This is a genomic window from Algoriphagus pacificus, assembly GCF_017254845.1.
GTDB lineage: Bacteria > Bacteroidota > Bacteroidia > Cytophagales > Cyclobacteriaceae > Algoriphagus > Algoriphagus pacificus.
On record NZ_JAFKCU010000003.1, the window covers coordinates 575,879 to 624,175 of the forward strand.

Below are 48,297 nucleotides of genomic sequence, written 5' to 3' on the forward strand. Positions count from 1 at the left end.
ATCTGCAATATACCCTGGGATATAATTATATCCTTCAAAAGCACCAATCACTCCAATTGGAAGAGGTACTGCGGAAACTTTAAAAAGCCCCAAATCAGAACAAATTACATTTGCCCAAGTTGAAGCAGCTCTGTCGATTGCTGCCTCTTTTGTAGCTAAATCTAGGTCTAACCCAGGATAGATTTGATCAACATAATAAGAAATATCTGTGCTTCCATCTAAGGCAAGCTTTGCAACAGGTGAAAAATCTGTACTAAGCTTTTTAGAGCCTCTATCTGAAAAAATAATTGTCTGACCTACTTGGTCACTGCCTTTTTGTGTGATGTATTCCACACTATAAAGCTCAATCTCATAAGGAGAATCTTGCGTTTTGGCATTAGGAGAATACGTCTTCAAATTTAGCGGCTCATACTTTTTTCCTTTAAAAACAATTTCTTCACTTTCTAAAGAACCAAGATTTTCATCTACAACATTTTCAGTCTCTTGACAAGAAAAGACTAATCCACTTAAACAGATCATTGAAATAATTCTGAAAATTTTCATAAAAATAATTTTAGTAAAACATATTAGTAAAATACCAATATAAATTAGCATAAAAAAATTACAAGAACGATTAAAGTAAACTATTTTCAGATCATTTTAAGTCATTTATATTAAAGCTTACTTCTTTCAATTTTGTTGACTCCTTCTGATTTTGAGGCTGTTCTAAATCCACTTCAAAAAGTCGATTGAGATTATTTCCAGCCAAATCTTCTAGCCGGCTCTCAATTTGAATCGAATAATTTCCAGTTTTCCAATTATCATTTGGACTAAAAGTAATAGCCTTTTCTTCAGATCCGAGTTCCCAAATTCCAGAAATTTCCTGTCCATCTTCACTCTGCAAAGTGAATACTTCTTGAAGCAAACTGTAATCTAAAGCCTCCAAAAAATCAACTTTCAATTTATCTCTTGAATTTGCCTTGGGTATTGTGATATGCCATTGATCAGGATTTGGAGAAATGCTATCCCTCTGAGTCACAATAAAGCTTTTTGAAAACCCAGTACCCAATTCTAAACCATTCTGGGCTTTCCAACCTTCAGAAACCATCAATTCATACCCTTGATTATTCTCCAAAGGAGCTCCCATTTCCAAGTTTGGAATTAAATCTCTCTTGATTCGGCCTGGATCAAGCCAAACAGTAAGTTGGGTTCTTGATTCATTCCAAAGCTCTGGCTGTAGATCCAAAAATACACCGGGAACAGTATCTCGATAAGAATTTAGTAGGGTCAAATAATTCAATGCAACCCCTTCTTTCATAGGTTGACTGAAAGTCAGATAAATCTTCAATAGGTTTTCAGGAACTGTGTCTTGAGTGGGATAGACTGCTTGTAGTTCGGGAGTAGCATCTTCCATATTAGGAAATGGAATAAGGATTTGTCCCAATTGCTTATCCCCTGAAACAAGCTCATAACTCAAACCTCTGGTAAATGGAATAAGCGGCTTAAAAAGCATCCCATTGTCAGTCTCCTCAAAACTTCCAAGCATAGGAGTTCGATCTCCTTCTTGAAGCAGTCTTACTTCCAGATTTTCCATTGAAATATGCTTTGGAATCTCAAGACCAATTGCCTTGTCATTCTCCCAAACAATAATCAATTGATCCTCCTGGTTTTGACTGCAGGAATTTAAAAAGACTAAAACAAAAAAAATCAGGCTATGGAATGAGCATAACCTGATTTTATGAGAAAAACATTTCATTATCTAAGCAAATAATCAGCTTTATCTGTGGACCAAAGATCTAATGAACCGTTTGATTTTCTCTGAAGGATGATCATTGTTCCCTCATCGATTTTATCCAATTGCTGCACATTTGTCAGAGGCATAGAAACAAAATCAATTCCTTCTGTGGCGAAATTGTCTTTCACAGGTTCTGTTAAGGAACCCTCGAAATTTTCTATATCTGAGAAATTTACTCTGAAAACGGGTCTGTTTGAATTTGCCATTACTAAGTATGACTTTCCATCCTTCTTTACATTCAAAATATCCAACGGTTGATTTCCGCTCCCCATTTCTGCTATAGTTCTACCTTTGATGTGCTTTCCTGACTTTAACTCTTCCATTGGGAATAGCACCAAAGGAGTGCAAGTATAACTTGCTACCAAGTATGATTTGCCATTGATTTCGGCAGTAGTAAAAGTCTTGATTGGGGAAGTTGTCTCATAGCGGCCGTGAGCTGCATGGAAGATCTCCAAAGAAGCATGGTCCTGATCATCTGTAAAAGGGAAGGGGATACTTCTAAAGGTGGAGCTAAACTCCTGATTAGATAATCCACTTACCAACAATTTCCCATCTGAATATCCCAAATCAGAAATAGATGAAATTCTTAGAGAACGACCTCTATTATCTTTTGCATCCTCTGCAGGAGAATTATTCAACTCTACAGATGCATACTCTACATTCTCCAAGGAAACTGGAGCAAAAGAATCACCTTCAAGTTTCATTAAAAGTGGCGTTCCATCAGCAGATTGAACTGCCATATAAACCTTTTTGGAATTTGGGTTTACGGCAATATCCAAAATTGAGACGTTGTCTACAGTGGTACCAAGCATAGCTGCAAGCTTGGTATCAATTCCTTCAATGGATACTGAAGGAGCAGCTGTAACCAATTCGGTATCTTTTGTATTTAAAGCATATACCGAGGCTCCTTTTGAATCTCCTATAAACAACACGCCCTCTGGCCCAAAGGCCAAAGAAGTCATCGATTTAATCTCGGGAGTTCCTTTTGTCATGCCAAAAGGCAACTCTTCAGAACGAAAAGTAAATGCCATCACTGATGCTATCAGCAGACAGGCACTTGCAAGTAAAATTTTATTTTTCATAACCTCTTGATTTAAATATCTGAATAATATCAAGTTAAGTATTTTAACTTAGATCTGCATACCACCTGTAAAAAACTGAAACAGCTGAATTTGTTTAAAAGAATCTCAAATATTACACAAGAGAGAAATCTGAGCTATAATCGATGATAAATGGATTTAAGTTTTTAGACACATCTCACTCTCTCCACCAATACGAATTGGCAAAATTCTGATCCAAACTGACCAATTCACCTAGTTTGGGAACTATGTAGGAAATGGATTCTTTTTCAGCAGCAGAAACAATTTTCTCTACTGGCTCTGTCCAATGATGCTGAGCCAAGGCAAATCCACCCCAATGAAAAGGCATGATTTGCTTTGCCTTTCCATCGATGCCTGCTTGTACACTTTCCTCGGGAAACATGTGAATCAGTTTCCAATTTTCATTGTATTGACCACACTCCATCCATGCAAAGTCAAAGGGCCCCAACTTTTCACCAATCTCTTTAAAATGCTTTCCATAGCCTCCATCTCCACTAAACCATAGGTTTTCATCCGGACTTTTGATTACCCAGCCACCCCAAAGAGATTTTGCCCGGTCTGAAATCCCTCTTCCTGAAAAATGGCGAGTAGGTGTATAGGTAATTTTCAAATCCTGAAAATCCTCACTTTCCCACCATGAAAACTCTTTGATCAGGTTTTCATCGTATCCCCATTTCTTGAGATGCCTGCCAACTCCCATCCCTACAAAAAGTTGCTTTACTTTAGGTTTGAGCAGCATCATGCTTTTCAAGTCTAAATGATCGTAATGATCATGCGTCATGAGCAACAAATCAATTTCAGGAAACTGATCAATGAGATCCAATGTGCCATCACTAAATCTCTTTGTAGAAAATGGTGCAATAGGAGAGGCATCAGGTCCTAGCATCGGGTCAATCAAAATGGTCTTTCCATTGATTCTAATTAATAATGCTGCATGTCCATACCAGATAAATTTAGCTTTTGGACTAGGCTCTAAAAATTTTGCAAGGTCAAAAGGAAGAACTGGGATTTTGGCATCAGGCTCTCGACCTTCCTTCTCACAAAATTGCTTGTACAAAAATTTAGGAAGGGCTTGGAAGCTAAAATCCATGCTTGTGGGTTCTAGATTTTGAAATTTCTCTCCATCCCAATTGCTGATTTTCTGAAATTTCTCTTCTTCTTTCTTGGTGATTTTACCTCCAAATTGCTTTCTCATATTGAATGCTTCTACTTAAAAATAATAGTAGTTCAACTCCAACATATTCGCTTTAGTTCTATTTAAATAGAATTTAAAAGCCTTTATTTTTTTGTTAACTCTTGAAAAGCACCAGCACGTAATTCATAATCAAAGGAATTGATAAAGGGGTCTATTTTTCCAAAATGGAATTCTATCTCATATACTCTTTTGTCTAAACTGCGGTAATAATCCAGCCAAAAAACATCAAAATCGTCTAGACCATAAAAATTTGACCAAGCAAGGAAATCCGTTTCATCCTTATAATCTTCCAGTGACTTTAAGACCAAATAAAGACACAAGATTTGATTTGATTCATCGTAATCTTCTCCTTCGTCTTGAATGTAGAGCTCACATGATCCTTTATTGGATTCAAAGTTCACTAAAAGCAACTCATCTCTTTCACCCAACAATTGAATCTTAATATCATGGGCTTTTTGAAAAGCCTTCAATTTTTCCAGTTCAGGGTATTCTCGCATTCTTTAACTTAAAAAAAGAGGCTGTCTCATAATTATTTTTTGCCACATTGAGCGAAGTCGAAATGTAGCTAATTCGCTTTATTTAGCCTTCGACTCCGCTCAGGCTGACAATAATATAGACTTTTGAGACAGCCTCTTATCTAGATTTATTTCTTCTTATCCAAGGTAATTTTCTTGGGTAAGATTTCATTCAGGTTTTTCAAATCAGTTTCCAGTATTTGATCCAACTTCGCCAAGTGACCTTCCAATTCGGCTGATAGCTCTTCAAAAACTACATAAGCTGCATCGGTTGGCTTAGCCTGACCTGATTCCACACTTCGCTGCAAGGAAGCCAATCTATTATTCAGTTTGATCGGGAAATTCAATGGATCCTGCCCAGATTGATTTTGAACCTGGTACAAGTCTTCTTCCACCACTTTCATTTTCTCTAAAATGGCATCGATTTGGGCCTTCGCTTTATTATTGGCTTTTACCCCTTTTGCTTGCTCACGGATATTTCTGATCAAAATAACAGCTTCATTCGCTTCTGAAACTTTATCCCTGATTTGAAGAGCCAAATCAAATTGTTCTTGCAAATCCCCAGCCGTCACGCCTTCCAGATTAGGATCCATTTCCAACTCGAAAGAGGTATTTTTTACAACTTCGCCTGTTTTTAAAGTTACCTGATATTCACCAATAGGTGCCATCGGACCTCTTTGCGGTCTAGCTGACCAAATGATCATCCCATCAAAGACAGTTGCTCCTGGATAGCGCATATCCCAAGTAAACGTGTTTAAACCTTTCTGAAGATCCGGAGCATTTCTGGCTTTCTTATCTTTTGTTCCTGTGTAGGTATTGATCAGATTACCAGCTGCATCTTTGATTTCAATGGTCACAGATTCTGCTTCTTCTGGCAAATAGTATTGGATTGCAGCATTGTAAACTCCTCTGATAGGATTTGCTGGCTTAAATAAAGTCACTTCATCTTTTTCAGTAACCTCCACAGCTTCACGCAAAGGTCTGATATCATCTAAAATCCAGAACCCTCTACCATGTGAACCCAAAACCACATCATCGTTTTTAAGCACTAAATCACGAATAGGAGTATCCGGCAAATTCAACTGTAAGGATTGCCATTCAGCACCATCGTTGAATGAAACATATACCCCATGCTCAGTTGCCAAATACAATAGTCCTGGCTTCTCAAGATCCTCTCGGATAGCTCTCGCAAAATGACCGTCTTCAATTCCATCAATGATCTTTGTCCAGGTTTTTCCAAAGTCTTTGGTTTTGAAAACATAAGGTTGTCTGTCATCAACCTGGTAGCGGTTTGCTGCTAAATACAAAGTTCCCGGAGCAAATTTACCCTCATCTATAATGCTGATTCTGGAGAACTTAGGAAGCTCTGCAGGAGTGATGTCCACCCAGTTTTTCCCTCCATCTTGTGTAATATGTACTTTTCCATCATCTGATCCAGCCCAGATAGTGTTCACATCATGAACAGAAGGTGCCAAAGCAAATACAGTAGCATAGATTTCAGGACCATTCATATCCATGGTAATCACACCGCCGGTTTTGCCCAAAGTTTTAGGATCAGCATAGGTAAGATCTGGACTTATTTTCTCCCAGGTTTGTCCGTCATTAGTTGTTTTCCAGACATGCTGTGAAGTGGTGTACATGATGGAAGGATCCAATGGAGAGAACATGATCGGGAATGTCCATTGCCAACGCTCTGGTAGGGCAGAGGCCGGTTCTCCAGAAAAGAACCTTGGATAAACTTGAATATCTCTGTACTGTCCTGTTTTACGGTTGTAGCGGGTTAATAATGCTCCTTGTGAACCAGCATAAAACACATCTGGATCTGTTGGGCTTTGAGTAATCCATCCGCTTTCTCCACCGCCCACAGCATAGTGATAGCCATGACCTGGACCGCTACCCAACATATGTCTCCATCCTTCAGAAGGCATCGCTAAAGTACTGTTATCCTGCTGAGCACCTGCTACATGATAAGGAACATCTGAAGTAGTCATTACATGGTAAAATTGGGAAGTAGGATAATCTTCCTCTGTCCAAGTTTTTCCTCCATTGATACTTACTACTCCTCCGCCATCATTGGAAGATATCATACGCATAGGATCATTTGGATCAATCCACAAATCATGGTTATCCCCGTGAGGAACTGAAATTTCCACATCAAAAGTCTCACCTCCATCAGTGGATTTCCAAAAATCAACATTCAAACCGTAAACCGTATTCTTATCGATTGGGTCGGCATAAATTCTTGAATAATAGAAAGCCCTTTGTCTGAGTTTTCTTTCATCATTTACTTTCTTCCAAGTCATTCCGGCATCATCAGACCTGAAAACTCCACCTTCATTTGCTTCTACAATTGCCCAAACCCGGTTTGGATCAGCAGGAGAAACCGTTACACCGATTTTACCGATTGGTCCTTCTGGCATACCTGGGTTTGAAGTCAAATCAGTCCAAGTATCCCCACCGTCAGTTGATTTCCAAAGTTTGGAATCTGGACCGCCTCCCCACATTTTCCAAGCTTTTCTATACACCTGCCAGGTAGAAGCATAAAGCACTTTTGGGTTTGTTCGGTCAATGATTAGATCAGCTGCTCCAGCCTTATCACTCACATACAATACTTTCTCCCAGTTATTCCCTCCATCAGTTGATCGGAAAACACCTCTTTCTTCATTTTCTCCATAGGGATGACCTAAAGCCGCTACATAAACAATATCCGGATTGGTTGGATGAACTCTGATTCTGGAAATAGCCTGAGTTTCCTTTAGCCCAATATGTCTCCAAGTTTCTCCTCCATCAGTGGTTTTGTAAACTCCGTCTCCTTGAGTTATGGAGCCTCTCAACTGAGTTTCTCCTCCTCCAATGTAAACCACATCAGGATTGGTTTCTGCAACTGCCACAGCTCCGATACTGGAAGAAGTGATTTTTCCATCGGTTACAGGAAACCATTCATTTCCTCCATCTATGGTTTTCCAAAGCCCTCCACCAGTTGCTCCGAAATAATATTCGTTTTTCCTGCCAGGACTTCCTGAGGCACCTAGAGACCGGCCGCCTCGATCAGGACCGATATTTCTCCATGAATAACTGCTGTAAAAAGAAGGATCAACAGGTTTGGTTTGCCCATGAGCCATTTCTTGACTTGTAAAAGCTAATCCCAGGCAAAGAATTACTGCCCGGATTGGTAGGTAATGTTTTTTCATTTGGTTGATGGTGTGGTAAAAATTTAAATTACAAAAAGAATAGCAGAGCTGAATAAACTCTTTTTCCAAAGGTTCTAATTATTCCATGAAGTCAAATTTGAAATCGATTTGATGTGTACATGAGGTTTGAATAAGCTTTTTATAAATGGAAAAAGAGTAATCCTGATTTTCATTTAACTTGCTAAAAAACCACTTATCCATGCGAAAACTTGTATATGCTTCTTTCTTCCTGCTTTTGGCCTGTGGCCCGGAAGATCAAGAAAACAAAACAGAAACTCATTTCATCAAAGTAGATGAAATCAATCCTTCCATCAGACCGGGCGATAATTTCTTCATGCATGTCAATGGCACCTGGTATGATACTGCCAAAATCGCGGATGACCAGGTAGGAGTAGGCTCGTATTCTTTCCTGAATACTCCTCAAAAACAGCTGTTGGAAAATATCCTGACTGAAGCTTCTCAAGAAACTCATCCAACTGGTTCGATTGAACAGAAAGTAGGCGATTTTTACGCCTCCGGGATGGATACAAGTGCTATCAATGCGAGAGGCTATGAACCTTTAATTCCTATTTTGGATCAAATTGAAGGGATTCAAGATCAGAAGGAAATGATGCAGTTCATCGCAACTGAACTGAAGTCAAATAATCAGACCTTGATAGGTTTGAGGATTTCTCCTGATGATGAAAACAGTAGCATCAACATCGTCCATTTGAGCCAAACAGGCATTGGTCTACCAGATAGAGATTACTATTTCAAAACGGATTCCTCCACTTTGGCTATTCAAAATGCCTATCAAACCTACATTTCTCAATTATTTGAATTAACTGGAAGTAGTGTACAAGAGGCCGAGAATGCAGCAACTGTGGTTTATGGCATTGAAAAAGCTTTGGCAGAATCCCATAAGACGAGGGTAGAACGACGCCAGGTCAAAGAAAACTACCACAAACTAGCAGTTTCAGACATTGAAAAGAAAGATCCAAATTTAAGACTTGCTTCTATTCTAGAGGAATTAGGCTTGGATGCAGATTCAGTGGACGTTCGCCAGCCTGCCTATTACGATAAGTTAAACAGCCTTTTGCAATCAGTTCCCCTTAGCGATTGGAAAACTTATTTAAAGGCACACACCCTTTCTACTTACGCAAGTTTCTTAAGTACTCCATTTGAAAATGCCTCTTTTGAATATAATAAGGTAGTTTCTGGTCAATCGAAGCAATTGACTAGAGCTCAACAAATGGTTCAGCAAGTGGATAGACAGCTTGGCTTTGACTTGGGACAACTTTACGTAAAGCGGTATTTCAATGAAGATGCGAAAAAGCGGGTTTTAGATTTGGTAAATAACCTTCAGAAGGCATTTGAAAATCGAATCAACAAGCTGGACTGGATGAGCGACAGCACTAAAGCGCAGGCAAAAGAAAAGCTGTACGCGATCACCAAGAAAATCGGATATCCAGACGAATGGAGAGAATATCCTGTGAGCATTTCTCGTAACAAATATTTCGAAAATGTTCTTGCCTTGAGAAAAGATGCAAGCCGCTACGAATTGGAAAAGTTTGGAAAGGAACCTAATCGGGAAGAATGGGGAACTACTCCAAGCACCGTAACCGCCTATTACAATCCTTCCCTAAATGAAATCGTATTCCCTGCTGGAATTTTGCAATATCCATATTTCGACCTGTATGCAGATGATGCCGTGAATTACGGTGGAATAGGAATGGTAATCGGCCATGAGCTAACCCATGCTTTTGATGATCAGGGTGCCCAGTTCGATAAGGAAGGAAACGTGAAAAATTGGTGGACTGAGGAAGATTACTCTAAATTTAAAGCAAAGACTCAGCAGATGATCGAGCGCTATGATACTTTCACTGTTTTGGACTCGGTTCACGTCAAAGGAGCCATGACCATTGGAGAAAATACGGCTGACAATGGAGGAATTTATATCGCTTATGATGCCTTCAAAATGACTGAACAAGGTCAAGACACCACTAAAATCGACGGTTACACTCCAGATCAGCGATTCTGTTTGTCAATTGCAAATATCTGGAGAGTGAAGACTCGAGATGAGTATATGAGAACTTATGTCAATACAAATTCACATTCCCCTGCAATCTGGCGTGTCAATGGTCCTTTGATGAATTTCGAGCCGTTTTACCAAGCATTCGACATTCAACCAACAGACAAAAACTACAAGGCTGAAAATGAAAGAATCAAAATCTGGTAATTCAAGCTTCTTAGGCAGTTTTAGAAATTATCATTAAACAGAAAGCGGATTCAATTTAAGATTGAGTCCGCTTTTTTGTTAGATCAAGAATCTAGGGAAAAGAACTGACTAACTTTTCTAAAAATTTTCATTTGAAATGAATACATGTTCTACTTTCTTTTGGAAATGTTTTTTCATGGCTTTCTTTGTTAAAACTCATCTTTCTCAAAATGAAAATAACCTTCCTTAAACTTTCACTCACTTTCTTCACCTTTTTCTTTTTAATCGGCAGCAAAAGCTTTTCCCAAAGCGATTGGTTGATTGATAATTCCAGCTTTAAAGCAAAGGTAATTGAGACAGGGGACCGAATCGAAATAAGCAATGGTTTGGTCAAAAGAGTCCTCAAGGTTTCCCCAAACGCTGCAACTATCCAACTGGATAATCTGGTAAGCGGAGAATCATTTTTGAGAGGGGTAAAGCCAGAAGCGGAAGTAAAAATCAATGGAGTTAATTACGAAGTCGGAGGATTAAAAGGACAGCCTAATTATGCATTCCTGAAAGAAGAATGGATTGATCAGTTGAAGAATTCTCCTTCTTCCATGCAATATGTCGGTCATGAAATTCTTGAAGTTGAGGCTCCATTTGAGTGGGCAAGAGTTAGATATGGATCAAAAGATGCTCCTTGGCCACCTAAAGGGGTTCACATAAAATTTGACTACAAATTACCCGAGCAAAGAAGCATTTTGAGTTCTAATGATGCTTTGCCTAGTTTTCTTGGAAGGAAAGTAATCTATCAAACTGAGTTTAATTCCCTGGATTCTGATTGGAGTACTCATATTTCCCAATCACATCCTCGTTCTTCTTATCAAAATGAAGGTAAAATCGGTGAAATATATACACCAGAAAATACCACTGTCTATTTAGAAAGGGAGGTGTCTGATGATGCCAGAATTATTGAAGCCACATTTTCTGTTGGAACAGATAAATCAAAAGAATATGGACCCGGAATTACCTTAGTCTGGCCAGATAGGACTATCAAATTCTACCTTAGACCAGGAGGAAATTCGTATGACGATGAGGTTCCTATGTTTGGGTTATGGGATGGAGAAAAGGAAATCCAAGCAGCTGGCGGAAGGCAAAAGTTAAACTTGAATATGCCTTGGACTCTCAGATTTAGAATCACAGATGATGCGGTTTATTGTGAAGCAAAGCCAAAAGACGGTGATTGGAGAACGATCGAAAAATTACCCAAGTTTGTTTCAATGCCGGAAAAAGTACGCATTGGAAAAACCGATGTAAAAGGGGAAGGAAAAGACAGCTCAGATCCAGGAGAGCTTGTTCGTCTACAAATGTTGGATTTCGCTATGTATTCCGCCATTGATCTCCAATCAGAAAGCCAATTGGATCCTAATGATGTCTTGGTTTCCGTCCATTATGAGTTATATGATGGGATTCCGGTCTTCGGTAAATGGATGACTGTTTCCAATAAAAGCAATAAACAGATCACTGTTGAAGATTTTACCAGCGAAATCATTGCAGCTGTTGAATATGAATCTAAAGTTGAACTCAGGGAAAGCACGGTGATCAAAAAGCCAAACATTCATGTAGAAACAGATATGGCTTTTTCTAGCATGTCTGCCGACGATGCAAATGCACATGTGGTCCATTGGCAGCCGGACCCAGAATATTCCACCCAGGTAAATTACCTTAGACAAACGCCTTCCTTATTGAAAGTAAGTCCTGAATACGGTCCAGACCAGGATCTAGAACCAGGAAAGGACTTTAGCAGTTTTAGAACATTTGTGCTTTTGTACGACAGTTATGATCGGGAAAGAAAGGGTTTGGCCATGCGCAAAATGTATAAAACTTTGGCTCCTTGGACTACAGAGAATCCCCTAATGATGCACGCTCGCTTTGCAGATTGGGAACGGGTAAAAACAGCAATTGATCAAGCTTCTGAAGTGGGTTTTGAAATGGTGATTTTGACTTTTGGAAGCGGTTTTAATATTGAAGATGATAGCGAGGAATACATCGCTGAAATGAAGCGCTATGCCGATTATGCAAAGAATAAAGGGGTAGAAATTGGTGGATATTCGCTATTGGCTTCACGGAAAATTGATGTCAAAAATGATGTTGTTATGCCAGATGGCATGAAACCAACTTTTGGAAATTCCCCATGTATAGAAAGTGAATGGGGACAAGCTTACTTCGCAAAGCTTTATAATTTCTACGAAAAGTCAGGATTTTCCCTTCTGGAACATGATGGTTCTTACCCAGGAGATGTTTGTGCCTCTGAGGATCATCCCGGTCACAAAGGTTTAGCAGACAGCAGATGGAATCAATACCGCACTATTTCTGAATTTTATCGATGGAGTAGGTCAAAAGGTATTTACTTAAACATCCCTGACTATTACTTCATGACTGGAGGAAGTAAAATTGCTATGGGATATCGGGAAGTAAACTGGAGTTTACCTAGAAACGAGCAGTTGGTTCATGCCCGTCAGAATATTTTTGATGGAACATGGGAAAAGACTTCTACCATGGGCTGGATGTTTGTGCCCCTCACGGAATACCATGGAGGTGGAGAAGCAGCGACTATTGAACCGTTGAACGAGCATTTAGCTCATTATGAAATGATGATGGCCAGCAACCTAGGAGCAGGGGTTCAGGCTTGTTACCGAGGTCCAAGACTTTTTGATACTGAAGAAACCAAAAACATGGTCAAAGGAATGGTTGATTGGTACAAAACACATCGAGAAGTTTTGGAAGGTGATATCATCCATTTAAAAAGAGCTACTGGAAATGATCTGGATTATTGGCTGAATGTAAATCCAAATGGAAAGGAAAAGGGGATGTTGGTGGTGTATAACCCAACGGATCACGCCATCACCAAAACCATAAAAGTGCCCCTCTATTATACGGGACTTACTTACCAGACAATAGCTACCTTCTCAACAGGAGGTGAAAAAGACCTTACTTTGAATAGAGATTATTCCGTTGAGATTGAAGTGACGGTGCCAGGAAATAGTGATAGCTGGGTACTGTTTCAATAAAAATATATCACTGTTTTTCAGATAGTTAAAAAACGATACTTAAAGCTTAATCTATAATTTCTAGGACCAAAAAATCAAACTCTTTTTTAGCTTCCTCATTTTCTTAAGTGGATGATTTCGAATAAACCTTCTCAGTAACCAAGGGGAGAAACGGTTTAGCCAAAGTGTAAAGCCTTCAGTTCCTCCCACGTAAAATTCCTCTTTGTGATTTTGAATTGCCTGGATGATTTTCTTGACAGCTTTTTCTACCGGATAAGCATTTTTAAATGCCGTTTCCACTTTTCCATAATTTTCCCCTTTTCCCAAAACTGCATGAGCGGTAATGTCTGTCTGTATTATCCCGGGAATAACTATAGAAATGAATATTCCAGATTCTACAGATTCACTTCTCAAAGATTCAAAAAAGCCATGCAATGCATGTTTTGGAGCTGAATAAGCCCCCAACTTTGGAACTCCATACTTCCCCGAAAGACTACTGATCACTACTATATGTCCGGATTTTTGGGCTTCAAAATAGGGGAGCAGACCTTTGGTCAGTGCTACTGGACCGAAATAGTTGATATTCATCAGCTTCTGGTCAATATCAATCTCAGTATTTTTTACAAAATCCCGAATTGCTATTCCTGCATTATTTACCAGAATGTCGATTCTACCCATAAAATCAATTGCTAACTGAACTTTTGAAGGCAGTTCTGAGACATTTTCCAAGTCTAGCGGAAGTACTAATGCTGAACCAGGATTCCTTGGAAGTTGGGCATTTACTCGTCTTAACTTTCCTTCATTTCTTGCCGAAATAATCAGCAAGGCTCCAAGCTTTGAAAACTGATAGCACATTTCCTCACCAATCCCAGAGGATGCTCCTGTGATCCAGATTACTTTCCCCTGAAAATTCGAAGTTGAAGACATTTCAAAAATTAATTAATCAAATTATTGATTTTCAACTAAATATCGGAAATTCTTTAAAAACCTATACAAATCCAGCCTTCCCTGAATACATTTTTGCCGGATATACATTCACTTCTCCCAAAGCTACATTGATCGAAACTTGTTAAAGAAGGTAATGCCAGATTTGAAGAAAAATAAACGCTCAAATTATGGAAAATACCCTCTTTTATAACAGCACCTAGGTTTTGGTTTCCCTTTCCAATCCAACAATCCATTTATGGGAAGGAAATACTTCTCAAATCCGAATTAAAATAAAAGCCATATTTTCACATTAGGACAGTTTCCAAGGAACTGCCTATGTGGATAAAAACTATCCAAAAATGAAAAAATTAATCTTTAGCATATACTTATTGCTGCTGGCGTTCAACCTGCAAGCACAATTACATTTTGTAGAAAAAGGAAATCTAAAAGTTGGAATTCGAGTCTATAAAGACCAAACAGAATATCCAATTGATAGTCTCTGTGATGGATTTGAACCAGAAACCAACCTTCCAATCAATTTGATTATTCCCGAAGGAAGTTCAGTAGGTTTCAACACTGATTCCATTCAATCTACAGATATCGCCTTGGTCCTTAACAATAAGGTTCAATACATCAATCGTCCTAAATCAAAAATGAATGGGTTTAGTATGAGTTCCTCGCCAGGATCAGAACAAAGCTATAAGTTCATAGATGAAAGGGTGGGAGATACCCTGACAATTTCCTGGAAGGTTGGATATGCTACATTGGAACTTTCTGATCTATATCCAGCGGAATATTTCAGCAATTTTGTTGCATACCAGTTTCAAAACATCTTTGAATCTTACCCCGATTCTTCACAATACAACTGGGCAGGTGTGGAATATATCCATGAACTTAATGAGCGTGGAATACCCGTTGATCCAGAATTCCCCTATGAGGATAATGGGCTCTATTTTGTAATTGATCAATTGACAGAAGATGCAAAAGTTCAGTTAATTGGTTTTCACCAAGAACCACAAGTATATGATCCGGAAAACCCATTTTCCTTATTTCTCTACGAAGATCTACCTGCTGGAAATTATACTTTTTACGTCCAACCTTTTGAAGGTGCCCCAGAAGAAATTTCACTTCGTTATTCCTTCACTATTCTAAAACCCTGGTGGCTTGAAACTCCTGCCATTATTGGGGGCACTTTAATATTTGCGATTCTTTTGGGGAGTATATTTTTCATTGGATATAGAAATAGGCAAAAAAAGCAGCAACAGCAACTTGAATGGTCAAAGCAATTGTCTGAAGCTGAACTAAAAGCAATCCGCGCACAATTGAATCCTCATTTCCTTTTCAACGCGTTGAATTCTATTCAAAACTTAGTAAGTCAACAAAAAAACGATACAGCCAACACGTACATCTCAAAACTATCTAAACTTCTTCGGAAAGTTTTGGCCTCCTCAGATAGTCAATTTCATGAGCTAGAAGAAGAGTTAGACTTGATCAAGGTTTATTTGGAACTCGAACAATTACGGTTTTCATTTTCTAGCCATATCAATGTTGCAGAGAATGTCTCAAAAAGCGCTTTGGTTCCAGTCATGTTGCTCCAGCCCTATGTTGAAAATGCCGTAAAACACGGTGTATCTGCCTTGGGAAAGGCAGGGATTATCCAAATTGAAATCAAGCAATCAAATAATACATTGGAAATTGATATTTTAGACAATGGTCCGGGGCTTTCGAAACCCAATTCAGATTCGACAGGATTGATTCTTGGAGAGGAAAGAATGCATTATTTGAATAAGCTATATGATGGTGATGCTTCCGTTGAATTAAGGAACAGAACAGATAGCAATGGAGTCCTAGTAAAGATCAAACTTCCTTTAGAATAATGAAGTATCAAGCACTTATAATAGATGATGAGGCAGGTAATCGCGAACTTTTGACCAGCTTGCTTCAAAAGCATTGCCCAATGATCGACGGCATCGAAGAAGCTGCATCATCCTCTGAAGCACTGGGAAAGCTCAAAAAAGTCAAGCCTGATGTGGTCTTTTTGGACATTGAAATGCCAGGAGGAAATGGTTTTGACTTTTTGAATGAGCTGGATGAAATTGATTTTAAAATCATCTTCGTCACTGCCTACGATGCCTATGCTTTAAAAGCCATCAAATACAGTGCTTTGGATTATATTTTGAAACCGGTGGACCCCAAAGAGCTTGTCACTGCTGTTCAAAAACTGGATGAAACATACAAGCAAAAAGAAAAACTAGATCTTTTGAATTTTAACATGACAAATGAGGAAGATCGAAGAATAGCTCTTGCCACCCAAGATGAAATTATCTTCGCAAGAGTGAATGAGATCGTCCGTTTGCAGGCTGAGGCAAACTATACTAAGGTCTTTTTGGAACATGATCCACCGGTTTTACTTTCTGGGAATTTGGGATTCTTTGAAAAACTGTTGAAGGATCAACGATTTTTCCGAACCCACCAATCTCATTTGGTTAATATGAAACATGTCAAAAAATATGTGAAAACTGAAGGAGGATATTTCCTGATGGATGATCTTAGCCAAGTTCCGATTGCCCGGATGAAGCGGGAGGAAATGAAACATCTGTTTTCTTGAGAAGAAACAAGGATCTAAAATATCTGTCTTCAAGTACACCTAAAAGAAAAACGCTCGCTGGAATAAACTAACGAGCGTTTTTTTACTATTTAAAATCGAATATTGATTACTGATTTACAGTTTGTTAATCATTAATTTATTGCCTTTGCTTCTTCTACCAACTGCTCATTTTCATCTGTTAAGGCATTAGAGATAAAAGCATCAATTTCAGCATTTCTTTCTTGACCTTTATTCAATAAGACACCCAAGGCAATCATAACACCAATTCGAGTTCCGACTTTCTTAGCTGCAGTATTAAACAAAGGTTCCAATTCCTCATAGGTAACCTCTTCCGCGAGCTTGGCAATATCAGCTTTAGCAGCAGCCAGTTTATCACCTGATAGGTTGGTGTATTTCTTCGCTATCTTTTGAATTTCATTAATAGCACTTCTTTGACCTTGCTGATTATTTGCAACGGGCTTGTCTTGTTTTGCTGGCTGATTTGCTTGAGTCGCAGGAGTAGGAGCTTGTTTTGCCCATGAGTCTCTCAAGCCAACTGTTTTATTGAAAACCAGTTGATCAGCCGTTGAATCCTTGTCCAAAGTGAAATAACCTAATCTTTGGAATTGGTACTTATCATCCAAGGTTGCTTCTTTTAAAAAAGGCTCCAAATAAGCTTCTTTGATCACTTTCAAAGATTCCGGATTAACGAATTCCATAAAGTTTTTGTCCTCATGGCTATCCGGTGCTTCGTCCAAGAAAAGACGATCATATTCACGGACTTCAGCTGTAATCGCATGTTGGATAGAAACCCAATGAAGCGTTCCTTTTACTTTCCTCATACTAGCTTCTGTGCCACTTCCAGATCTGGAATCCAAATCTGCTGTACAATGAATCTCAGTAATGTTACCATCTTGATCCTTTACAACAGAATCTCCTTTGATAATGTAAGCACTTTTCAGACGAACTTCATTTCCCAATGTCAAGCGGAAAAACTTACTTCCTGCTTCTTCTTTGAAATCCTCACGCTCAATGTATAACTCTCTAGAAAACGGTACCTCATGGGTTCCTGAATTAGGATCCTCAGGGTTGTTTTCTGCAGTTAGCATTTCAGTTTTTCCTTCAGGATAATTGGTAATTACCAACTTCACAGGATCTAGAACGGCCATCACTCGTGTAGCCGTTTTATTTAAGTCTTCTCGAATACAATATTCCAATAAGGAAACATCAGTGACAGAATCTCGCTTGGAAATTCCGGATAATTCACTGAAATGACGAATAGATTCAGGGGTATAACCTCTTCTTCTCAAGCCAGAAATAGTAGGCATTCGTGGATCATCCCAACCCGAAACAGTCTTTGTTTGAACGAGTTCGAGCAATTTCCGCTTACTCATCACGGTGTAGCTCAGATTCCTTCTGGCAAATTCACGCTGCTTGGGTCTCAACAAGGCTGGGTCATAGATTTGATCCAAAAACCAATCATACAATTCCCGGTGCATTTTGAATTCCAGTGTACAAAGTGAATGTGAAACCTGCTCAATGTAATCTGACTCTCCATGTGCCCAATCGTACATAGGATAGATGCACCAATCAGTTCCTGTTCGGTGATGAGCCTTACGCACAATTCTATACAATAGCGGATCACGCATCAACATATTAGGTGAAGCCATATCGATTTTGGCACGAAGCACATAGGTTCCTTGCTCAAACTCTCCAGCTTTCATCCGCTCAAACAAATCAAGATTCTCTTCTACGGAACGATCGCGATAGGGGCTAGCCACTCCAGGAGTAGTTGGTGTCCCTTTTTGCTCTGCCATCGCTTCAGCAGACTGCTGATCCACATAAGCCTTTCCTTCTTTGATCAATTGTATCGCCCAATCATACATCTGCTGGAAATAGTCAGAGGAATAACATTCCTGTGCCCATTGGAAACCCAGCCACTGCACATCATATTTGATGGCATCCACATATTCCTGCTCTTCTTTACTTGGATTGGTATCATCAAAACGAAGGTTGACGGGAGCATTGTGCTTCTCACCCAGTCCAAAATTCAGACAGATGGAAGCTGCATGGCCGATGTGCAAATAACCATTTGGCTCAGGAGGAAATCTGAACCGAAGTTTTTTCGGATCAAAGCCTGCGGCCAAATCGTCTGCAATGATTTGTTCAATAAAATTAAGTGATGCGGATTCTTCAGTCATAAATCAAAATTGAAAATCAAAATTAAGTCAATTGGATGTATTTGCAACTGAAATATCAAAGAAGTAGGCAGGATACATTGAGCAGTGTTCAGTTATCAGAAATCTTAAAATCCGAAATCTGATTTTGCACATCCTAAATCGAATATCTAAAATCCTATTTTTAGAAGGCATGCCCTTTGATTCCTTTACAGGAAAAATCAATGTATGGCCATCATCGGGAAACTCATAAAAGCAGGAATTGACCTTTCTGCAAAACTTCAATCAACGGAGGAAAATCCTCAGGAATTACAGGAAAATCAACTTCGGGAATTACTAAGCAAAGCAAAGGATACTGCATTTGGAAAGTACCATGGCTTCGAAGAAATTTTGAATTCAGATGACCTAGTCAAAAACTTCCAAAAAGAAGTTCCAATATTCAAGTATGAGCAGATGCATGCCCAATGGTGGTCAAAACAAGAGCGTTTCCCGGATATTACTTGGCCTGGTAAACCTGATTTTTTTGCTAGAAGCAGTGGCACAACCGGCAAAAGCAGCAAGCGAATTCCTATTACCAAAGAGTTTTTAGCTACCATGAAATCGGTTGGTACTTCCCAACTAAACGCATTGCATGAGTTTGACTTTCCTGAAACATTATTCGAATCAGAAATTTTAATGCTAAGCAGTTCTGCCAATCTGGAAAAAAATAATCAGGGTTTTGAAGAAGGAGAAATCTCAGGGATCAATGTGAGTAATTTCCCCGATTGGTACGACATTTTCTACAGACCGGGAAAAGAGATTGCGGCTATTTCTGACTGGGATGAGCGAGTAGATGCGATAGCAGAGCAAGCGCCGGAGTGGAATATCGGCGCCATAGCAGGAATTCCTTCTTGGGTCTTGTTGATGTTGAAACGCATCATTGAAAAACACCAGCTGAAGCATATTCATGAAATATGGCCTAATTTTCAGGTTTATGCTTCTGGTGGGGTTGCATTCGAAACTTACCGGGAGGATTTTGATGCTATTTGCGGAAAACCCATCACCGTTTTGGATACTTATTTGGCTTCGGAAGGATTCATCGCATACACTGCTATGCCAGGCACGATGAATATGAAATTAGCGCTAAATCATGGTTACTTTTTTGAATTTATTCCATTTGATAAGCGTGGAGTAGATGAGACAGGCGAACTGCTGAGCGATCCCTTGGTTTTAGGAATCGGGGAGGTGGAAACTGGACAGGAATATGTGCTTTTATTGAGCTCTTGTGCCGGTGCTTGGCGCTATGTTATCGGTGATGTTATACGCTTCGAAAGTATGGATCCTCCACAGATCAAAATTACAGGTAGAACCAAATTTTTCCTAAATGTGGTAGGCTCTCAATTGTCAGAGGAAAAGATGGATAAAGCAATTTTAGAACTGGCAGAAAAGCATGATTCTACCTTCAATGAGTATATGGTCGCCGCCATCAAAAATGAAGCTGGAGAATACATTCATCAATGGATTTTGGTAAGCGAAATTCAGGCAAATGGTCTAGCGGAAGAGTTAGACGAATTGCTAAAAGCTGCCAACAAAAATTATGGAGTTGCTAGATCTAAAGCTCTGAAAGACATTCAAGTACAAGTGATTTCGAAAGAACAATACACTGATTTTCTAGGCACGACCAATAAAAAAGGAGGTCAAACAAAGACCCCCAAAGTGATGAAAGAAGAAAAAATGAAAAGCCTTTTAGAGTTTATAGCTCAAGCTTAGGAAGTGCCTGTTTTCTTTCCTCGGGGCAAAGTTCTGCGCCACTGATCGACATGTAATATTTCTTGATTTGATTTTGGTAGTTAGGGGAAATAAAATCATTTTCAAGAATGTACTTTTTAGCTGCAATGATTTCTGGTTTGAAACCATGACGGATGGCTATACTATCTGCTTCATGTTCTCTTTCTCGCTTGAATTTATCCGATATCAAGTATTTGATTCCGAATCCAATCATTCCCAGATTTGAGTGTTTTTCATAGTCAACAATGTGACCTAATTCATGGGCAAACCAACCCTTTAAAACATCATAGGGAAGATCACCTACATCCAAATCACCAGAGTCCATAACCTTCTCCGCGACATTCAAGCGATAGCCGCGTTTTTTTCCAAAAACCTGGCTTAGATCGATGACTGGACGAGCTTCCATCGTTGAAGAACCAAGCTCTTTTTGGATTACCTCAAAGCTATATCTATGCAAAGAAGTATAGTGCTGCCAAACGTCCAGAAAGGCATTTTGCATTTTCTGATTGATTCCAGGAGAGAAGAAAGGAGAGTTATCTTTTGAGCGAATGGCTTTGTCCTCAAAGGCGAAAAGAGCTACAAATCCAGCCAATACCAAAGCACCCGCAATTATTTTATTTCTGTGTTGCATCAGGGTAAAAGTTGCAAAGAACATACCACAGTTATGGTACTATTCGTACAGGAAAGATTTAATATCTAAGGTTTGATATTAGATACAATCTGCATCCAAAAATGTTTTAAACCCAATAGTCAAAAGAGCCTCATTTTATTCTAAACAATTGAAAGAATTGTAAATGAAGATGCTGATACTGAAATGGGTTTACTTCATTTTGAAAATCAAATAGAGACACCAATTGCTGCCAATGGATCATTTTCCATGATAGCCAGTGAAGTAACTAAATACAGCACAATACCATCTGCATCCGCGAAGTATTCTGCTTTAACCTTGCCAAAAAAATCCCTGATCTCACCCAGTTTCTCACCTTTAATTACTCTTTGCTCCAGGTGAACAGCAGGATACCAGCAACCTTCGGCGGTAGCCGTAGTAACCAACATTTTATCCAAAAACTCTACGTTTGAATGTTGAACTTCTCCTGGAATGACCTCAAAAGATCGAAGTACATTCAGTACTGCTGCTTTGTATTGATCAACTTCTGCGAAACTCCAGCGTCCGCATTGTCCCAATTCTGCCAAGAATCCTGGAGTTCCAGCTTTGGCAGCAGCTCCAATCGAGCCATTTTCAGAAACTGAACCTACCACATAAGGAAAACCCAAAAGGGCAGAGGCAAGTCTAGCTTCTTCTGACTTTTCAGGACTACCCAATTTGGAATAAATCACAAAAGGCACCAAGGCCTCGTGAATATCTCCTCCATGCAAATCCAGATAAAAATCTGCTGCTTGCTGGAACTGATGAACCTGATAAGCAATCCGCTCACTGACTGTACCAGTCGCTTTACCAGGAAAAACCCGGTTTAGATTTTTCCCATCATAAGGACCGTAATACTGCATTCTGGCAAGGAATGCTGCCGGATTTACTGGATGGATTATCAGAATAGTGCCTTTTATGGAAGCAGGTTCTAATTCATTAGCAAGCTGAATTGCAGTTTCTATGCAGGGATATTCTCCACCATGAACTCCTCCAGTTATCAAAATTGATTTTCCAGGTTTAACTCCATTTATAAAAGTAAAGGGCATTTCCACGGGAGTTCCTTCAACTGAAATGAAACCAACAGTTTTGGAATTGCTTTTTAACGGGGCATTTTCAGAAAGGAAATTTTGAATTAAGTCGATCATGGGGGTTTTGATTTGAGAAGGAATTTAGGAAAAAATCGAGTGTACTTCAGTTGTCAAACATTTTCATTTTTTAGAATTCACAATTCCATTTTTTAATTGAGGATTTCTTCTTTCGATTTAAGCCATAAGATCTAATCTATTTCAACTTGAAATTGCTAAAACTAATTTGAATCACTCTTTTCAAGAGATACAAACTATCAGTATTTGTCTTATCTTGAAATACAAGGAGTTAAGATTTATTGCCTAATCAAAATCATATGAAACCATCAATTTTTATTCTGTCATTATTAATCCTCTTTTCGTATTGCCAACCGAAGAAAATGGATGATTCGGCACTATTGGAGTTCGCAGAAACTCATGCAAATGCTGATAAAATAAAACATCATATAGCCGTGCTCTCCGACGATAGTTTAAGGGGAAGATTACCAGGAACTCCTGAGTATGAAGTAGCCATGCAATATGTGATAGATCAGTATAATTCCCTGGGCATCAAGCCACTTGGAAACAAGGAGGGAAGTAGTTTTTTGCAACCCATCACCTTTAGGAAATCTATTGTGGATGAAAGTTCTTCTTTCCTAATCCTGAATAATCTGGATACTGCGAAAGTAGGAATCGAATACTTTTTCCTTGGCAACTCTAGTTCGCCTGAGGTAGAATTTGAAGGAGAATTGGTTTTCGCTGGATATGGAATTGATGCCGCACAGTTTGGGTATAATGATTTTGAAAACCTGGACGTAAAGGACAAAATAGTGGTCATTTATAACGGAGGGCCAGATGTCTTACCTGCTACAGAGCGTGCACATTTCAGCAATACCAATACAAAAATCAATACCTTAAGTGAAAAGGGTGCCCAGGGAATCATATTCACAACTTCCCCAGGGGGTAGAGGCAGTTTCAGAGGAAGCTATAATGGTTCCAGAAATGGAATTGTCAGCGTCAAAATGTCTGATGGCGAATATGCAGGTCGCTCCAATTATGGAAACATGAAATTTGGAGGCTATTTCGATTGGGAGTTTATCCGAAAAATCACAGCAAATGAAATTGATCTTATTTTAGAAAAATACCAACAGGGAGAGGTAAGCCAACCCAGCAATTCCATTTCCCTAAAAGGAAAAGTGGTCAATAATTTTTCAGAATTTGAAAGCGCCAATGTTGTTGGCGTTTTAGAAGGAGCTGAGCTAAAAAATGAATACGTTATTCATACGGCTCACTTGGATCATGTAGGAGTTGGAAGACCTGTAAATGGTGACTCGATTTACAATGGTGCACATGATAATGCATCGGGAATTAGTGCTATGCTCGAGATTGCTCGGCTTTATAGTGAATTACCTTCTAAACCTAAGCGCTCGGTCATCTTCGCTGCAGTTACAGCTGAGGAAATGGGCTTATTGGGTTCCTTGTATCTGGCAGAAAATCCAGTAGTTCCTTCAGAAAGTATTGTCGCCAATGTTAATACCGATATGCCAACAATGGTAGGGCCTTTAGTTTCTGTTGAGCCTCTTGGAGCAGAGCAAAGCAGCATTATGAAAATTGTGGAGCGGTCCACGAGTTTGCTTGGATTAAAAATCGATGAGGATCACTTGCCTGAGGAAGTTCGTTTTGTCAGAAGTGATAATTACAGTTTTGTTAAAGCGGGTATACCGGCTTTACGAATGAAATTCGGTATTCAGACTAAAGATTCTCCAACCGGGTTGGATTCAGCAATTAGCCATATGATGAGTGAGATTTACCATAAACCTTCCGACGAACTTGGAGACTCATTTAATTTCGAAGGCGCCAAAACCTATGTGGAACTTCAGTTTTTGAATAGTTATTTCATCAATAACACTGAAGCTAGGCCAACCTGGAATGAGAATTCGTTTTTTAAGCGATTTGAAAGATAGCTGCAAATCAATCAGCCATTACTTTGGTTTATGATTAATTCCTTTTTATAAAGTCTTAGATAGGTTCTATTTAAACAGGATGATAATGGCTCCCAGCGCAGTGAGCACAAGAATCATTTTTCTAAAAAACGATTCATTGATCCTTTTTACAATGTTGATACCGAGGATAAAACCGAGGATAATGCCCGGAATTAATTTCAAATCCAGCAATAGGGTTTCTTTTGATATTGTTTCCCAAACAAAGAAATGAAGTGGTAATTTGAGGAGATTAATAATCAAGAAAAGCCAAGCAGCAGTGCCTATAAAGTGATTTTTGGGCAATCTCATAGCCAAAAAATAAATATTGGAAATTGGACCAGCCAAATTACCTACCATCGTAGTAAATCCTGCCAGTGTTCCTATTCCACTAGCAAAAGCCCAATGAGTAGGAACTGTTTTCTCCTTTTTTTGATCCCACCAAATTATTACGGCTAAGATCAAAAAGATGAGAATAACCATCCCGTATTTAAAGGCTTTCTCAGGAAGATCCATTCCAACCCAACTTCCCAAAATGATCCCCAAAATCATCCAAGGAAGGAATTTTGCTATATAGCTCCATTGTGTATGGCGATTGTAATAGATCACCGCAAAGACATCAGCCACCACCAAAAGCGGTAAAACGATACCTGTGGATTGTTTGGTTTCAAAAGCAATGGCCATAAATGTCACATTGATTATGGCAATTCCTTTGATACCCGCTTTGGACATTCCGATCACGAAAGCTGCTAAAAAACTAAGAATCCATGAAGTGGTACTGATCTCTGAAATACTTGCTAAAAACATGGGTTGGGGTCAAAACAAGCCACTAAACTAGTGCTTATTCCCAAACTTCTAAAAATCAAAAGCAGAGTAGAAGTAATGCAAATCCAATAAACCGATTTTAAAGCATGAAAAGGCCCCTAGTTATTATCAGTCACGACCATATCTTTCCTCAAGATTATTGTTTTCCCTTTCATCTGGATTTGATCGAATATATCTACCATCTACTTGATGGAATCCTGGGATTTTGATCAATCCTCTTTGCATAAATGAGGCTAAATGTTCAACCAAATACCTTCTTCCGGTTTGAAGATGGAACATGATAAATTTTCCTCGAAGTTTTGAATAATCTGCACGCATTAAGGATTCTTGGAATGGTTTATTTATGACTTGTACAAAAACTGTGATAGCACCATCCTCAAGCGCGATCTGATCTGGATATATTTCCAAATTAACCCCTTGAAATGAAAGTTGATTTAAGGATAGGGAATTCCCTAAATTAGATAGGGTTTGATCCAGAAAATCCTGAGCATAGTTTTGAGCAAAATTTGGAATTTTATTATGGATCGTATTATTAATTCCAATTGTCCCCAAGGTTAGAACATCTGCCAACCAAACCAAGAAATCTGCCCACCAAGGTAGATCGATATCTATTTTTACATCCCGAATATTGACTTGCATCTGTAAACTACCAGGCGCATGGTTAAAATAGATAGGTCCTTTCAAAGTTACTTCTGCATCATATTCCTTTTCATCTATCTCAGCATCTAGATAGAACTTATTATCGTCAACAGTTAAATTTAGTTTAGTCACTCTGAGGTCTACATCTTTTATATCCTCAAACCAAGCCCGAAGTTCCTCCTTTGCTTCATCTACCATTGCCTGAACAAGCCCATTGGTAAACTGAGTTATAATTTCAGCTCTCATTGGTACAAAACTACCTCCCAGAGGTGCTGAAACATCAGCTCCAGGCACGTCAACTATCAATCCTATCGCATCTACATTTGCTCCTGACCCCTGCATAAAATGAAGCCCAATTGCCCAATCTGCATGATTAGGTTTTGCCTCGTTATAAAATAAAACTTCCTCCAAACCATCTAATGCAGGTTCAATTAGATCCAATTCGAAATTGTCAAATAACTGGGTAAATTCTGGTGTTTGGATCATTGCCTCAATCTGAGAAGCGGGTAGGGGGCCTTCAATGAAGTCTATCCCTTCATAAGCTAGCGCAATCACGGGAGCTTTATTGGCTTTTGCTTTTAATACCGGAGTGATTTTAAGATGAATCTGAAATGGAATATCAAATAAATCTGGACTCGATGCGGTTGGAGACGACACGTTTAGTTTTACCCTACCACCAAGTTGTAAAGTCGTGAATCGATTTGAGTTGTTGACGACTTTTAACCTGAACTTTACAGGTGCCAATTCTACATTAATATTTGCAGAGATTACCAGTTCATCATTTCCCTCAATCAAGGCAAAATCCTGACTGTTTGAGAGTTGATCAAATAAACCTTGATTTTGTAATCTTTGTAGGAGTTCTTCAAAAACTTTCAGTGAAACTCCAAGGACTAGCTTTCCTTTTGTTATATTATTCATGCTAAAAAAAATAAGTTAGGCAATGAAAATACCCTTTTCTGAATTTTATTCAAAATTTATCTTTTCACTTTTGAGTCTTAACTACCTAAAAATGAACATCTTTTCATTTTTTAAAAATAATACCTAGTATCCATCACGTACCAAATAAGGTGATTTTGCCTCAAGCACCTCAAAGGCTTGTTCCAATGTTTTACCTCCTGTAGAAAGTTTCACGGTATAATTTCCAGTTTGAAGAAACCTTTCATAGTGTACAAAATAAGGAGCATCACTGCTTTGCTTTTTCACTACCAAATCCCATCGAAACTGGTTAAATCCCTTATTTCCCGTCAAATCTGTCTTCCAGACTTCCTGATTTGACTCGTCAAAAATTGAAATCGTAAGCGGTTTAGACTGGTTAAGCCAGAATGAAAAAGTAGCTTTTTCAATCGTACGATAATCAGGTTCGCCTCCAGAAGAATTATACCAAGGTCTAGGCGTTGGATTGATTTCAAAAAAATGATCCTTCTCCATGGATAAGTTTTGCTCAAGCATCTCATAAATGGGCTGAAGGCTTATTTTATAAATGCCTCTACCATGGGTCGCCACTACCAAATCCATAGTTGGTTCATGAAATTCCAAATCAGCCACTGCCGCCGACGGAATATTTTCTCCAAGGAAAGACCAAGTTTTTCCTCTATCAATGGAAATATAAACTCCTCTCATACTCCCCAAATACAATATTTCTTCATTTTTGGGGTCTTCTCGAATAACATTAACTGGTTCATTGGGAAGGTTAGAAACTATACTTTTCCAAGTTTTACCAAAATCCTCTGATACATAAACATAGGCCTTGAGATCATCATAATTGATTCCTGTCATTGCCATATAAACCCTTGAAGTTTTGTGCTGGGAAGGGGAGATGCTCCGAATGTAATTATTGGCAATGCCATTAGAATTTTCCTCCCAGGAAGTTCCTCCATCTTGCGAAACCCAAAAAGCACCGTGGTCAGTACCCGCATATAAAAGCTCTTTCTGAAGAGGAGATTGGGCAATATCTCCCGTGGAAAATGAAATCTTTTCCGGATTGGAAGATTTAGCAAGATTAGGACTTATCGCATCCCAAGTATCCCCACGGTCAGTACTTTTCATCAGATAATTTCCACCATGGTACAAGGTCTTGTGATCATATTTTGACAGGAAATAGGGGGTCATGTAATTAAAAACAAGCGTGTCCTTAATTCTCTCAGGAAGCTTTGGCATGATAGAGACTGCCTCGTCTGTTGATTTATCCAATCGCATCGCATCACCATGCTGTCGACTGTAATAGATAATCGAGGGATCCACTGGGTCAATTTGAGTCACGCAACCATCCCCGCCATCCCAAGGATCAATCCAGACATATTTCCAAGGATCAGGGAAACGCGTGTTTAATTCTTTTGCCGGACCGTAAACCGTGGCATCATCCTGAGTACCTCCATAGATGGTATAATTTGCCTGATCGATAGTGATGTCATAAAATTCTCCCGTGGGAATATTATTGAAATGAACCCAAGTCAATCCTTTGTCATAGCTCACATAAAATCCACCATCATTCCCCAAAGCCAAATGATTAGGGTTGGTGGGATTAATCCATAATTCACATTGATCCAAATGAAGTCCTTGTGCTAAACTTGGTGTCATTCGTGTCACTTCACCTCCAATGAATGAAAAAGTCTTTCCACCATCCTTACTATGTGCCAAACGAACCCCTAAGCAAAATACCTCTTCATCATTCTCAGGATTCACGTAGACATCTGTGAAATACCAACCAATCCCCGGAAATATCTTGAAAGGCTCCTTATGAGTTTTATTCCAGGTTAATCCGCCGTCTTCGGTTTTATATAATTCCGCAGCTTCATTTCGGGCATTATTTAGATTATCGATCAGGGCATAAGCTTTATCAGGATCAGTGTTGGAAACGGTAAGTCCGATTCTGCCGATATTTGGACCACTAGGCAAACCATTGCCCGAATGTTCCCAAGAGGAACCACCGTCGCTACTTCGATACACTCCACTATTCTCACCACTGATTCCCGGATACACTTCCCAAAGCGAGGCATACATTATTTGAGGATTAGTAGGGGAGATCTGCACCTCATTTGCCCCAGTAACATCATTCTTGTATAAAACTTGTTCCCAGCTTTTGCCACCGTTCATAGTTCGGTAAAGTCCCCGATTTTCATTTTTGGTCCATAAATGACCCAAAACAGCTACAAAAACGATATCCGGATTAGTGGGATGAATTTCTATTTCTGCAATAGACCATGAATCCTTTAAACCAATGTATTTCCAAGTTTCACCGGCATCATCTGATCGATACATCCCAGTGCCTGGCAAAGTAAAGTTCCTGGGCTTTTTTAGATTTTCTCCGGTTCCCAAATAAATGATATTGGGATTCGAAGGAGCTAATTCCATATCCCCAATTCCAACGGACGACTGCTCTTCAAAAATGGAATTCCAAGTCACCCCATGATTGGTAGTTTTCCAAACACCTCCCGAACCAAAGCCCACATACATGGTTCCTGGATTCGTTTCGTCCAACTGCACAATATCAGCTCTGGCAGAATTCACAGTTGGTCCCAAAGAAATCCAATCCAGTTTGAATGGGGTTTCTTCCTTCATTTTTCTATATGTTTCAAAGGAAGCTACCAATGGAGATGCTGGCTGCTGGGCTAAAATCCCATTGGAAAAAAGGATTAAAAAAATCAGGCCGCTTAGCTTGGCATTCAGGATCGTCTTTTTACTGCTTAAATAACTAAAATAAAACATAGGGAAATTCTTTAGGGTGTTTGAATTCCAAAATTCATTCTTGAAGGAATATTCACATTTTTTCTTTAACATCATAAATCTATATCCTTGAATTTGAGAAGAATGAGATCTCTTTTTCATTTCACTTTCTTGTAAAAAAGAATTCAATTCCATGAAATCACTCCTAATTTATTAGCAATGATCACATTTATCTGGATTGCACTTGCCCTTTTGACTGGATGGTTTTGCATCGCTTTGGTTAGGGATTATTTAAAGCATAAAAATCAACTTGAACCCGTTAGCTGGATCAAGACTTCCATCATAGGTTTTGTGGTCAATTTTTTCGATGTCTTGGGAATAGGAGCTTTCGCTCCTCAAACAGCTCTATTGAAATTCACCAAACAGACGGAGGACAAAGTAATGCCTGGAACCCTAAATGTGGCCAATACACTTCCTGTGCTCTTTCAAGCCTTGATTTTCATCACCATCATTGAAGTAGATGCCTGGACACTTTTATCAATGCTCCTTTCTGCAGCAATTGGAGCCATTGTAGGAGCAGGGGTTGTTTCCAAACTTTCGGAACGCAAGATCCGCTTAACCATGGGATTTGCTTTATTGATTACTGCGGTTTTTATGATTGCCCGCAACTTGGATTGGATCCAAGGAGGGGGAGATGCCATCGGACTTCGAGGAGGTAAATTAATTATAGCCATTATCGGTAATTTCTTCCTTGGTGCCTTGATGACTGCAGGGATTGGATTGTATGCACCCTGCATGGCCTTGGTTTTTGCTTTGGGAATGTCACCTCAAGTTGCATTTCCGATTATGATGGGTTCTTGTGCTTTCTTGATGCCACCAGCATCGATTCGATTTATCCGAGAAGGCGCTTACAATAAAAAAGCTGCCATAGCTATGGCTATTCCGGGAATTGTAGCAGTTTTGATCGCAGCATTTGTGGTAAAATCCTTGCCTTTGGATGTCCTTAAATGGGTCGTGATAGGGGTTATTTTATATACTTCCGCAGTGATGCTGAGAGCTGGAATAGTTCAAAAGGAATTGAGTATGGAGTTAGAGGAAAAGTGATTTGAAATTACAATTAGGACAAAGGATTTAGGTGGGTAAAACTACTTTTGGTATTCTATTTTGAGAATTTTCCATACAAAATCACCCAATTTGGTATTAACAATCACCTCATCACCAACAGTCTTACCAAGAAGCGATTTAGCCATGGGAGAGTCCATAGAGATATAATTTTTATTACCAATTAACTCTTCGTAACCAACAATTCGAAAACGATTTTTAAGCCCTTTCTTTTCGTTTTTAATTTCTACCCAAGCACCAAAATTCACTTTTCCTTCTTGGTTGGGGTGGTATTCAATCACTTTAAAGTCATCAATGCACTTTCGTAAATAGCGGAGACGATTGTCAATTTCTCGAAGACGTTTTTTGTTGTAATGGTAATCGGCATTTTCTGAGCGATCTCCCAAACTTGCGGCCCAGGCAACCTTAGCGGTAACGTCTGGACGTTCAACTCGCCACAAATGATCATGTTCCTCCCTTAATTTTTGAAAACCTTCCGGAGTAATTAATTGTGAGCGGTTAAGTTTTGGTAGCGTTGATTCTGGAATTTTTCGCCTCATGGTAAATGATCTTACTTTGAATTTTTCGCAAGATAATATAATGAGGGGATAGGATTGTATGCTTCTTGTATGACCATGGTTTATGCTTTAGGAATGTTAAATCAATAGGCTGACTACAACAGGATGGGTAAATGTTTTTATTCTTTACTTAACATAATATAAATTATACAACTTATATACTTATTTAATAATGCAGGACATCCAGTTCATTGGAACTCTCTATTTTTCACTATTCCGGACGATTATGCAAATAATTTCAAATACGCCATTCTCGTGCCTTTAAATTTACCTATAAATCGCTATTTCCAGATTATTTCTATCTTCAGGGCTGAGAATCCACTTTTCCCCTGATTTCAGCAGCTATGAATAAAATGATTCCCAAACTGGGATTGTATCTTGGGCCAATCGCTTTTGTACTGATTCATTTTTTTATGAGTTCTCCGGATTTAAATCCCGCTGCTCAATCCATGTTGGCACTCGCGGCATGGATGGCCATCTGGTGGATCTCTGAAGCTTTACCCATAGCTGCCACAGCATTTCTGCCGCTGATACTAATGCCTTTGCTGGGAATACTTCCAATTGCTGATGTTTCTGAAAATTACATGCATCCTACAGTCCTATTATATATGGGAGGATTTTTATTGGCAACAGGAATAGAAAAATGGAATCTACACCGCAGAATCGCACTTAACATAATAAATTTATTAGGAACTGATCTCCGTCGTATTGTTTTGGGATTTATCCTGGCAACAGGCATTTTATCCATGTGGATCTCAAATTCAGCCACTTCCTTAATGATGCTTCCAATTGGCTTGGCTGTAGTAAATCAGTTCAAAAGTCAATTAGGTGAATCCAATACTTCTATAGCAGATCGATTGGGAAAGAACATCATGTTGGGAATTGCTTACAGTGCTTCTATTGGCGGTTTGGCAACTCTAATCGGAACTCCCACCAATGCCATAATGGCTGCTGTAATCAAGGATTTGTACGATTATTCCATAGGATTTAATGAATGGCTGGCCTTTGGATTGCCTTTAGTGGCCGTTTTATTGATGATTTGCTGGTATTATCTGGTGAGTTCGGCAAATCCACTTCCCAAGAGTTTCAGTCTTCCAGATGGCAAAAACATCATAGGTACTCAACTAAAAGCTTTGGGAAAGATCAGTTACGAAGAAAAATCAGTGATGATAGTCTTTGGAACTGTTTGTTTAGCCTGGATTTTAAGAAGTTTTGTTTTAGTAAAGTTTCTACCGGAGATAGACGACACCATCATCGTTTTGATAGGGGTAGTTTTATTGTTTATCCTTCCCTCCTCCTCTGGTGAAGACCGGATTTTGGACTGGAAAACGGCCGAGCGTATCCCCTGGGGCGTATTGATTTTATTTGGAGGTGGTTTGGCTCTGGCAGCAGGATTTAAAGAAACTGGTCTGGCAGAATGGATTGGCCAGCGATTTACCCTAATTGAGGGAATCTCTTTCTTCTTCTTACTATTGATCATCATCGCCTCGGTCAACTTCCTAACAGAGGTTACTTCCAATGTTGCCACTGCTTCCATGTTGCTCCCGATATTGGCTTCTGTGGCATTTAAACTCGATTTACATCCATTTGGACTGATGATTGGCGCTACGCTTGCTGCCTCCTGTGCATTTATGCTGCCAGTTGCGACCCCACCAAATGCCGTGGTCTTTGGTTCAGGCTATTTGCAGATGAAAGATATGGTGAAAGCCGGATTCTGGCTGAATATAATTTCCATCATACTAGTTACTTTGATGGTCTATTTTATCCTGCCTTGGATGTGGGGAATTGACCTGATTGGAAACCCGTTTTGATGTAAGATTTTAGATTTGAGATATTTGATTTAGGTCTAAAAGCCAACTGTGACTGCCAACTGCTTTGACCTTTTTCACTTTTGACTTTAAACTTCTGATCCCTGCCAACTGTGACTGCTTACTGATCACTAGAAAATGCCCCAAAATCGCATTTACAAGTAATTCTTAACTCTAAAATCATAAATCTTACTTCCCTTTCCATTTCCGTCACACATTTCCCCCATTCCGTCACATTCTTTTGTAAAGGCTATTTTGAGCTGGTATTCTTGGCATATCAATTTTGAGTAGATATTATGAACACCAAGAAAGTCTTTTATTTGCTAATCTTTTTGGCGGCGCTTTACAACATTTTAATCCTAAAATCCTGTGCCACCAAAGCAGATTCAAATCATCAGACCAACAGACATTCACTATCTAATTCAATTGAATTAAAATAATTCAACTTATTTATTTACAAACACTTATGAAATCAAAAAGCTTGGTATTCCGAGACATAGAATGGTGGATTGTCACAATAGTTTTTTTAGTTATTGTCTTGACTAACATCACCGTAGGAATAAACCACCATCAGGTTGATAAATTTTTCGGAAATGTTTTCATGCCTATTGCAATTTACCTTGGGTTTTACGTGGTGCATTTGGTCATTATCCCCAAATATTTAAAGGACAGAAACGTCCTCCATTTGGTTTTGTATAGCATTCTCACCCTGGCAATCACAGGAGCAATTTCTGGGGCCTGCGCCGCAGTACTTCGGATCAGACCAGAAAGGTATTTCAGTTTTTTCTTTAGCATGATAGCACTTTACCCTGGGTATTTGCTGACCTCAATTTTGCTAAAAAAGATGCTTTACCCTCCTGCTTTTAGGGATTTTCAACTCTACAACGGAGCAAGATTATTTACAATTTTCCTTTTCGTTTCAGTTTTCTTAATCTCATCTCAACTATTTGTAAATGAGGGAGTTTTCATCATTCTGTTTATCATTATTCCGGCGATTTTATTCTTCTTCATCTACAATTACTTTTTGCTTTACCGCAATAAATTAGCAGGAAAAATCAAGGCCTATCGATGGTTTTTATGGGGCTTAATCGTGATTATCTCATTCATTTTCCTGATTATTTCACTTGATACTAATACTCCTGAAGTTCTATTGCTTGGAGTTGGATTGATTCTCTTATTGATGTTTGTGATTTTCCCGCTTTCCGATTTGATTTTCAAAAAATACGAGGATTATATCGGTAAAATCGACACCCTATCTGTTCAGGTGAATCAGAGTTCAGCCAACCTGAGTTTCCTTAGATCTCAAATCAACCCACATTTCCTATTCAATGCCTTGAATACACTTTATGGAGCGGCACTCTTAGAAAATGCGGAAAAGACCTCAGATGGTATCCAAAAGCTTGGAGATATGATGCGCTTTATGCTGCATGAAAATCAGATGGATAAAATCCCACTTTCTCGTGAAATCGACTACCTAAGAAATTACCTGGACCTTCAAATGCTTCGCTTTGCAAAGGAAGATCATCTGGATGTATCGATAAATATCAGTGAGGAGTTTTGTCAAGGAGATATTTCCCCGATGCTTTTGATTCCATTTGTAGAGAATGCATTCAAACATGGCATTAGCACCAAGAGTAAATCTTGGATCAAAATTAACCTGAGATGCCTGAAAGGTTCTGTTCATTTGGATGTAGTCAATAGCATTCACCCTAAAAAGGCCAGTGAAGACCCAAGGGATGAATCTGGAATTGGTTTGGAAAATGTAAAAAGTAGATTGGAACATTTCTACCCTCAGAAACATAGTCTGACCATTGTAGCCAATGACACAGAGCATTTTGTCCACTTCTCAGTACAGATTTAATATGAATTTTCGCTTAATCCTTTCCTTTTTTTGCCTAGTAACCTTGATACAATGCACATCTAAAGTCACAGAAGAGAATAATGAAATCCCTCTTTTCACTTTGGAAGTGGACAAAGCTGAATTGATAAACTATGACCAACTAGTTAACAACAAGTCCTATATCCTGCTAAGCACCGACGAAAATGCGGTGTTTAGCAGAGTGGACAAATTAGTGGCAGCCAATAATCAATTCTACCTATTTGATGCATTATCTACTGAAGGAATCCTTGTATTTGATAATCAGGGTGCATTTTTAAGGAAAATCGGAGAATTTGGGGACGGGCCGGAATTATTAAATAGCATCAGTGATTTTCAAGTCAATGAATCCGGGGAGGTAATGGTACATGACCGTGGTTCAAAATCCATTTTTATTTATGATTCCAAAGGTGCTTTAGAGGAGGTCTTGGAAGTTCCTTTTCTGGCTAGTTCATTTTCTAAAACACCCAATGGCTGGATTTTTTCCATCAATGTAGAAAACCAGAATGAGTCCATGGGGAATCCGAAAGTTTCAGTCACGAATGATTCTCTAGAGCTGCAAAATTCCTTTTTTAAGTATCATCCCAATGCTTCAAACATCTATTTTACTGCTGGACATCTATCGAAAAGCCAGGATCAGATATCATACTTCAGGGCAATTGATGACACTGTAAGTTTATTCAATAAGCAAGGAGAGCTTTTGAAACGATTTAAGCTCGATTTTGGAAGTAAAAATTTACCTCAAGAAGCTTTGCTTGACATGTCTAAAATGGACAAAAGTCAACATTACAGATATATAGCTCAATCCCTGACATTAATAGGAAACCGACTTTTTGGATTTATCACTTCCACAAAGACTGATGGAGGTATTTTGATGATTGATTTAAAATCAAATAAGTTATTTCGGCAGGATGTAGACTACAGTGATTTTACCTTTTCAAACCTTCTCTATCCTTCGGCTAATCTTCAAGATGAAGCTTTGATTTCCTATTTGGATCCAGTTACTTTTAGCCAGGATTCCGAACCGGAGAATTATCCTGAGGATGTTCGTGAACATTTAGAAAATGAAGGATCTGTACTGATAATACATCATTTAAAACCTGTTCAATGATCAAAGCAATAGCGATTGACGATGAAAAAATGGCTTTGGAAGTGATTAAAGCACACGCTTCCAAAGTCCCCTTTTTACACTTGGAAGAAGTTTTTACCGACGCCATCCAAGGACTGGAGTATATAAAAAACAACGAAATCGACTTGATATTTCTCGATATCAATATGCCTGATATCTCAGGAATTGACTTTGCAGGATTGCTTCCCAAACAGACCTTGGTCGTTTTTACCACAGCTTATTCAGACTATGCGGTCAAAGGTTTTGAACTCGATGCATTGGATTATTTACTCAAGCCCTTTAACCTCAGCAGATTTATCAAAGCTTGCCAAAAAGCTCAGGAGTGGCTGGAGTTGCAACCTGGCAAAGAGCCTGAGTTTACTTTCATCAAGACCGGTGAAGGTCAGATTCGATTGGTTTTCGACCAACTCCTATTTTGTGAAGCAAGTGGGAATTATGTGACTTTTCAGCTGGAGTCGGAAAAAATTATGAGCAGAATGACTTTGGCAGAAGTAGAAAACCTACTCCCCTCCTTTTTTATCAAAACCCATCGTTCCTTTCTGGTAAATAGTCAAAAGGTCAGCAAAGTTGAAAAACATCAGTTGCACCTAAATCAAAAATTTGTTCCTGTGAGCCTATCTTATGTTGATCAGGTGATGGAGCATTTCCAAGCTTAAGAATTGCCAAAGCTCTCCAAATATTCCTTTCTATAATTCAGAGGTGTAGTTCCGATCCTGTCTTTAAACTGTTTATTGAAGTTGGAAAGGGTATTAAAGCCACTTTCATAGCAGACTTCAGAGATGTTGATTCCTTCTTCGTGAAGAAGCTTACATGCATGACTTATCCGCACGTCGCAGATGAAATCCGAAAAGGATTTATTGGCTCTGGATTTAAAAAATCGGCTAAAAGCACTCACAGACAAATTAGCCAAAGCAGCCACCTCTTCCAGCATAATTTTATCCTTGTAGTTTTTCATCACATATTCATACACCTCTCCCATTCGGTCTTTTTCAGACTCTTTGTTGAGGTTAATGTATTCTGCATTCGTGATCGGGTTGATATCTTTTGAATGCGCCAAGTAATTCAGGATTTCCAAAAGCAGGATCAGTTGGGAAGTACCTCTCAGGTGAACCAGCTTTTTCATCATTGCGGTGATTTCCTGATTACTCTTGCCTGTCACTTCCAATCCTCTTGCGGAAGCTTTCATCAAACGTCCGATATCTTCAAATTCCTCTTTATCAAAAATCCCTTCGCCAAGGAAATTCTCCGGAAAGTAGACAACTACCAAATGTGTTTCCAATCCATTTGCAGGATCAAAGTAGGCATTGTCAGATCTCCAGACATGAGGGAGATTTGGACCGGTCATGACCATATCTCCTTCTTTGAAAGGTTTGATATGATCCCCAATGTAGCGGGTTCCCCTACCCTTTAAAATCACGACAAATTGATACTCAGGATGAAAATGCCAGTTTTTATCAAAATAAGGCGCTATTAACTCCTGAACCACAAATACTTTGGAGTCTGGAATGCGCGATTTTTTGAGTGGAGTCTTCATAAATTTTAGCTGAGTTATGCTGTATTTTGAAGTGATTTATTTACAAATAGGACAAAATTCAGTCAAAATTCAAATCAATACAGTGAGAATTTTGAGAAATTTATGTAGAATATTGGTATGCAATTGATACATAAACCCATTTTATGAGAATTTCCATTAAAATCCCCCCCATGAAACTTTCCTGGTTAGTGACCTCTTTGGTCATTTCCCTGCTTGTAATAAGCTGCGGAAAAAAATCCGGTGAGACATTTTTGTCTTCCACCGAACCTAGACGTGTTGAAATACTAGTATTAGGTCATGAAAGCGAGCATCACAATTCTGAGAAATTGATGATGTATCTCGAAACTCCCCTTTTCCAAAAGGGAATCAACCTGACATATACTACAGATGTCAACGATCTTAACCCTACAAAATTGAGTAATTACGATGGTTTGATGATTTATGCAAACCATGAACAAATTACTCCAGAGCAGGAAACTGCGCTGAAAGATTATGTACAAGGTGGTAAAGCATTGATTCCGATTCACTCGGCTTCTTTCTGCTTCCAGAACTCTCCTTGGTACATTTCTGCTGTTGGTGGCCAGTTCAAAAGCCATGGCACTGGTGATTTCACCGTGGACATTGTTGATCAAGATTCTCCTATCATGGATGGAATCAGCGAGTTTGAAACTTGGGATGAAACTTATGTTCATAGCCAGCTAAATCCTGACATGCATGTATTGATGGAGCGAGTGGATGGCGATCACAAAGAACCATACACTTGGACCCGTGAAGAAGGTGACGGTAGAGTATTCTATACTGCTTATGGTCATAATGAGAAAACTTGGGAAAAAGAAGAATTTCAGGAATTGGTTGCAAACGGAATTCTTTGGGCAGTTGGTGAGAAAGTAAATGAGCTTTTGGCTGAATACAACATCCCAACTCCTCAGTTTGAAGATGCTGAGATTCCTAACTACGAAAGAAGAGATCCAGCACCAAGATTCCAGTTGCCATTGTCTCCTGAAGAGTCAATGAAATTAGTTCAGGTGCCTGTAGGTTTTGAATTGGAGCTATTTGCTTCTGAGCCAATGATCATTAACCCAATAGCTTTTGCATGGGATGAAAGAGGTAGATTATTTGTCATCGAGACAACCGATTATCCTAATGAAGTTCGTAAAGAAGGTGGCGATGATAAAATCAAAATTTTGGAAGATACCGACGGCGATGGCAAAGCTGATAAAGTAACTGTTTTCGCAGAAGGCTTAAATATCCCAACTTCAATCATGGCAGTTAATGGCGGTATGTTGATCTCCATGGCTCCAGATTTTGTTTTCCTAAAAGATACTGACGGTGATGATGTTGCCGATGTGAAAGAAGTGGTAATGACTGGTTGGGGTAAATTTGATACCCACGCAGGTCCTTCCAACTTAAAATATGGCTTTGACAATAAAGTTTGGGGAGTATTAGGTTACTCTGGCTTCAATGGTGAAGTGAGTGGTAAAAAATACAATTTCGGTCAAGGTGTTTACAGATTTGATCCTTCTGGCGAAAACATGGAATTCCTAGGTCGTACAAGTAATAACACTTGGGGTCTTGGTTTCTCTGAAGACTTTGAAACATTTATCTCTACTGCCAACGGTCAGCATTCAGTGTATTTGGCTTTGGATAATAAGTTCGTAAAAAGAACTATCTATAAAGGTACTCCGAACACAGCAACTGGAATTGATTCACACTATGACATGCCTCATTTGACTCCTTTCTTGAGACAGGTTGACTGGCATGGGTCTTACACTGCTGCTGCAGGACATAACCTTTATACTGCAAGAAGTTTCCCTTCTGAATATTGGAACAAAATGGCTTTCGTAGCCGAGCCAACAGGACGTGTTCTTCACAATGCAAGATTATTGGAAGAAGGTTCTGGCTATAAAGAGAAAAATGCATTTAACATTTTGGCCAGTTCTGATGAGTGGTTTAGCCCGGTTCATGCTGAAGTTGGTCCTGATGGATCTCTTTGGGTAGCTGACTGGTACAACTTCATTATTCAGCACAATCCTACTCCTCGTGGTTTTGAAAACGGAGAAGGAAATGCTTACATCAACCCAATGAGGGATAAGGAGCATGGTAGAATCTATCGATTGACTTACAAAGGTGGTGAGCCTTCCGAAACTTACGACTTGAAAGATGCTTCAGCTAGTGAATTACTGGAAGCAATGAAGAGCGATAACATGTTCTGGAGACTTACGGCTCAGCGATTGATCGTGGAAACTCAGAACAAAGAAGTTGTAGAAGGTCTCTATGAATTGATCAATTCTCCTGAGGTAGATGGAGCTGGAATCAATGGACCTGCGATCAATGCACTTTGGACTTTGAAAGGTCTAGGTGAATTAGAAGGTAATAATGCCAAAGCTCAGGAAGTGGTTGAAAAAGCATTGAGCCATCCTTCTGCTGCTGTTAGAAAAAATGCGGTTCGCGTGATTCCTCGTAATCAATCTGCATTGAATGCAATTATTGCAGCTAATATGATGGAAGATGATAATCTTCAGGCTAGAAAATTTGCAATCCTAGCAGTTTCTGAAATGCCAACAAGTGATGATGTTTCTAAGAAGCTTTTGGCTATCTCTGAAGATCAGGACAATGCCAAAGATGAGTACTTGCCTCAGGCGATTTTTGCTGCAGCTTTGACTCACCCTAGTGCATTTGAAAACAGACCTGCAGCTCCTTCTTCAGAAGCGCAGCCTGATTCTTTGATGGGTGTAGCTGATAGAATATCTAAAAGCTTGATTTCTGAGCTTTACACATTGAATCCTAGAAATGCCCTCCTTTTCCCACCAGATCCATCTGGAAAAGAAATCACGATTTCTATGGAGGTAACTCCTGGTAGAGATCCTTTGGATGGTGTGATGGTTGCTCAAGGAAATAGTGTCAATGGCTACAGCTTATATGTTTATAAGGATGCATTGAGCTTTGCAGTTGCTCAGGATAGCGATGTAAAAATCATCAGAACTAAGAAACTTCCTTCTGAGAAGTTTATGGTAACTGCCACCTTGAAAGAAGATGGATCAATGAGCTTGCAAATCGACGGTAATGAAGTAGCGAAAGGAAAAACCAAGGGATTGTTTGCTGCTCCACTTTCACCTGAAAATGTAAGAGTAGGTCAATTTGACTCTGGAAATAAAGTAGGTGATTACGAAGGAAACTGGAGATTCAACGGTAGAATCGGAAATGATTCAAGTCTTGACTTGAAGAAAGTTGATGGTGCTGAAAACAGTGCTATTGCTTCCATAGAAGTTGTTGAAGACGGAATGATCACATTGACTGCTGTTCCTCATGAAATGAGATTTGACAAGTCAGTCTTTGCAGTAAATGCAGGAAGCCAGTTGATTTTGGACTTTAAAAACCCAGATTTCGTACAGCACAATCTGATTATCGGAACTATCGGTTCATTGGAGAAAATAGGTCAGGCAGCAGATCAAATGGCTAAAAACCTGACAGGAATGGACTTGGCTTTTGTTCCAAATATTCCTGAAGTGATCGCCTCTACCGAGTTGGTTTTCCCTAATTATTCGGATTCTATTGTGATCAATGTACCTTCCCAAAAAGGTGATTATCCATTCGTTTGTACTCTTCCTGATCACTGGAAGCAGATGAACGGTATCATGAAAGTAATCTAAGGAAGGATGTCATTAGAAGTAAAATTTGGGGTAAGTACCTGGTTATGGACTTCCCCTTTTAATAAAGAAACAGTAAACCTATTTCCTAAGATCAAGGAATTTGGCTATGATTTCGTCGAAATCCCAGTTGAAGATCCTGCATTGATCGATATTCAAGGAGTGAAAACTGCTTTAGCGGATAATGGCCTCAAGGCTGTTATCTGCGGAGCATTTGGTACTAGCAGAGACCTCACAAATGAGGATCCTAGTTTCCACAAAACCAGTTTCGATTACCTAAACAGTTGCTTTGAAATCGCAGCTGCTTTGGACTGCAAATTTGTGGCTGGCCCTATGTATTCAGCTGTAGGCAAGGCAAGATTGGTTTCACCAGAGCAGAAAAAAATCGAATGGGATCGTGCAGTAACCAATCTGCGGATCGTCTGTAATAATGCAAGAAAATTCGGTTTGGAAATAGCTTTAGAAACTTTAAACCGTTTTGAAACAGACTTGATTAATACCTGTGAGGAATTGATGCAACTGATCTCAGACATCAATGAACCTGAAGCAAAGGTGATTTTGGATGGTTTTCATATGAGTATTGAAGAACCGGATCCGGAAGCAGCCATCAAACTGGCAGGAGATAAATTGATTCATTTTCAAGTATCGGAAAACTATAGAGGTACGCCCGGAACAGGACAAACACCTTGGGCTGCTTATAAAAGAGGATTGGAAGCTGTCAATTACAAAGGAGTGATTTCTATCGAAAGCTTTACTCCTGAAGTAAAAGAATTGGCAGGTGCAGTCTGCATTTGGAAACCCCTGGCCCCAAGTCAGGATAGTTTTGCCAGCGAAGGATTGAAATTTTTAAAAAAATGGGCTTCTGAAGCCTGAGTAACCCAAATACCCATACCAATATAATTATGAGTGATAAGAAATTTAACATTGCTATTATCGGCCTAGGCTTTGGAGCCGAATTCATCCCGATTTATCAAAAGCATAAGCTGGCAAATATGTATGCCATCTGCCAGAGAAATAAAGAAAAGGCTGAGGAGATTGGAAAAGCTTTTGGGATAGATAAAGTTTATACGGATTACGATGAGTTATTGAAAGATCCAGACATCGATGCGGTTCATATCAATACTCCGATCCAAAACCATGCGGAGCAGTCCCTAAAGGCGCTTAGAGCTGGTAAACATGTTGCTTGTACCGTTCCAATGGCGACAACCGTTGAAGAATGTAAGGCAATCGTTGAGGAAGTTCAACGTACTGGATTGACTTACATGATGATGGAAACGGTAATTTATAGCCGTGAATTCCTCTTTGTAAAAGAAATGTATGAAAAAGGAGAGTTGGGTAAGATCCAATTCTTAAGAGCTTCTCACCAGCAGGAAATGGCAGGATGGCCAGGCTATTGGGAAGGCCTCCCTCCTATGCATTATGCTACTCATTGCGTAGGTCCTGTTTTGGCTTTGCCTAAAGCACAAGCTGAATATGTTTCTTGTCTTGGTTCAGGTAGAATCGATGAAAATTTAATCCCAAAATACGGTTCTCCTTTTGCAATTGAGACTTGCCATATCAAATTCAAGGATTCTGATTTGGCGGCTGAAGTGACTAGATCTCTCTTCAATACAGCAAGACAATACAGAGAAAGCTTTGATGTCTATGGTTCTAAGAAGTCTTTCGAATGGACTTTGATCGAACATGAGGATTCAGTTATTCATACAGGCGAAAGCCCTGAAAGAGTAAAAATCCCTGATTATGCGCATTTGCTTCCTGAGGAAATCGCATCTTTCACCACAGCCGGTGTTTATGATGGTGATGACAACCAGCATTTATCCTTCATTCAGGGATCAGGACATGGTGGATCTCACCCTCACTTGGTCAATGAGTTCCTAAATGCCTTGGCAGAAGAAAGAGCTCCTTATCCTGATGCTAAGCAGTCAGCCAACATCACCTGTGTAGGTATTCTGGCTCATGAGTCTGCGATGGCTGGAGGTAAGATCATTAATCTACCTGATTTCACGCTGAGCTAAGAAATAACTTTTAAATGGGAAATAGGTTGTATATACTATTTCCCATTTATCAGAAAATCTGTTGATAAGTATAAATAATCCAAAAAATAGAGGGGAGTTTATTCAACTTCACAGATCGAATACTAATCCAATTAATAGAATGAAAATTACAATCTTATCAAAGTCAGCATTTGTTCTCCTTGCTGCGCTTTTATTTGCCTGTGGTACTGAAAATAAAGAAGAGAAGGCAGTAGTAGAAAAAGAACCTGTTGAAGTTAAGGAGACGCCGGCACCCGTGGCTGAGCCAGTAGAAGAACAGGTAAAAGAAGAAGTAATCAGTGATGCCAGTAAAACCATGTCAGGTGAAGACAAGATCGGAAATTCAGATTGTCTTTCCTGCCATATGAAAGAGAGACAAGTTGTTGGACCTGCTTTCTTGGATATCGCAGCTGAATATGAAAACAACGATGCTAACGTAGCAAAACTTGCTGCTAAGGTAATTCAAGGTGGAGCTGGAGTCTGGGGTGAGGCAGCCATGCCACCACATCCATCACTAAGTGAAGAAGATGCCAAGGATATGGTAAGATATATTTTGGGTTTAAGCTAAATTCAATCAGCTTATTCAAAAAAAAGAGGCAGTTTTTACTGCCTCTTTTTTTATTTTACTTTGGTTCCAACCGCATCAAACATGCCCATCAGATCACCTTTGGCTGTTTCATCATCCACTTTTTTCAGATAAAGTGTCACATCATAGCCACTGATAGTAAAAGCGGCATTCAAAGCATCCTCTGAAATTTTGACAGAAGTCATTTTGGATTCCTCTTGGGCTCCTTCTTCCATAAAATATCCAGTAGTGACATCTCCCACTGTTTCAAATCTCATAGGAATTGTAGCACTACCTTGAGGAGTGTCTTTGATCAAGACAGCCCATTTTCCTTCGAAATATGCTGGACTAGGAGCCTGCGTGGCAAAAGCTATACTAAAGATAAAAAGTATGGCAAAAGTGCTCAGGATTGATTTTCTTGTTTTCATGGTTATGGATTATTGTTTTATTTAGATACAATAAGAAATAATTCGTTTAAATTTCAAATAGGTGAACATTCATTTTTCAAGGATCAGAAAAAATTCTTGATTAAATCTAAAGACAAACACCTTATTAAATCAATCCCCAATTCCTTTTTCCAATGAAAAAATTATTCATTTACATCTTCCTAATTCTTCCTATTGGTCTTTTTGCTCAAGAACTAGCGATAAAAAACTCCCCCAATTTTGGGAAAACCGTGGCAGTTTTTGGAGGTTCTGTTTCAGTTATTCCTGAAAGTAATACCGCTAAAGCCATGTGGGAAGAAAGTTTGGATATGAAAATTACCAACTATGGCGTTGGAGGAGCTGGATTTTCATCATTACAGGGTAAATCCCTTCAACAGCAAATAGATGAGGCCGGAGTTTTCGATATCTATATTTTATGGGCTTCCACCAATGATTACACAAACAACAGAGCTATCGGAGAATATATAGATTACACCGAATTTGATGGTTTTGACAAAGAAAAGCTCGTGACCCAGGCAGGAGGAATCAATTATTGTATCAAAAAAATCTACGAACTAAACCCAAATGCCACGATCTACTTTTTCACTTCTAGCAAGGCCTTCAACAATCGAGGTGGCTACGATCCATTTGATGAAAACGGAATGGTGAAATATGTGGATATGCAAAAGAAAATCTGTGACCTTCATGGCATTCCATACTTAGATCAATTTACTTTAGGAGGTTACAACATTTACAATAAGGATCTGTTTTACCGAGATCCTATTCATATGAATGATGCTGGATATAAAAAATTAGGTGAGCTTCAAGTAGCCTTCTTGGCCTTTCCAAATTGATCTTAGCCAAAAAAAAGAGAGGCTTTGGAATAAACCTCTCTTTTAATTTTTATCTAGCATACAAGGTCAAACTTCTCATTGACCAGGGCTTCTCCCCTTTTTCTGTGCTTTGAATTCTAATAAATCTGACTTCATCAGGAGATTTCCATCGTGCATTATTCAATCCCGCATGACCGGTTTCTTTGGCTACTTCAGTCCAGCTATTGCCGTCTTTTGAAATTGAAACCGTATAGCCCAATGGGAATTCTTCTTTTCCTGCATTGAATTGAATTTCGGCAAGCTGATGATCATCCGGTAATTCTACTTGGTACCACATACCCGGCTCCTGAGATTCCTCTGTTTTCCAACCTTTGTAGCCAAATGCATAAGAAGGATCCCGAGTTGATCCCACTCCTTGCAACGCAGTGCTACTTGCAGTTGCTATCCAATTATCCTGAGGCGCTAAAGCTTTAGGCACTTCTTGAATCAATTCATCAAAGCTATAATTTGAATCTCTGTCTTTTGTTTCTTCTCTGATTTGGGCCACATATTCTGGATATACAAAACTTCCTTCGTTCCCAAATTCATTTCTGATATAAGATAAGACTGAAGCGATATACTCATCGTCATTCATGTTCATCGCAATCATGACACCTTCATACTCTTTTCCTTCCAAATCACCTGTTAGGCCATGCAAAAGGGTTTTGACGGCATATTCAGGATGTCCTTGGATTCGCTGAGAACCCGAAAATGCTGGAGCTATCAATCCATCTCCAGCTGGAGATCCTAAGCCTTTTGGTCCATGACAGGTAGAGCAATAACTATCGAAAATGGATTTACCTTTTGTAAACAAGGCTAATTCTACAGGAGCGTATTTTACGGAAGCTACTTTTTTAGCCTCATCAATTTTCTCCAAAATCTGGGTGGAAACCAATTGAACTCCTTGGGCTTGATTTGCTGCCAAAGTTGATTTCATCAAATCTTCCACTTGCTCAATCTTCAAAATATAAGCACTGAATAAAGCTTGAATCGCGACATTCGGATCAGATGACTTGGCCATTTCTTTATAATCAGCGGCCAAACTCTTTTCACCGTATTTATAGAGCGTCTCGCTGGCTTTCAAGGCTTGTATCTGAATGTTTGGATTGGAATCTTTCAATAGCTCTCTAACAAGGCTTAAATCCAAAGAATTCAACCCTTCCAAAGTCCAAAGCGCATGAATTCTGGCCAATTCATTCTTTGAAGTTTTAGCCATTTTCTCCAATTCTCCCACAATCGATTTATCCTGATTCAGGATCATGATCTGTTGTGCCTGATCTCTCCACCATCCATTTGGGTTTTCTAGATGTCTAACCAACTCAGCGGATGTTTCTTCATACATTCTTGGCTTCTCGGTATTTCTAGGCATCCCTTCATAACTCAACCTCCAGATTCTTCCATTTCCAATCACATCATCCATTTGATATTGTTGGATTTTAGTTCTTAGGTAACTTCCCTCCTGCGTCCAATTTCCTTCCTGAATGATTCCTCTGTACATGTCTACAATGTACATGGTTCCGTCTGGGGCTGTAGCCATATCCACAGGTCTGAACAAAGGATCTGTGGATTGAATAAACTCTGATTTAGAATCGATATAGCTATTTTGAATATAAGTCAAGCCTTCAACATTTTCAGAATTCACTTGTCTGACAATTCTTCCCACAGGTTCACCATAGAAATATTGATTAACAAGTTCTTTTGGTAATCTATCGCCTCGGTAAACATCACTTCCAGCTGCTCCAGTAACATTATTTAAAGATCCATCAGGATTAGCTTCTTTCATTCCAGGCTGGAAATCCGCCAATTTGACCAAGCTATATGGAACGCGGAAACCATCCTTCCATTGACCTTTCACGCTAAAGTTTCCATAGGCTATAGGAAACTGAAAGCCTTGTGGAACTCCTCCAGCACCATCTTGGAACCAAAGTTTACCATAATTATCCTGAGTTACTCCCCATTGGCCCCATGGATTTCCACTTGGTTCATGGATGACTCCATCAGGTGTCCAGCGAATTCTTTTGGAGTTGTAGGTGCTATACATCCAATTATCCATAGCCCAAGTAAGGAAACTAGTTTGATGCTCCACATTACCTGAACGGCCTAATCCAGAAGAAAACAGTTCTTTTTTATCTGCCTTTCCATCCCCATCCACATCTGTAAACTTGTAAACATGGTCTTCATTGGATTCCATGGATAAAATGGTATTCGGGCCAAAAGGAACAATGAATCTAGGGAACACCAAACTGTCTAAAAAAACAACTCCTGTTTCATATACTCCATCATTGTCTTTATCCTCCCAACGTGAGATTCTGGAAGTCGGCATCAATTCCCCATTGGCATCAATGTCTTGCATGTATGTGCGAAGCTCCAAAACATACATTCTTCCATTTCCATCAAATTGGATAGAAGCTGGCTCTCTAATTTGAGGTTCCGATAATACCGGATCCATGCTATATCCTGGCTTTAATACAAAGGATTTCTTTTCCTCATTTGCAGAAACAGGAATCACTGGTGCTGTTGGAGTCAGGTCAATCCCTTTCCAGGTTGGTGACTCTAAATCAATTCCTTCGGGAAGTTCAACAACTGGGTAGGGTGCTTTAAGCCGCTTTGGATCCATGGATTCTGAAGGTGATACATCAAAAGGTGATCTTTCCGGTTCACAAGCTGAAAAAGCAAGTAACGTAGTACTGGCTAAAAGGACTGTTTTAAATACAAACCGCATTTTAAATATTTGTTATTTAATGGGGAGAATTCGAAATAGAAATATACAAACTCTTACTGCATGCACAAATTATGGGATTTTTGTAAGGGGCTTTCTACCACAAATAGAAAAGTGGGGCATTAATAAAAATTGAAGTCATCCAGACTAATTTAAAAATAAAAAGCCACTCGGTTTGTCGAGTGGCTTTATCGTTTCAGAGCCTCCTATCGGGATCGCCCGCGAATCCTCGATGACTATCGGGATCGGGGCAATGACCTACTGATTTTCATCTTGGTATTGAATAATCAGTTTTTGGGTAATCTCAGGGTACTTTTGTAGATCTTCTAAATATTTCCTTTTTCTAGCCCTCTTAATATGCATTTCAATATTGACAGCTTGTTTTCTAGATGAGCAAGGAATGCTATGAACTAGCTTCCAGTCAATAGTCCCATGCGTATGAGAGTTTTTGAAGTAACCTGTATTATGTTGGTTAAGCCTTTCTTCTAAATCTTGCGTTTGGCCAATATAGTAACTGTCCCTGCTCGCTGAATAAATGATGTAAACAAAAAATCCCATATTCATCCAGACTAAGTTAAAAATAAAAAAGCCACTCGGTTTATCGAGTGGCTTTATCGTTTCAGAGCCTCCTATCGGGATCGCCCGCGATAGCTATCGGGGCAATGACCTACTGATTTTCATCTTGGTATTGAATAATCAGTTTTTGGGTGATCTCAGGGTACTGTTGTA

At 39.2% G+C, this 48,297-nt stretch carries 35 protein-coding genes (1 of these 35 running past the window's edge); 17 read left to right on the plus strand and 18 right to left on the minus strand.

What is annotated here, in order from left to right; all coding sequences use genetic code 11:
- From J0A69_RS15020 to J0A69_RS15045, 6 genes are all read right to left on the minus strand, one after another.
- On the minus strand, positions 1 to 594 hold the 5' portion of the coding sequence (locus tag J0A69_RS15020) for a hypothetical protein (protein WP_206587424.1). It extends 432 nt beyond the left edge of the window; 594 of the gene's 1,026 nt are visible here — the first part of the coding sequence; it begins with the start codon at positions 592 to 594; its stop codon lies beyond the left edge, outside the window.
- A gap of 40 nt (positions 595 to 634) precedes the next feature.
- Positions 635 to 1,633: an Ig-like domain-containing protein gene (locus tag J0A69_RS15025; protein WP_236032890.1), complete on the minus strand. Its 999-nt coding sequence runs from the start codon at positions 1,631 to 1,633 to the stop codon at positions 635 to 637.
- 101 nt (positions 1,634 to 1,734) lie between these two features.
- A complete protein-coding gene (locus J0A69_RS15030) occupies positions 1,735 to 2,856 on the minus strand; it encodes a hypothetical protein (RefSeq protein ID WP_206587426.1) in 1,122 nt (373 codons plus the stop codon).
- A 175-nt stretch (positions 2,857 to 3,031) separates the two neighbouring features.
- Entirely contained in the window at positions 3,032 to 4,069 is a 1,038-nt protein-coding gene (locus J0A69_RS15035) for an MBL fold metallo-hydrolase (protein ID WP_206587427.1), read from the minus strand.
- An 83-nt stretch (positions 4,070 to 4,152) separates the two neighbouring features.
- Positions 4,153 to 4,566 (minus strand): hypothetical protein, encoded by a 414-nt coding sequence (locus J0A69_RS15040; RefSeq protein WP_206587428.1) that lies wholly within the window; start codon positions 4,564 to 4,566, stop codon positions 4,153 to 4,155.
- A gap of 146 nt (positions 4,567 to 4,712) precedes the next feature.
- Entirely contained in the window at positions 4,713 to 7,775 is a 3,063-nt protein-coding gene (locus J0A69_RS15045) for a VPS10 domain-containing protein (protein WP_206587429.1), read from the minus strand.
- Between the two features lie 199 nt (positions 7,776 to 7,974).
- Between J0A69_RS15045 and J0A69_RS15050 the strand changes: the two genes are divergently transcribed.
- Positions 7,975 to 9,993 (plus strand): M13 family metallopeptidase, encoded by a 2,019-nt coding sequence (locus J0A69_RS15050; protein WP_206587430.1) that lies wholly within the window; start codon positions 7,975 to 7,977, stop codon positions 9,991 to 9,993.
- 209 nt (positions 9,994 to 10,202) lie between these two features.
- Positions 10,203 to 13,025, plus strand: coding sequence for a hypothetical protein (locus J0A69_RS15055; RefSeq protein ID WP_206587431.1), 2,823 nt, complete (start codon positions 10,203 to 10,205; stop codon positions 13,023 to 13,025).
- A gap of 60 nt (positions 13,026 to 13,085) precedes the next feature.
- Here the strand turns inward: J0A69_RS15055 and J0A69_RS15060 are convergent, their stop codons facing one another.
- Positions 13,086 to 13,931, minus strand: a complete 846-nt coding sequence (locus J0A69_RS15060) for an SDR family oxidoreductase (RefSeq protein ID WP_206587432.1) — start codon at positions 13,929 to 13,931, stop codon at positions 13,086 to 13,088.
- Positions 13,932 to 14,290: 359 nt separating this feature from the next.
- Between J0A69_RS15060 and J0A69_RS15065 the strand changes: the two genes are divergently transcribed.
- Both J0A69_RS15065 and J0A69_RS15070 read left to right on the plus strand, forming a co-directional pair.
- Positions 14,291 to 15,808, plus strand: a complete 1,518-nt coding sequence (locus tag J0A69_RS15065) for a sensor histidine kinase (protein ID WP_206587433.1) — start codon at positions 14,291 to 14,293, stop codon at positions 15,806 to 15,808.
- Positions 15,808 to 16,539 (plus strand): LytR/AlgR family response regulator transcription factor, encoded by a 732-nt coding sequence (locus J0A69_RS15070; protein WP_206587434.1) that lies wholly within the window; start codon positions 15,808 to 15,810, stop codon positions 16,537 to 16,539. The genes J0A69_RS15065 and J0A69_RS15070 overlap by 1 nt, the downstream gene beginning before the upstream one ends.
- A 131-nt stretch (positions 16,540 to 16,670) precedes the next feature.
- Here J0A69_RS15070 and J0A69_RS15075 read toward each other — a convergent pair whose 3' ends face one another.
- The gene (locus J0A69_RS15075; RefSeq protein ID WP_206587435.1) at positions 16,671 to 18,719 is read right to left on the minus strand and encodes a glutamine--tRNA ligase/YqeY domain fusion protein; all 2,049 of its coding nucleotides are present in this window, start codon (positions 18,717 to 18,719) and stop codon (positions 16,671 to 16,673) included.
- A gap of 204 nt (positions 18,720 to 18,923) precedes the next feature.
- On the opposite strand from J0A69_RS15075, the gene J0A69_RS15080 reads away from it, so the two are divergent.
- A complete protein-coding gene (locus J0A69_RS15080; RefSeq protein WP_206587436.1) occupies positions 18,924 to 20,444 on the plus strand; it encodes a GH3 family domain-containing protein in 1,521 nt (506 codons plus the stop codon).
- Here J0A69_RS15080 and J0A69_RS15085 read toward each other — a convergent pair.
- Complete coding sequence (locus tag J0A69_RS15085) at positions 20,428 to 21,093, minus strand: M48 family metalloprotease (RefSeq protein WP_206587437.1); 666 nt, start codon at positions 21,091 to 21,093, stop codon at positions 20,428 to 20,430. The two genes, J0A69_RS15080 and J0A69_RS15085, sit on opposite strands and share 17 nt — an antisense overlap.
- Positions 21,094 to 21,299: 206 nt before the next feature.
- Positions 21,300 to 22,256, minus strand: coding sequence for a succinylglutamate desuccinylase/aspartoacylase family protein (locus J0A69_RS15090; protein WP_206587438.1), 957 nt, complete (start codon positions 22,254 to 22,256; stop codon positions 21,300 to 21,302).
- 320 nt (positions 22,257 to 22,576) lie between these two features.
- Between J0A69_RS15090 and J0A69_RS15095 the strand changes: the two genes are divergently transcribed.
- Positions 22,577 to 24,139 carry a M28 family peptidase gene (locus tag J0A69_RS15095; RefSeq protein WP_206587439.1) on the plus strand — a complete coding sequence of 521 codons (1,563 nt, stop codon included), beginning with the start codon at positions 22,577 to 22,579 and terminating at the stop codon, positions 24,137 to 24,139.
- A gap of 66 nt (positions 24,140 to 24,205) precedes the next feature.
- Here J0A69_RS15095 and J0A69_RS15100 read toward each other — a convergent pair whose 3' ends face one another.
- The 3 genes from J0A69_RS15100 to J0A69_RS15110 all read right to left on the minus strand — a co-directional run bounded on the left by J0A69_RS15100 (position 24,206) and on the right by J0A69_RS15110 (position 29,323).
- Positions 24,206 to 24,961 (minus strand): sulfite exporter TauE/SafE family protein, encoded by a 756-nt coding sequence (locus tag J0A69_RS15100; RefSeq protein WP_206587440.1) that lies wholly within the window; start codon positions 24,959 to 24,961, stop codon positions 24,206 to 24,208.
- 126 nt (positions 24,962 to 25,087) lie between these two features.
- Positions 25,088 to 26,536 (minus strand): hypothetical protein, encoded by a 1,449-nt coding sequence (locus J0A69_RS15105; protein WP_206587441.1) that lies wholly within the window; start codon positions 26,534 to 26,536, stop codon positions 25,088 to 25,090.
- A gap of 123 nt (positions 26,537 to 26,659) precedes the next feature.
- Positions 26,660 to 29,323, minus strand: a complete 2,664-nt coding sequence (locus J0A69_RS15110; protein ID WP_206587442.1) for a WD40/YVTN/BNR-like repeat-containing protein — start codon at positions 29,321 to 29,323, stop codon at positions 26,660 to 26,662.
- A gap of 177 nt (positions 29,324 to 29,500) precedes the next feature.
- Between J0A69_RS15110 and J0A69_RS15115 the strand changes: the two genes are divergently transcribed.
- The gene (locus J0A69_RS15115) at positions 29,501 to 30,385 is read left to right on the plus strand and encodes a sulfite exporter TauE/SafE family protein (protein ID WP_206587443.1); all 885 of its coding nucleotides are present in this window, start codon (positions 29,501 to 29,503) and stop codon (positions 30,383 to 30,385) included.
- A 41-nt stretch (positions 30,386 to 30,426) separates the two neighbouring features.
- On the opposite strand, the gene greB is transcribed toward J0A69_RS15115, so the two are convergent.
- Positions 30,427 to 30,942: a transcription elongation factor GreB gene (gene greB / locus J0A69_RS15120; protein WP_206587444.1), complete on the minus strand. Its 516-nt coding sequence runs from the start codon at positions 30,940 to 30,942 to the stop codon at positions 30,427 to 30,429.
- 362 nt (positions 30,943 to 31,304) lie between these two features.
- Between greB and J0A69_RS15125 the strand changes: the two genes are divergently transcribed.
- The 4 genes from J0A69_RS15125 (at position 31,305) to J0A69_RS15140 (ending at position 36,429) form a co-directional block, all read left to right on the plus strand.
- On the plus strand, positions 31,305 to 32,771 hold the full coding sequence (locus J0A69_RS15125; RefSeq protein WP_206587445.1) for an SLC13 family permease: 1,467 nt from the start codon (positions 31,305 to 31,307) through the stop codon (positions 32,769 to 32,771).
- Between the two features lie 463 nt (positions 32,772 to 33,234).
- Complete coding sequence (locus J0A69_RS15130; RefSeq protein WP_206587446.1) at positions 33,235 to 34,629, plus strand: sensor histidine kinase; 1,395 nt, start codon at positions 33,235 to 33,237, stop codon at positions 34,627 to 34,629.
- 43 nt (positions 34,630 to 34,672) lie between these two features.
- Entirely contained in the window at positions 34,673 to 35,755 is a 1,083-nt protein-coding gene (locus J0A69_RS15135; protein ID WP_206587447.1) for a 6-bladed beta-propeller, read from the plus strand.
- On the plus strand, positions 35,752 to 36,429 hold the full coding sequence (locus tag J0A69_RS15140; protein ID WP_206587448.1) for a LytR/AlgR family response regulator transcription factor: 678 nt from the start codon (positions 35,752 to 35,754) through the stop codon (positions 36,427 to 36,429). The genes J0A69_RS15135 and J0A69_RS15140 overlap by 4 nt, the downstream gene beginning before the upstream one ends.
- On the opposite strand, the gene J0A69_RS15145 is transcribed toward J0A69_RS15140, so the two are convergent.
- Positions 36,426 to 37,307 (minus strand): AraC family transcriptional regulator, encoded by an 882-nt coding sequence (locus tag J0A69_RS15145; RefSeq protein ID WP_206587449.1) that lies wholly within the window; start codon positions 37,305 to 37,307, stop codon positions 36,426 to 36,428. The genes J0A69_RS15140 and J0A69_RS15145 overlap by 4 nt on opposite strands.
- A 170-nt stretch (positions 37,308 to 37,477) precedes the next feature.
- On the opposite strand from J0A69_RS15145, the gene J0A69_RS15150 reads away from it, so the two are divergent.
- From J0A69_RS15150 to J0A69_RS15165, 4 genes are all read left to right on the plus strand, one after another.
- Positions 37,478 to 40,957, plus strand: a complete 3,480-nt coding sequence (locus tag J0A69_RS15150) for a PVC-type heme-binding CxxCH protein (RefSeq protein WP_206587450.1) — start codon at positions 37,478 to 37,480, stop codon at positions 40,955 to 40,957.
- Between the two features lie 6 nt (positions 40,958 to 40,963).
- The gene (locus J0A69_RS15155; RefSeq protein ID WP_206587451.1) at positions 40,964 to 41,827 is read left to right on the plus strand and encodes a sugar phosphate isomerase/epimerase family protein; all 864 of its coding nucleotides are present in this window, start codon (positions 40,964 to 40,966) and stop codon (positions 41,825 to 41,827) included.
- Positions 41,828 to 41,856: 29 nt separating this feature from the next.
- Positions 41,857 to 42,969 carry a Gfo/Idh/MocA family protein gene (locus J0A69_RS15160; RefSeq protein ID WP_206587452.1) on the plus strand — a complete coding sequence of 371 codons (1,113 nt, stop codon included), beginning with the start codon at positions 41,857 to 41,859 and terminating at the stop codon, positions 42,967 to 42,969.
- 139 nt (positions 42,970 to 43,108) lie between these two features.
- Positions 43,109 to 43,555, plus strand: a complete 447-nt coding sequence (locus tag J0A69_RS15165) for a c-type cytochrome (RefSeq protein WP_206587453.1) — start codon at positions 43,109 to 43,111, stop codon at positions 43,553 to 43,555.
- A 50-nt stretch (positions 43,556 to 43,605) separates the two neighbouring features.
- On the opposite strand, the gene J0A69_RS15170 is transcribed toward J0A69_RS15165, so the two are convergent.
- A complete protein-coding gene (locus J0A69_RS15170; RefSeq protein WP_206587454.1) occupies positions 43,606 to 43,980 on the minus strand; it encodes a hypothetical protein in 375 nt (124 codons plus the stop codon).
- Positions 43,981 to 44,132: 152 nt separating this feature from the next.
- Between J0A69_RS15170 and J0A69_RS15175 the strand changes: the two genes are divergently transcribed.
- On the plus strand, positions 44,133 to 44,831 hold the full coding sequence (locus J0A69_RS15175) for an SGNH/GDSL hydrolase family protein (protein ID WP_206587455.1): 699 nt from the start codon (positions 44,133 to 44,135) through the stop codon (positions 44,829 to 44,831).
- Positions 44,832 to 44,880: 49 nt separating this feature from the next.
- Here J0A69_RS15175 and J0A69_RS15180 read toward each other — a convergent pair whose 3' ends face one another.
- Positions 44,881 to 47,466: a DUF7133 domain-containing protein gene (locus J0A69_RS15180; RefSeq protein WP_236032891.1), complete on the minus strand. Its 2,586-nt coding sequence runs from the start codon at positions 47,464 to 47,466 to the stop codon at positions 44,881 to 44,883.
- Between J0A69_RS15180 and J0A69_RS15185 the strand changes: the two genes are divergently transcribed.
- The gene (locus J0A69_RS15185; protein ID WP_206587704.1) at positions 47,465 to 47,704 is read left to right on the plus strand and encodes a hypothetical protein; all 240 of its coding nucleotides are present in this window, start codon (positions 47,465 to 47,467) and stop codon (positions 47,702 to 47,704) included. The genes J0A69_RS15180 and J0A69_RS15185 overlap by 2 nt on opposite strands.
- 122 nt (positions 47,705 to 47,826) lie before the next feature.
- Here the strand turns inward: J0A69_RS15185 and J0A69_RS15190 are convergent, their stop codons facing one another.
- Complete coding sequence (locus J0A69_RS15190) at positions 47,827 to 48,132, minus strand: GIY-YIG nuclease family protein (protein WP_236032892.1); 306 nt, start codon at positions 48,130 to 48,132, stop codon at positions 47,827 to 47,829.
- Positions 48,133 to 48,297 lie beyond the last annotated feature (165 nt).

Coding starts and splice junctions, on each gene's coding strand:
- J0A69_RS15030 (WP_206587426.1), bottom strand. CDS start 2,856: ATGAAAAATAAAATTTTACTTGCAAGTGCCTGTCTGCTGATAGCATCA.
- J0A69_RS15035 (WP_206587427.1), bottom strand. CDS start 4,069: ATGAGAAAGCAATTTGGAGGTAAAATCACCAAGAAAGAAGAAGAGAAA.
- J0A69_RS15040 (WP_206587428.1), bottom strand. CDS start 4,566: ATGCGAGAATACCCTGAACTGGAAAAATTGAAGGCTTTTCAAAAAGCC.
- J0A69_RS15045 (WP_206587429.1), bottom strand. CDS start 7,775: ATGAAAAAACATTACCTACCAATCCGGGCAGTAATTCTTTGCCTGGGA.
- J0A69_RS15050 (WP_206587430.1), top strand. CDS start 7,975: ATGCGAAAACTTGTATATGCTTCTTTCTTCCTGCTTTTGGCCTGTGGC.
- J0A69_RS15055 (WP_206587431.1), top strand. CDS start 10,203: ATGAAAATAACCTTCCTTAAACTTTCACTCACTTTCTTCACCTTTTTC.
- J0A69_RS15060 (WP_206587432.1), bottom strand. CDS start 13,931: ATGTCTTCAACTTCGAATTTTCAGGGGAAAGTAATCTGGATCACAGGA.
- J0A69_RS15065 (WP_206587433.1), top strand. CDS start 14,291: ATGAAAAAATTAATCTTTAGCATATACTTATTGCTGCTGGCGTTCAAC.
- J0A69_RS15070 (WP_206587434.1), top strand. CDS start 15,808: ATGAAGTATCAAGCACTTATAATAGATGATGAGGCAGGTAATCGCGAA.
- J0A69_RS15075 (WP_206587435.1), bottom strand. CDS start 18,719: ATGACTGAAGAATCCGCATCACTTAATTTTATTGAACAAATCATTGCA.
- J0A69_RS15080 (WP_206587436.1), top strand. CDS start 18,924: ATGGCCATCATCGGGAAACTCATAAAAGCAGGAATTGACCTTTCTGCA.
- J0A69_RS15085 (WP_206587437.1), bottom strand. CDS start 21,093: ATGCAACACAGAAATAAAATAATTGCGGGTGCTTTGGTATTGGCTGGA.
- J0A69_RS15090 (WP_206587438.1), bottom strand. CDS start 22,256: ATGATCGACTTAATTCAAAATTTCCTTTCTGAAAATGCCCCGTTAAAA.
- J0A69_RS15095 (WP_206587439.1), top strand. CDS start 22,577: ATGGATGATTCGGCACTATTGGAGTTCGCAGAAACTCATGCAAATGCT.
- J0A69_RS15100 (WP_206587440.1), bottom strand. CDS start 24,961: ATGTTTTTAGCAAGTATTTCAGAGATCAGTACCACTTCATGGATTCTT.
- J0A69_RS15105 (WP_206587441.1), bottom strand. CDS start 26,536: ATGAATAATATAACAAAAGGAAAGCTAGTCCTTGGAGTTTCACTGAAA.
- J0A69_RS15110 (WP_206587442.1), bottom strand. CDS start 29,323: ATGTTTTATTTTAGTTATTTAAGCAGTAAAAAGACGATCCTGAATGCC.
- J0A69_RS15115 (WP_206587443.1), top strand. CDS start 29,501: ATGATCACATTTATCTGGATTGCACTTGCCCTTTTGACTGGATGGTTT.
- greB (WP_206587444.1), bottom strand. CDS start 30,942: ATGAGGCGAAAAATTCCAGAATCAACGCTACCAAAACTTAACCGCTCA.
- J0A69_RS15125 (WP_206587445.1), top strand. CDS start 31,305: ATGAATAAAATGATTCCCAAACTGGGATTGTATCTTGGGCCAATCGCT.
- J0A69_RS15130 (WP_206587446.1), top strand. CDS start 33,235: ATGAAATCAAAAAGCTTGGTATTCCGAGACATAGAATGGTGGATTGTC.
- J0A69_RS15140 (WP_206587448.1), top strand. CDS start 35,752: ATGATCAAAGCAATAGCGATTGACGATGAAAAAATGGCTTTGGAAGTG.
- J0A69_RS15145 (WP_206587449.1), bottom strand. CDS start 37,307: ATGAAGACTCCACTCAAAAAATCGCGCATTCCAGACTCCAAAGTATTT.
- J0A69_RS15150 (WP_206587450.1), top strand. CDS start 37,478: ATGAAACTTTCCTGGTTAGTGACCTCTTTGGTCATTTCCCTGCTTGTA.
- J0A69_RS15155 (WP_206587451.1), top strand. CDS start 40,964: ATGTCATTAGAAGTAAAATTTGGGGTAAGTACCTGGTTATGGACTTCC.
- J0A69_RS15160 (WP_206587452.1), top strand. CDS start 41,857: ATGAGTGATAAGAAATTTAACATTGCTATTATCGGCCTAGGCTTTGGA.
- J0A69_RS15165 (WP_206587453.1), top strand. CDS start 43,109: ATGAAAATTACAATCTTATCAAAGTCAGCATTTGTTCTCCTTGCTGCG.
- J0A69_RS15170 (WP_206587454.1), bottom strand. CDS start 43,980: ATGAAAACAAGAAAATCAATCCTGAGCACTTTTGCCATACTTTTTATC.
- J0A69_RS15175 (WP_206587455.1), top strand. CDS start 44,133: ATGAAAAAATTATTCATTTACATCTTCCTAATTCTTCCTATTGGTCTT.
- J0A69_RS15185 (WP_206587704.1), top strand. CDS start 47,465: ATGGATTCTGAAGGTGATACATCAAAAGGTGATCTTTCCGGTTCACAA.
- J0A69_RS15180 (WP_236032891.1), bottom strand. CDS start 47,466: ATGGATCCAAAGCGGCTTAAAGCACCCTACCCAGTTGTTGAACTTCCC.
- J0A69_RS15190 (WP_236032892.1), bottom strand. CDS start 48,132: ATGAATATGGGATTTTTTGTTTACATCATTTATTCAGCGAGCAGGGAC.